The 43,308-nt window shown below is 73.4% G+C and carries 31 protein-coding genes; 25 read left to right on the plus strand and 6 right to left on the minus strand.

All coding sequences use genetic code 11. The features are described from left to right. Positions 1-151 precede the first annotated feature (151 nt). Positions 152-1,108, minus strand: a complete 957-nt coding sequence (locus ACFV8H_RS32165; RefSeq protein WP_380407035.1) for a ferritin-like domain-containing protein — start codon at positions 1,106-1,108, stop codon at positions 152-154. A 304-nt stretch (positions 1,109-1,412) separates the two neighbouring features. Here ACFV8H_RS32165 and rimP point away from each other — a divergent pair, with 304 nt between their 5' ends. The 10 genes from rimP (at position 1,413) to ACFV8H_RS32215 (ending at position 14,763) form a co-directional block, all read left to right on the plus strand. Next, positions 1,413-1,952: a ribosome maturation factor RimP gene (gene rimP, locus ACFV8H_RS32170; RefSeq protein ID WP_380407037.1), complete on the plus strand. Its 540-nt coding sequence runs from the start codon at positions 1,413-1,415 to the stop codon at positions 1,950-1,952. Between the two features lie 53 nt (positions 1,953-2,005). Further along, positions 2,006-3,007: a transcription termination factor NusA gene (gene nusA, locus ACFV8H_RS32175; RefSeq protein ID WP_375896999.1), complete on the plus strand. Its 1,002-nt coding sequence runs from the start codon at positions 2,006-2,008 to the stop codon at positions 3,005-3,007. A gap of 76 nt (positions 3,008-3,083) precedes the next feature. Further along, the gene (locus ACFV8H_RS32180) at positions 3,084-3,377 is read left to right on the plus strand and encodes a YlxR family protein (RefSeq protein ID WP_380407039.1); all 294 of its coding nucleotides are present in this window, start codon (positions 3,084-3,086) and stop codon (positions 3,375-3,377) included. A 231-nt stretch (positions 3,378-3,608) separates the two neighbouring features. After that, on the plus strand, positions 3,609-6,770 hold the full coding sequence (gene infB, locus ACFV8H_RS32185) for a translation initiation factor IF-2 (RefSeq protein ID WP_380407041.1): 3,162 nt from the start codon (positions 3,609-3,611) through the stop codon (positions 6,768-6,770). A gap of 135 nt (positions 6,771-6,905) precedes the next feature. After that, positions 6,906-7,202, plus strand: coding sequence for a DUF503 domain-containing protein (locus ACFV8H_RS32190; RefSeq protein WP_030311386.1), 297 nt, complete (start codon positions 6,906-6,908; stop codon positions 7,200-7,202). Positions 7,203-7,355: 153 nt separating this feature from the next. Then, the gene (rbfA, locus tag ACFV8H_RS32195; protein WP_380407043.1) at positions 7,356-7,796 is read left to right on the plus strand and encodes a 30S ribosome-binding factor RbfA; all 441 of its coding nucleotides are present in this window, start codon (positions 7,356-7,358) and stop codon (positions 7,794-7,796) included. A 2-nt stretch (positions 7,797-7,798) separates the two neighbouring features. Continuing rightward, the gene (locus ACFV8H_RS32200; protein WP_375896990.1) at positions 7,799-8,902 is read left to right on the plus strand and encodes a bifunctional oligoribonuclease/PAP phosphatase NrnA; all 1,104 of its coding nucleotides are present in this window, start codon (positions 7,799-7,801) and stop codon (positions 8,900-8,902) included. Between the two features lie 44 nt (positions 8,903-8,946). Beyond that, a complete protein-coding gene (gene truB / locus ACFV8H_RS32205) occupies positions 8,947-9,876 on the plus strand; it encodes a tRNA pseudouridine(55) synthase TruB (RefSeq protein ID WP_380407045.1) in 930 nt (309 codons plus the stop codon). A gap of 245 nt (positions 9,877-10,121) precedes the next feature. Then, positions 10,122-13,757: a serine protease gene (locus ACFV8H_RS32210; protein ID WP_380407047.1), complete on the plus strand. Its 3,636-nt coding sequence runs from the start codon at positions 10,122-10,124 to the stop codon at positions 13,755-13,757. 64 nt (positions 13,758-13,821) lie between these two features. Further along, entirely contained in the window at positions 13,822-14,763 is a 942-nt protein-coding gene (locus ACFV8H_RS32215; RefSeq protein WP_375896047.1) for a bifunctional riboflavin kinase/FAD synthetase, read from the plus strand. A gap of 76 nt (positions 14,764-14,839) precedes the next feature. Here ACFV8H_RS32215 and ACFV8H_RS32220 read toward each other — a convergent pair whose 3' ends face one another. The 3 genes from ACFV8H_RS32220 to eccE all read right to left on the minus strand — a co-directional run bounded on the left by ACFV8H_RS32220 (position 14,840) and on the right by eccE (position 19,444). Further along, positions 14,840-17,143 (minus strand): MinD/ParA family protein, encoded by a 2,304-nt coding sequence (locus tag ACFV8H_RS32220; RefSeq protein ID WP_380407049.1) that lies wholly within the window; start codon positions 17,141-17,143, stop codon positions 14,840-14,842. Positions 17,144-17,273: 130 nt separating this feature from the next. Continuing rightward, a complete protein-coding gene (locus tag ACFV8H_RS32225; protein WP_375896051.1) occupies positions 17,274-18,041 on the minus strand; it encodes a hypothetical protein in 768 nt (255 codons plus the stop codon). Then, positions 18,041-19,444, minus strand: a complete 1,404-nt coding sequence (gene eccE, locus ACFV8H_RS32230) for a type VII secretion protein EccE (protein ID WP_380407051.1) — start codon at positions 19,442-19,444, stop codon at positions 18,041-18,043. The genes ACFV8H_RS32225 and eccE overlap by 1 nt, the downstream gene beginning before the upstream one ends. Positions 19,445-19,655: 211 nt before the next feature. On the opposite strand from eccE, the gene ACFV8H_RS32235 reads away from it, so the two are divergent. The 6 genes from ACFV8H_RS32235 (at position 19,656) to ACFV8H_RS32260 (ending at position 25,678) form a co-directional block, all read left to right on the plus strand. Continuing rightward, positions 19,656-21,386: a type VII secretion protein EccB gene (locus ACFV8H_RS32235; protein WP_380407053.1), complete on the plus strand. Its 1,731-nt coding sequence runs from the start codon at positions 19,656-19,658 to the stop codon at positions 21,384-21,386. Between the two features lie 182 nt (positions 21,387-21,568). Next, complete coding sequence (locus tag ACFV8H_RS32240; RefSeq protein ID WP_375896056.1) at positions 21,569-21,871, plus strand: WXG100 family type VII secretion target; 303 nt, start codon at positions 21,569-21,571, stop codon at positions 21,869-21,871. A gap of 99 nt (positions 21,872-21,970) precedes the next feature. Then, on the plus strand, positions 21,971-22,264 hold the full coding sequence (locus ACFV8H_RS32245) for a WXG100 family type VII secretion target (protein ID WP_375896059.1): 294 nt from the start codon (positions 21,971-21,973) through the stop codon (positions 22,262-22,264). A 106-nt stretch (positions 22,265-22,370) separates the two neighbouring features. After that, a complete protein-coding gene (gene mycP / locus ACFV8H_RS32250) occupies positions 22,371-23,603 on the plus strand; it encodes a type VII secretion-associated serine protease mycosin (RefSeq protein ID WP_380407055.1) in 1,233 nt (410 codons plus the stop codon). 126 nt (positions 23,604-23,729) lie between these two features. Further along, the gene (locus ACFV8H_RS32255; protein WP_380407057.1) at positions 23,730-24,272 is read left to right on the plus strand and encodes a SigE family RNA polymerase sigma factor; all 543 of its coding nucleotides are present in this window, start codon (positions 23,730-23,732) and stop codon (positions 24,270-24,272) included. A gap of 110 nt (positions 24,273-24,382) precedes the next feature. After that, on the plus strand, positions 24,383-25,678 hold the full coding sequence (locus ACFV8H_RS32260) for a hypothetical protein (protein ID WP_380407059.1): 1,296 nt from the start codon (positions 24,383-24,385) through the stop codon (positions 25,676-25,678). 85 nt (positions 25,679-25,763) lie between these two features. Here the strand turns inward: ACFV8H_RS32260 and ACFV8H_RS32265 are convergent, their stop codons facing one another. Both ACFV8H_RS32265 and eccCa read right to left on the minus strand, forming a co-directional pair. Next, complete coding sequence (locus ACFV8H_RS32265) at positions 25,764-27,167, minus strand: APC family permease (RefSeq protein WP_380407061.1); 1,404 nt, start codon at positions 27,165-27,167, stop codon at positions 25,764-25,766. A 479-nt stretch (positions 27,168-27,646) separates the two neighbouring features. Continuing rightward, entirely contained in the window at positions 27,647-31,591 is a 3,945-nt protein-coding gene (eccCa, locus tag ACFV8H_RS32270) for a type VII secretion protein EccCa (RefSeq protein ID WP_380407063.1), read from the minus strand. A 346-nt stretch (positions 31,592-31,937) separates the two neighbouring features. Between eccCa and eccD the strand changes: the two genes are divergently transcribed. From eccD to ACFV8H_RS32315, 9 genes are all read left to right on the plus strand, one after another. Further along, on the plus strand, positions 31,938-33,398 hold the full coding sequence (gene eccD / locus ACFV8H_RS32275) for a type VII secretion integral membrane protein EccD (protein ID WP_380407065.1): 1,461 nt from the start codon (positions 31,938-31,940) through the stop codon (positions 33,396-33,398). 210 nt (positions 33,399-33,608) lie between these two features. Next, complete coding sequence (rpsO, locus tag ACFV8H_RS32280; RefSeq protein WP_188302791.1) at positions 33,609-33,899, plus strand: 30S ribosomal protein S15; 291 nt, start codon at positions 33,609-33,611, stop codon at positions 33,897-33,899. A gap of 455 nt (positions 33,900-34,354) precedes the next feature. Beyond that, the gene (locus ACFV8H_RS32285) at positions 34,355-36,562 is read left to right on the plus strand and encodes a polyribonucleotide nucleotidyltransferase (protein WP_375896078.1); all 2,208 of its coding nucleotides are present in this window, start codon (positions 34,355-34,357) and stop codon (positions 36,560-36,562) included. Between the two features lie 118 nt (positions 36,563-36,680). Further along, positions 36,681-38,033 carry a M16 family metallopeptidase gene (locus tag ACFV8H_RS32290; RefSeq protein ID WP_375896080.1) on the plus strand — a complete coding sequence of 451 codons (1,353 nt, stop codon included), beginning with the start codon at positions 36,681-36,683 and terminating at the stop codon, positions 38,031-38,033. A 29-nt stretch (positions 38,034-38,062) separates the two neighbouring features. Further along, positions 38,063-38,830 carry a 4-hydroxy-tetrahydrodipicolinate reductase gene (gene dapB, locus ACFV8H_RS32295; RefSeq protein WP_380407067.1) on the plus strand — a complete coding sequence of 256 codons (768 nt, stop codon included), beginning with the start codon at positions 38,063-38,065 and terminating at the stop codon, positions 38,828-38,830. Between the two features lie 25 nt (positions 38,831-38,855). Then, complete coding sequence (locus tag ACFV8H_RS32300) at positions 38,856-39,314, plus strand: hypothetical protein (protein WP_380407069.1); 459 nt, start codon at positions 38,856-38,858, stop codon at positions 39,312-39,314. Further along, on the plus strand, positions 39,311-40,042 hold the full coding sequence (gene thyX / locus ACFV8H_RS32305; RefSeq protein WP_380407071.1) for an FAD-dependent thymidylate synthase: 732 nt from the start codon (positions 39,311-39,313) through the stop codon (positions 40,040-40,042). Before ACFV8H_RS32300 ends, thyX begins: the two co-directional genes overlap by 4 nt. Positions 40,043-40,256: 214 nt before the next feature. Continuing rightward, positions 40,257-41,156, plus strand: a complete 900-nt coding sequence (gene dapA / locus ACFV8H_RS32310; RefSeq protein ID WP_380407073.1) for a 4-hydroxy-tetrahydrodipicolinate synthase — start codon at positions 40,257-40,259, stop codon at positions 41,154-41,156. 171 nt (positions 41,157-41,327) lie between these two features. Then, positions 41,328-43,013 (plus strand): ribonuclease J, encoded by a 1,686-nt coding sequence (locus tag ACFV8H_RS32315; RefSeq protein WP_375896092.1) that lies wholly within the window; start codon positions 41,328-41,330, stop codon positions 43,011-43,013. Positions 43,014-43,308 lie beyond the last annotated feature (295 nt).

Raw genomic sequence — 43,308 nt, forward strand, 5'->3', positions numbered from 1 at the left:
TCTGAAAATCACCCGTTACGCCGCTCTCCGCACCCACCCCCTCCACCGCCCCCTCCCGCAGCGCGTCCCTCTCGCCTTGGTCGGGTGGTGGGGGGGAGGTGGGTGGGGGTGGGGTGGTGGTGGGGGGTGCTGTGGGTGGGGTGGGTGCGGGTCAGGTCTGGGTGGGGGTGGGGAGGGGGGTGGGGATGCCGGGGAACGGTGTGTCGGGGGCGCCCCAGCGGTGGGCGCGGAGGGTGCAGTCGCGGAGGGCGGTGGCTGCGGTGGGGCGGTGGGGGGCGGGGAGGTCGGCGACCAGGTCGGCGTAGACGGTGGTGAGGCTGGTTTCCAGGTGGGCGGCGAGGTTGGTGGCGGTGGTGGGGTCGGTGACGGGGAAGGGGAGGCGGTAGCCGCCGGCGGCGGGGGCGGGGGTGGCGCCGAGGGTGGTGATGAGGCGTTGCCAGGCGTCGCGCTGGGACTGGTGGGCGGCGTAGGCGGTGCGGGCGTCGGTGCGTTGCTGGTCGTCGGGGAGGTGGGCGCCGACGACTCCGTAGCCGTAGACGGCGGCGTGTTCGGCGCTCAGGGCCTTCTGGAGGGCGGGGAGGGGTGTTCCGGGGGTGGTTGTTCCGGGGGTGGGGCTCGGGGTGGGTTGTTCGATGGGGGCGCCCAGGGCCGTGGCGTGCAGGGTGTTGGCGGCGGACACCGAGGCGAGCAGGCGGGCGAGGGGTGGGCGGGCGGCGGCGAGGTCGGCGAGGTGGGACTGGGCGGTTTGGTGTTCCAGGGCGGCCAGGGTTGCCGGGGTGGCCGGGGTGGTGGTGATGCTGGGGGTGGGGGTGGTCGGGGGTGTGGAGGTGGTCGGCAGGCCTTGGGCGAGGGCGGTGCGGTGTTGGACGGTCTCGGCGCGGAGGGTCTGCAGCAGGGGGGCGCGGTCGCCGGGGGTGGTGAGGAGGGTGTCGTAGGCGGCCAGCAGGGTGTCGGTGGCGGCGACGGCGCGGAGGCGGACGGGGTGGTCGGTGTCCGGGCCGGAGGCCTTGGGGTCGGGAGGTGTGGCTCCGTCGGTGCCGGTGGTGCAGGCGGCGGTCAGGGTGATCAGTCCGAGGGCCAGGAAGGTCCGTCGGCTGGGCGGCTGCATCGGGGTCACTCCGGAGCGGGTACGGGAGGGCGGCCTCCCCTGCCTGCCCTCGTTGGGCTGAATCTTCGCAGAACCCCCACGATTGCGGGTGGTGTCGGGGGGTTCGGTGCGGTGGGCGGGGTGGTGTGAGCTTGCTCGCAGTGGGTGGCGTGCGACCGGTCGGGGGAGGTCCGGAATCGGTGGTTCGCGGCTTCACCGGCTAGGCTTTGGGCCGAGCTGCCGTGACCCGGTGTGCGTCCCGCGGGGCGCGGAGGGCACGGGGCGACCTCTGACAACAGCAGACGCGGCCGAGGAGTCCACCCGGATGAGCACCACCCACACCGACCGGCTGCGCGCGTTGCTGGAGCCGCTGGCCGTCCAGGCCGGACTGGACCTGGAGGACGTCAAGGTCACCAAGGCGGGCAGCCGTCGGCAGGTGCAGATCGACGTCGACACCGACGGCGGCGTGGACATGGACGCCATCGCGGAGTTCAGCCGGGTGGTCGGCGAGGCCCTGGACGCCTCGGACGTCATGGGGGACGAGCCCTACCTGCTGGAGGTCGGTTCGCCGGGCGCGGAGCGCCCGCTCGAACTGCCCCGGCACTGGCAGCGTGCGGAGGGGCGGCTCGCCAAGATCCACCTGGTCGACGGCGGGGAGCTGGTCGCCAGGGTGCTGGAGGCGGACGAGGACGGCGCGCTGGTGGAGGTGCAGCCGGTGAAGGGGCGCGGCCGTCCGAAGGAGCGCCGGCTGGAGTACGTCGAGGTGGCGCGGGCCCGGGTCCAGGTCGAGTTCAACCGCAAGGACGACGAGCAGCTCCTGGACGAGGCCGCCGACTTCGACGAGGGGGACGACGGCGCCGAGTGATCCGGCCGCCGTACGACCATCATGAACGTGACGAAAGACGAGGAGGCGTAGCCGTGGACATCGACATGAGTGCCCTGCGCACGCTGGTCAACGAGAAGAACATCCCCTTCGACCTGCTGGTCGAGTCCATCGAGTCAGCCCTCCTCACCGCGTACCACCGCACCGAGGGCTCGCGCCGTCGCGCCCGGGTGAACCTGGACCGCAAGAGCGGCCACGTCACCGTGTGGGCCATGGAGGACCCGGCTGAGCTGGACGAGGGCGTCGAGCCGAAGGAGTTCGACGACACCCCGAACGGCTTCGGCCGGATCGCGTCCAGCATCGGCATCCAGGTGATGATGCAGCGCCTGCGCGACGCCGCCGACGACCAGACCTTCGGCGAGTACGCGGGCAAGGAGGGCGACATCGTCACCGGTGTCGTCCAGCAGGGCAACGACCCGAAGAGCGTGCTGGTCGACATCGGCAAGCTGGAGGCCATCCTGCCGCCGCAGGAGCAGGTCCCGGGCGAGGACTACCGGCACGGCACCCGGCTCAAGTGCTACGTCGTCGCGGTGCGCCGCGGTGTCCGCGGGCCGTCGGTGACGCTGTCGCGCACCCACCCCAGCCTGGTGAAGAAGCTGTTCGCGCTGGAGGTCCCGGAGATCGCGGACGGCAGCGTGGAGATCGCGGCGATCGCCCGTGAGGCCGGCCACCGCACCAAGATCGCGGTCTGGTCGCGCCGGGCCGGGCTGAACGCCAAGGGCGCCTGCATCGGTCCGATGGGCTCCCGGGTGCGCGCCGTGATGGGCGAGCTGCACGGCGAGAAGATCGACATCGTCGACTGGTCCGAGGACCCGCGCGAGATGGTCGCCTCCGCGCTGTCCCCCGCGCGGGTGACCAGTGTGGAGATCGTGGACCTCGCCCAGCGTTCCGCCCGGGTGGTCGTGCCGGACTACCAGCTGTCCCTGGCGATCGGCAAGGAGGGGCAGAACGCCCGTCTGGCCGCCCGTCTCACGGGCTGGCGGATCGACATCCGGCCGGACACCGAGGGCCAGGCCGAGGAATCGGCGGACCGGTAGTCAGCGTTGTCCCCGGCGTCCCCGCCGGTCCTCCGGGATCTATGGGGCGGCGCCATGTCGCTTCGGAGGGGTAGACTTGCCTTCGTCTGGCCGGACGCACGTCCGAGCACGCCCGGAACGCACCTGCGTGGGCTGCCGCAAGCGAGCGGCCAAGCACCAGCTGTTGCGTGTCACGGCGGTCGAGGGCGTCTGCGTCCCTGATCCCCGTGGCGCACTGCCGGGCCGGGGCGCTCACCTGCACCTCGATCCGGCCTGCCTCGACCTCGCGGTCCGCCGTCGGGCGTTCCCCCGGGCCTTCCGCCTCCAGGGATCGCTCGACACGGAGCGGCTCCGCGGGTTCATCGAGGAGCGGGCGGGCGGAGCCTCCTGAGGCGGGCCGCCCCCCGTGACGGCCGCCGCTCATCGCGGCGGAGAACCACCGCAACAAGCACAGCGCTCGGGCAGCCGCGCGCTGTGCCACCAGTCAGGTACCTCGCGATGTGGAAGTAGGTCGAGATTGCGATGAGCACTCGATGAGTACGCGATGAGTACGCGATGGGTACGCCCATGAAGTAGCGACAGTCCGGCGGACGAGACCCCCGGACTCATAGACAGGAGTGAAGTGGCTAAGGTCCGGGTTTATGAACTCGCCAAGGAGCTTGGCTTGGAGAGCAAGGCCGTCATGGCCAAGCTCACCGAGCTCGGTGAGTTCGTCCGTTCGGCGTCCTCGACCATCGAGGCGCCGGTCGTGCGCAAGCTGACTGACGCGCTTGGTGTGGCCCCCACTGGTGGTGGCGCTGCCAAGCCTGGCCCGCGGAAGCCCGCGGCGCCCCAGCCCGCGGCAGGTGCCGCGGGTGCACCCAAGCCGGGTGCCCCGACCCCGGGTCCGCGGCCTGCCGCGACCCCTGGTCCCCGTCCGACCCCGGCCGCTGCGGCTCCCGCCGCGCCGGCCGCCCCCGCGGCTCCGGCCGCCCCGGCCGCCTCGCGTCCGGGTGCGCCGACTCCGGGCCCGCGCCCGGCCGCGCGTCCCGCCGCTCCGGCGGCCCCGGCCGCGCCCGCGGCCGAGTTCTCCTCGCCGGCTCCGGCCGGTGCCGACGCCCCGCGTCCGGCCACCCAGGCCCCGCGGCCGAGCGGCCAGGGCCAGGCCTCCGGCGGTGCCCGTCCGGGCCCGCGTCCGGCCGGCCCGCGTCCGGGCAACAACCCGTTCACCTCGGGCAGCGCGACCGGCATGGCGCGCCCCGGCGACCGCCGTCCGGGCGCGCCGGGTGCCCGTCCGGGTGCTCCGGGTGCGCAGGGCGGCGACCGTCCGCGTCCCGGTGGCGACCGTCCGCGTCCGGCCGGTGCTCCCGGTGCCGACCGTGGCGCCCCGCGTCCCGGTGGTGACCGTCCGCGTCCGGCCGGTGCTCCCGGTGCCGACCGTGGCGCCCCGCGTCCCGGTGGTGACCGTCCGCGTCCCGCCGGTGCCCCGGGTGCCGGTGCGCCGCGTCCCGGTGGCGCTCCGCGCCCCGACGGCATGCCGCGTCCGGCCGGTCCGCGCCCCGGCGCCCCGTCCCCGTCCGGCATGCCGCGTCCGAACCCGGGCATGATGCCGCAGCGTCCGGCTCCGGGCCCGCGTCCGGGCCCCGGCGGCCGTGGCCCCGGTGGCCCCGGTGGCCGTCCGGGTGGTCCGGGTGGCGCCGGTGGCGCCCGTCCGGGCTTCCAGGGTCGTCCGGCCGGTCCGGGCTCGCGTCCGGCCGGTGGCGGCGGCTTCGGCGGTCCGCGTCCGGGTGGCGGCGCCCCCGGTGGTGGCGGCGGCTTCGGCCCCCGTCCCGGCGGCTTCGGCGGTCGTCCCGGTGGCCCGGGTGCCCGTGGTGGCACGCAGGGTGCCTTCGGTCGTGGCCCGGGCGGTCGCCCGGCTCGCGGTCGCAAGTCGAAGCGGGCGAAGCGCCAGGAGTACGAGGCCATGCAGGCCCCGTCCGTCGGCGGTGTGATGCTGCCTCGCGGCAACGGCCAGACCGTTCGCCTGTCGAGCGGCGCCTCGCTGATGGACTTCGCGGAGAAGATCAACGCCAACCCGGCCGCGCTCGTCTCCGTCATGTTCAACCTCGGTGAGATGGTCACCGCGACCCAGTCGGTCTCCGACGCGACCCTCGAGCTGCTGGCCGGCGAGATGGGCTTCCAGCTGGAGATCGTCAGCCGGGACGACGAGGACCGCGAGCTGCTGGAGTCGTTCGACATCGACTTCGGTGCCAACGAGGGCGACGAGGACCAGCTGGCCCCGCGCCCGCCGGTCGTCACCGTCATGGGTCACGTCGACCACGGTAAGACCCGACTGCTGGACGCGATCCGCAAGTCCAACGTGGTGGCCGGCGAGGCCGGTGGCATCACCCAGCACATCGGTGCCTACCAGGTGGCGACGATCGTGAACGGCGAAGAGCGCCCGATCACCTTCCTCGACACCCCGGGTCACGAGGCGTTCTCCGCCATGCGTGCCCGTGGTGCCAAGTCCACCGACATCGCGATCCTGGTGGTCGCGGCCAACGACGGTGTCATGCCGCAGACGGTCGAGGCGCTCAACCACGCCAAGGCCGCCGGTGTGCCGATCGTGGTCGCGGTCAACAAGATCGACGTCGACGGCGCCGACCCGACCAAGGTCCGCGGCCAGCTGACCGAGTTCGGCCTGGTGGCGGAGGAGTACGGCGGCGACACCATGTTCGTCGACATCTCCGCGCGCCAGGGTCTGAACATCGACCAGCTGCTGGAGGCCGTGGTCCTGACCGCGGACGCCTCGCTCGACCTGCGGGCCAACCCGGAGCAGGACGCGCAGGGTATTGCGATCGAAGCCCACCTGGACAAGGGCCGCGGCGCCATGGCGACCGTCCTGGTCCAGCGCGGTACCCTCCGCGTCGGTGACTCGATCGTCGTGGGCGACGCCTACGGCCGCGTCCGCGCCATGCTGGACGAGAACGGCAACAACCTCGCCGAGGCCGGCCCGTCCCGCCCGGTGCTGCTGCTCGGTCTGACCTCGGTGCCCCGCGCCGGCGACAGCTTCATCGTCGTCGACGAGGACCGCACCGCCCGCCAGATCGCCGAGAAGCGCTCGGCCCGCGACCGCAACGCCGCCTTCGCGCAGCGTCGGGTCCGGGTGTCCCTGGAGGACCTGGACAAGGCCATCGCCGCCGGCTCCATCGAGCAGCTCAACCTCATCATCAAGGGTGACGTCTCCGGTTCGGTCGAGGCCCTCGAGGACGCCCTCGTCAAGCTGGACGTGGGCGAGGAGGTCGAGCTCCGGGTGCTGCACCGCGGCGTCGGTGCGATCACCGAGTCCGACGTCGACCTGGCGATGGGCTCGGACGCCATCATCATCGGCTTCAACGTGCGCGCCGAAGGCCGTGCGCGCACCGCGGCCGACAAGGAAGGCGTGGACGTCCGGTACTACTCGGTCATCTACCAGGCGATCGAGGAGATCGAGAACGCCCTCAAGGGCAAGCTCAAGCCGGAGTACGAGGAGGTGCGCCTCGGCGCCGCGGAGATCCGCGAGGTCTTCCGCTCCTCCAAGTTCGGCAACATCGCCGGTGTCCTGGTCCGCGACGGCATCATCCGCCGCAACACCAAGGCCCGCCTGCTGCGCGACGGCAAGGTCGTGGCGGAGAGCCTCACCATCGAGGGTCTGCGCCGCTTCAAGGACGACGCGACCGAGGTCCGCGAGGGCTTCGAGGCCGGTGTCACCCTGGGGTCGTTCAACGACATCAAGGTCGACGACATCATCGAGACCTACGAGATGCGCGAGAAGCCGCGCGGCTAGTCGGTGTCAACCGGGGCCGGTCGACGGGTGGTATTTCCGTCGACCGGCCCCGGTCTCGCTGTGTAGGGTCCTGGGGTGTCGGCCGGTTCCGCGCCGACATCCCGAGGCCTTCCAGGTCGGCGAGACCTGTCATACATGTTCGTGGGAACACTCACCTTCGACCTGCTGCTGGGCGACGTCCACTCGCTCAAGGAGAAGCGTTCGATCGTGCGGCCGATCGTGGCCGAACTGCAGCGCAAGTACAGCGTGTGCGCTGCCGAGACCGGGAACCAGGACCTGCACCGCCGGGCCGAGATCGGCCTCGCGGTGGTCGCCGGCGAAGCCGGGTACGTCACCGAGGTCCTGGACAGCTGTGAGCGGTTGGTCGCCGGCCGCCCCGAGGTGCAGCTCCTCTCCGCGAGGAGGCGCTACCACAACGACGACGACGAATGAGGACCGTGGAGCCGGCCGGCGGAAGTCGCCGTTCTCACACGGATCAGGACCGAGAGCGCCCGCAAGGCCGGGCGCGGGCCGGTACTTTGGGGCGTGGGCCCCGACGGGTGCGCAGTTCTCCCGGGTACCGGGCCCATTGCACGAGGAGGCAACGTGACCGACACCGCTAGGGCGCGCAAGCTCGCCGACCGCATCCAGGTGGTCGTCGCCCAGACCCTGGAACGGCGGATCAAGGACCCGCGTCTGGGGTTCGTGACCATCACCGACACCCGGGTGACCGGCGACCTGCGCGAGGCCACGGTCTTCTACACGGTCTTCGGTGACGACGCCGACCGCGAGGCCACCGCGGCCGCGCTGGAGAGCGCCAAGGGCGTGATCCGCTCCGAGGTCGGCAAGATCGGGGTGCGCTTCACCCCGACGCTGACCTTCGTCGCGGACGCGCTGCCGGAGAACGCCCGGAACATCGACGACCTGCTCGACCGGGCCAAGGCCATCGACGCGGCGGTGCGCACCACCGCCGCGGGCGCGACCTACGCCGGCGACGCGGACCCGTACAAGGTCCCGGCGGCCGAGCGTGACGACGAGGACGAGTAGACATGGCGGGTGAGCCGGCGCAGGCCGCCTCGCGAGCCGGATCGACCACGGGGGCGTCCTCCACCAGCACGGTGGAGGGTGCCCTCGCGGCGCTCCCCGGCCCGCGCGCCGAGGAGAGCGGCTTCGAGCTGGTCTGGCAGCAGGTGGTGGCGGAGATCGGGCGGGCCCGCTCGATCGACCTGATCTGCCACATCTGCCCGGACGGCGACGCGCTGGGCTCCTCGCTGGCGGCGGCCCTGGCGCTGCGCGCGCTCGGCAAGCGGGTGCGGGTCTCCTTCGGCGACGACCCGCAGGTCGTGCCCGAGTCACTGGCCTTCCTGCCCGGCCAGGAGCTGATCGTGCCGGCCTCCGAGGTGCCGGACGTGCCCGAGCTGGTGCTCTGCTTCGACGTCGCCGCGCAGAGCCGGCTGGGGCTGCTGCACGACAAGGCCTTCGCCGCACCCGTCCTGGTGGTGTTCGACCACCACGCCTCCAACCCGGGCTTCGGCACCCACCAGCTGATCGACCCGACCGCGCCGGCCACCGCCGTCCTGGTGGACGAACTGCTGCGCCGGCTCGGCGTCGAGCTCGACCAGGAGCTGGCCACCTGCCTGTACACCGGGGTCGCCACCGACACCGGCTCCTTCAAGTACCGGGCGACCACGCCCGCGACCCACGAACTCGCCGGGCGGCTGCTGGCCACCGGCATCCGGCACGACCTGATCTCCCGGCAGCTGTGGGACACCTCCTCCTTCGGCTACCTCAAGGTGCTCGCGGCCGCCCTGGACCGGGCCGTCTACGAGCCGGAGGCGGCCGACGGGCTGGGCCTGGTGTGGACCTGGGTGCCCTACCAGGACCTGGCGCTGTTCAGCGTCACCGTCGAGGAGATCGAGGGGCTGATCGACATCCTGCGGCGGCCGGCCGAGGCCGAGGTGGCCCTGGTGCTCAAGCAGGACCCGGACGGTACGCTGCGTGGCTCCTCCCGCTCCAAGGGCGCGGTGGACGTCGCCGCGGCCTGTGGTGAACTGGGCGGTGGCGGGCACGTCTTCGCGGCCGGGTTCGCCGCCCGGGAGGACGTCGCCGCGGTGGTCGAGCGGTTCCGGGGCGCGCTGCGGCCGCTCCACTGACCTTCCCGTAGGGCAACTCCCGCACGTTCCAGAGAAAGAACCCGATGAAGCGCAAAGGCACCGGCCCGGACGGCCTGGTGATCGTCGACAAGCCCGAGGGCATCACCTCCCACGGGGTCGTCGCCAAGCTGCGGTGGCTGGCCGGGACCAGGAAGGTCGGGCACGCCGGCACGCTGGACCCGATGGCCACCGGCGTGCTGGTGATCGGCGTCGAGCGGGCCACCCGGCTGCTCGGCCACCTGATGCTGACCGCCAAGACCTACGAGGCGACCGTCCGGCTCGGCCAGACCACCGTGACCGACGACCGGGAGGGCGAGGTCACCGCCTCGGCCCCGGCGGACGGCGTCACCCGGGAGGCGATCGACGCCGGGATCGCGGCGCTCACCGGCGAGATCATGCAGGTGCCGTCCAAGGTCAGCGCGATCAAGATCGACGGCAAGCGGTCGTACGCGCGGGTGCGCGAGGGCGAGGACTTCGAGCTCGCCGCCCGGCCCACCACCATCCACTCCTTCACCGTGCACGCGCAGCGCGCGGCGGTCGCCGAGGACGGCACGCCGGTGATCGACCTGGACGTGACCGTGGAGTGCTCCTCCGGCACCTACATCCGGGCGCTGGCCCGCGACCTGGGCGCCGGGCTCGGCGTCGGCGGGCACCTGACGGCGCTGCGCCGCACCAAGGTCGGGCCGTACGGGGTGGAGTCGGCGCGCACCCTGGAGCAGCTGGAGGAGTCGGTCACCGGCGACTCCGCCACCGGGCTGGAGGTGCTGCCGATCGGGGCGGCCGCGGCGGCCGCGTTCCCGCGCTGGGACCTGGACGAGGCCTCCGCGGAGAAGCTGTCGCACGGCTCCCGGCTCAAGGCGCCCGGGCTGGGCGTGGACGGGCCGATCGCGGTGTTCGGGCCGGACGGGCGCTTCCTCGCGCTGGTCGAGGAGCAGGGCGGCCAGGCGAAGCCGGTCGCGGTGTTCGTCGGCTGAGGCGGCCCGTCCGTCGTACCGCGGACCCCCCCGTCGGGAGCCCTCCCGGCGGGGGGTCCGCATTTTTGTCCCGGGGGTTCCCCCGGTGGGGTCCTTCACTCGAACGGTGGGCTTCACCCGCACGGGGGAGCGCGCGAGGTGAACCGCCGTGGTGAACGGCGCGGGCGCGGTCGGGGCGCCCCTGCGGGGGGCAGGCTCCCGGCGGCGAGCGGGCGACGGGCCCGCTCGACGGGTGAGGGGGCTCCATGCCGGGGTTTGCGGAGGGCGATCCGGGGCGGTACCTGCTGCGGATCCGCGACCTCAACGGGCGGCTGCACGGCTTAGGGTTCGCCGCCGACCCGCAGGGCTGGGTGCTCACCGCGCACGAGGCCGTGGCGGGCCTGGACCGGCTGGTGCTGCACACCCCCGGCGGACAGACCAGGGTGCTCGGCGCCGACGCGGTGCTGCCGCTGCCCGAGCACGGGCTCGCGCTGCTGCGCACCGACGCGGTCGGCGGGCTCCCCGTCCCGCCGCTGCCGGTGGCCGCGGTCGGCGCCGGGCACGAGGTGCTGCTGCCCGCCCTGACCGGCGAGGACGGCCGGGCGGTGGTGCTGCGCTGCGGACTGCTGGGCGTCGGCGGTGCCGCGTACGGCGGCCACCTGCTGGCCGGGGTGCCGGTGCTGGACGTGCCCGCGGTGGCCGGGGTCGTGGTGCCGGCCGGCTCACCGGTGCTGGACGCCCGCAGCGGCGCGGTGGTGGCACTGGCCGCGCCCGCCTTGCGCGGACCGCAGTACGGGGGAGCGCCGTACGGGGGAGCGCCGTACGGCGGGGCGGCCGGCACCGGGCCGTACGGCGGTGCGCTGTGGGCGGTGCCCGCGGGGGGCGGCGCGGTGGTCGCGCCGGCGCTGGCCGAACTGCTGGCGCGCAACGCGGCGACGGTGCCCGGGTACGGCCCGGCGCTGAACCTGGCCGGGGTGCTGCGGCTGACCGCCGCCCAGCTGGCCGCCGCCGGGGCCGGGCCCGGCCGGGTGGCCGGGCTGGCCGCCGACCGGGTGGACCGGCCGGACGGCCTGGCCGGGGACGAGCCGGAGGCGACCGTCACCGCCCTGGTCGGCGCCCCCGGCAGCGGCCGCTCCACCGAACTGGCCGCCCTGGCCGCCCGCCGCGGCGACGGCGCCCGGCCGCTGCCCACCCTCTGGCTGCGCGGCGCGGACCTGCGCGCCGAGGACCGCTCGCTCGCCGAGGCGGTGGAACGGGCGCTGGCCGCCGCCGCGGCCGAGCTCGGCACCCCGGCGCCCGCGCCGGAGCCGGTGGCGGCGCTGTGCGCGGCGGCCGGACGCCCGCTGCTGGTCGTCCTGGACGGCCCCGAGGAGGCCCCGGCCGAACCGGACCCGCGCTGGCTGCGCGGCGCCGGGCAGTGGCTCACCGGCTGCGGGGCCCGACTGCTCACCGCCTGCGGCGAGGAGCTCTGGGAACGGTTGGCGGCCGAGCCCTGGGGCAGCGGCGCCGCCGGCGTCCCCCGCCCGGCGGAACCGGGCCCGGACGGCGACCTGGCCAGCGCCCCCACCGTCCGGATGGACGGCGGCGGGCCCGGCACCCCGACCCTGGCCGGGCACCGGCTGGGCCCGCTGCCCGCCGAGGCGGCCGAGCGGGTGCGCCGCCGCTACGGGCTGCCGCCCGGCCGCCCGGCCGCCGCCGAGGACGCCCGGCACCCGCTGGCCGTGCGGCTGGCCGGCGAGCTGTGGGCGCAGGGCCTGCACGACGGGCCCGCGCTGCGCAGCGACCTGTTCGGCGCCCACCTGGACCTGCACTGCCTGCGGGTGGCCCAGCGGCTGGCCGAGGACGGCCGCCCGCGCCGCCCGGGCGCCCACCGCCGGGGCGCCGCCCGGCCCGCCGGGCCGCGCCGGGGCCGGGTGCGCCGGCTCGCGGCGGCGGTGGCAGGGCGGGTGCACGAGGCGGCCCGGCGGATGCTCGGCGAGGAGCCGGGCGCGCTCGGCCGGGAGGCCTTCCAGGAGCTGTTCCCGGTCGACGGCGGCTGGGCCACGGCGGTGCTCGCCGAGGGGCTGTTCGTCCCCGCCGGGCCCGGCTACCGCTTCGCCCACGGGGAGTTCGCCGACTGGCTGCAGGGCCGGCACCTGGACCTGGACGCGGCGCTGCGGATGCTGCTCGGCGAGGCCGAGGACACCCCGCCCGGGCCGGAGGGGCCCGGGCCGGCCGTCCCCCGGCACCGGATCGGCCCGGTCACCGCCGCGCTGCGCCGGGTCGCCGAGACCTGGGGCGCGACCGCCCTGGACCCGTGGCTGCACCGGATCTGGCGCGCGCTGGACCTGCGCCCGCCCGGCAGCGAACCCGCCTGGTGGGCGGCCCGGTTGCTCACCGCCGGACTCGCCGCCAGCCCCGACCCGACCGAACACCTGGCGCTGCTCGACCAGTTGGCCCGCCGGACGGCCGAACGGGCGGCCACCGCGGGCGGTTGGCAGGCGGTCGACGGACTGAACCGCTTCGACCCCGCGTTCTGGACCGGTCTCGGCCTGCCCGTCGAGGCCGAACTCGCCCTGCTGCGCCGTCTGGTGGCCGCCGACGGCCCCGGGCAGCAGTTCCTCGCGGCGGCGGCCGACCGGCTGCGCGCCGACCCGGTCGCGGTGTTCCCGCTGCTCTGCGCCTGGTTCGACGACCCGGCCGGCCTGCCGGGCCGCCCGGGCCGCACCGTGGCGGACCTCGCCCACGACCTGCTGCACGCCCACCGCCGGTCCGCCCTGGACGAGTTGGCCGACGCGCTGGCCGACGCCGCGCACCCGCGGGCGGACGCGCTGCTCACCGTGCTCGCCGCCGAGGAGCCGTCCGCGCTCTGCCGCGCGGTGGACCGCTGGAGCCACGACCGCCGGCCCGAACGGCACGTCGCGGCCGCCGTCCACGCGCTGCGGACCGCCCCCTACGCGAGCGGGGCCGGCACCGAACTGCTGCGCTTCGCCGCCCTGACCCTGCTCGCCCGCGAGGACGAACCGGCCCTGCACAGCGCCGCGCTGGCCCTGCTGGTCGCCGACCCGGTGACCAGGGCCGGGCACCTGGACGCCGCACTCGCCCTGCACCGCGCGGGCGGCGACGCCTTCCTGACCCCGCGCGCCCTCGCCCCGGCCCTGGAGAGCGACCCGGAGCCCGTGCTGGCCGCACTCGCCGACGCCCTGGCGGCGCCCGGCGCGGCCCCCGCCGAGACCCTGCGGGTGCTCGCCGACGCCCGTGCCCCGGTGGCCGCCCGGCGCAGCGCCGACCTGGCCGCCCGGCTGCTGCGCCGCCACCCGGCGCTGGCCGGGCCGGTCGCCGTCGACTACCTCGGCCGTCGGCTGGGGCGGGCCGCGATCGACGGGCCGGCCGCCCGGCTGGAGCTGCGGGTGCTGCTCGGCGGCGTCCTGGCCGCCCCCGCGGCGGCGGTCCGCACGCCCTTCGCCGAGGCGCTGTCCGTCCCGGTGACGGACCCGGCGGCGGACGCGCTGCGCTGCGAGCTGCTGGACACCCTGCTCGCCACCGAGGCCGACCGGGCGGTGCTCACCGTGGCCGTGGAGCGCCTCGCCGAGCACTGCGCGGCCGAGAACCCGGCCCGGGCGCGCGCCGTGCTGGCCCGGGCGGTGCCGGGGCTGGCGGGCGCGGACGAGCTGCTGGTGCGGTGCGCGGGGCGGTCGGCGGCGTTCGCCCGGCTGCTCGCCCGGTGGCCGTCCGACGCCGCCCCGACCGCCCCGGACGGGCCCCGGCTGGCCCGGATGCGGGCCCTGGTGGCGGCCGGCCGGGACGCCCAGTACGCCGCCGCCGAGGCGGAGCGGACCGCGGCCGTGCGGGCCGTCCGTGCGCCGGTGCGCCCAACCCCCCTTCCGGTGCCTGAGCCGGGGCAGGCGCATGGCACGCTATAGGGGTTCGGTTGTGAGCGTTTGAGCGTGCCGAGGGCACGCACCGTACGGAACAAGGAGCAGTCGGGTGCAGCGCTGGCGTGGCCTGGAGGAGATCCCCGGTGACTGGGGACGCAGCGTCGTCACCATCGGCTCGTTCGACGGGGTGCACCGCGGGCATCAGCTGATCATCGGGCGGGCCGTCGAGCGGGCCCGTGAACTGGGCCTGCCCTCGGTCGTGGTGACCTTCGACCCGCACCCGCGCGAGGTGATCCGCCCGGGCAGCCACCCGCCGCTGCTCGCGCCGCACCCGCGCCGGGCCGAGCTGATCGCCGAACTCGGCGTGGACGCGGTGCTGGTGCTGCCGTTCACCACCGAGTTCTCCCAGGAGTCCCCGGAGACCTTCGTCCGGCAGGTGCTGGTGGACGCGCTGCACGCCCGGGTGGTGATCGAGGGCCCCAACTTCCGCTTCGGGCACCGGGCCGCGGGGAACGTCGCGCTGCTCGCCGAGCTGGGCGGGGCGGACGACTTCCAGGTCGAGGTGGTGGACCTCCAGGTGTGCGGCACCGCCGGGGACGGCGAGCCGTTCTCCTCCAGCCTGACCCGCCGCCTGGTCGAGACCGGGGACATGGCCGGCGCGGGCGAGGTGCTCGGCCGCCCGCACCGGGTCGAGGGCGTGGTGGTGCGCGGCGCGCAGCGCGGCCGCGAGCTCGGCTACCCGACCGCCAACGTGGAGACCGTGCCGCACAGCGCCGTCCCGGCCGACGGCGTGTACGCGGGCTGGCTGACCGCCGACGGCGAGCGGATGCCGGCGGCGATCTCGGTCGGCACCAACCCGACCTTCGACGGCACCGCCCGTACCGTCGAGGCGTACGCCATCGACCGGGTCGGGCTGGACCTGTACGGGCTGCACGTGGCCGTGGACTTCCTGGCCTACCTGCGCGGGATGGAGAAGTTCGACTCCATCGAGGCGCTGCTGGACCGGATGGCCGACGACGTCAAGCGCGCCCGGGAGCTGACCGAGGCCTGAGCCCGGTCCGGCCGCCGCTGCCGGGGAACGCCGAAGGGCCCGCCGACTCCTCCGAGTCGGCGGGCCCTTCCGTACGTCACTGCGGGGGCGCCTGCGGCGGGTAGCCGTACCCCGGGCCCGGCTGCGGGGCGCCGGGCTGCTGCGGCCACGGGGCTCCGGGGGCGGGCTGCTGCGGGTAGCCGTACCCGGGCGGGGGCGGCGGGGCCTGGCCGGGCTGCGGCGCCCACGGCGCCCCCGGGGCGGGCTGACCCGGGTAGCCCTGCTGCTGGGGATCGGCGTACGGCTGCGGCTGGCCCGGCTGCGGGTAGCCCGTCTGCGCCTGCTGCTGCCAGCCGGCCTGCTGGGCGGCCGCCTGCTGGGCCCGGGCGATGTCCTCGCCGACCAGGGTGGCCAGCTCGAAGTACGCCTCGCGGACCTTGGGCCGCATCATGTCGAGGTTGACCTCGGCACCGGCCGCCAGGCTCTCGTCGAAGGGCACCACGATGACGCCGCGGCAGCGGGTCTGGAAGTGCGCGACGATGTCCTCGACCTTGATCATCTTGCTGGTCTCGCGCACCCCGGAGACCACCGTGATGCTGCGCTGCACGAGGTCCGCGTAGCCGTGCGCGGAGAGCCAGTCCAGCGTGGTGGAGGCGCTGGAGGCGCCGTCCACGCTCGGGGTGGAGACGATGATCAGCTGGTCGGCGAGGTCCAGCACCCCGCGCATCGCGCTGTACAGCAGGCCGGTGCCGGAGTCGGTCAGGATGATCGGGTACTGGCGGCCCAGCACCTCGATGACCTGGCGGTAGTCCGAGTCGTTGAAGGTCGTCGACACGGCCGGGTCGACGTCGTTCGCCAGGATCTCCAGGCCCGAGTTGAGGTCCTGCGAGGTGAACTGACGGATGTCCATGTAGCTGCGCAGGTGCGGGATGGCCGTCACCAGGTCGCGGATGGTCGCGCCGGTCTGGCGCTTGACCCGGCGGCCCAGGGTGCCGGCGTCCGGGTTGGCGTCGATCGCGATCACCTTGTCCTGGCGCTCGCTGGCCAGGGTGGCGCCGAGCGCGGTGGTGGTCGTGGTCTTGCCGACGCCGCCCTTGAGGCTGATCACGGCGATCCGGTAGCAGCTCAGCACCGGGGTGCGGATGATCTCCAGCTTGCGGGCCTTCTCGGCCGCCGCGGCCTTGCCGCCGAACTGGAACCGCGGCTGCTGGCGCTGCTGCTTGGGCTGGCTGCGCAGCAGCCGGTCCGAGGACAGCTCGACGGCGGCGGTGTAGCCCAGCGGCGCCCCGTGGGCGGTCTGCTGCGGGGCGGCGGCCTGCTGGAACGCGGCGGGCGGCGGCGTGGCCGCGCCGCCCTGCGGCGGCCAGGGCTGGGCGGGGGCGGGCGGCTGCGGCTGGCCGGGCTGCCCGGGGTAGGGGTGGCCGGGCTGGGGCTGGGGCTGGGGCTGGGCGGCGGGCGGCTGCTGGTAGGCGCCGGGCTGCGGCCAGCCGCCCTGGCGCGGATCCACCGGGGCGGGCGGCGCGGGCTGCGGCTGGACCGGCTGCGGCTGCGGCTGTGCGTGCTGCGGCGGTGCGAGCTGCTCGGGGTAGGGCTGGCCGAGGTGGGGCTGGCCGGGCTGGGGCTGCGGCTGGGCGGCGGCCGACTGCTGGGCGGCCCAGGCGGCCTGCGGGTCCCAGCCGACCTGCGGGTCCCAGCTCATCTGCGGGTCCAGCGGAGCCGTCGGGCCCTGGGGCGGTCCGGGCTGGACCGGCGGCTGCTGCGCGAACTGCTGAGGGGGCACCGGCGGCACCGGCGGACCGGGCTGGGCGGGCGGGGCAGGCGGTCCGGGCTGCGGCACCGGCGCGGCCGCCGGGTACGGCTGCGGCGCGCTCGGCTGGGCCGGTGCCTCCGCCGCCGCCGGCGGCCACGGCTGGGCGGTGAGCGGCGCCTGCGGCTGCTCCGGCGTCACCGCCGGGCCCGCCGCCGGGAAGGGGACGTGCTGTGCCTCGGCCTGCACGGGCGCGACCGGCGGCACCGGGGCGGGGAGGGGCGCCGGCTCGGCCGCCGGGGCGGGCGCGGGAGCCGGGGGCGCGAGCGTGTCCGGTGCGGGAGCAGCGACCGGCACGGGCGCGGGCAGGGGTGCGGGCGCGGGCTGGGGTGCCGCGGGCGCCTGGCCGGCCGTGGGCACTGCGGCCGGTGCGGGAGCGGCGGACTCCGGCGTCGGAGCCCCGGCCATCGGAGCCCCGGCCGCCGGAGCCCCGGCCGCCGCGGCGTCAGCCCCCGGGGCCGGCGCGGCGGGCGCCGCCGCCGGGCCCGACTGCACGTACCAGGACGGGGGAGTGTAATCGGGCGCGTCGGACCAGTCGTCGTCGTCCTCCGCCGCGTTGTCGCCGACGTAGACGCCGTCCCGATCGCTGCTCACTAGGGCTCCCTCGTGTTCGCCGCCGCTTGTTCAGCGGTGCCGTTGCCGCAACAAAGACTAGGCCGTTCGGCTGCTCCTGTTGAAGGCGGCTTCGGTTCCGGACCGGGAACGACCGGCCCGGACGCGCCCCTCAGTCCATCCGGCGCGGGCCGCCGAGCACCTGCTGTTCGGCCTGGCCGGCCACCGTCCGGACGTACTGGCGCCGCATCCGGGTGGCCCACAGGGTGAGGTCGTCGCCGAGGCCGGGCAGCGCGGCCACGTCCTCCGGCGGCAGTGACAGCACCCGGCCGACCACCTCCGCCTCCTGGGGCATGATCCGCTGCACCCCGACCAGGTCGGCCGCGTTGAGCACCCGGGAGGCGTTCGGGCCGAGGTAGGGCAGCAGGGTCAGCGTGGTCTGCCAGGGCGCGGCGGAGAGCCGGGTGCGCGGCGGGCGGGCGCCGAGGTCGCGCACCACCAGGACGGGCGAGGCCACCGAGGCGCCCTGCGGGCCGAGCCGTCCGACCTGGTGCACCGTCACGCACGGCTGGCCGCCGCCGGCGGCCTGCGCCATCGGGCCCCAGAGCTGGGCGCGGGCGGTCTCCACCGCGACCCGGGCGCCGATCGCGGCCGCGCGCAGCGCGATCACCTGCGCCGTCCACACGCCGCCGACCAGCACCAGGTCGTACGCGCTGGGGCGGAACAGGCCGAGCACCGCGGGCAGGCCCTGCGGGTCGACGCCGATCACCACCCCGTCGTCGCCGACCGGGAAGGCCAGCGCCGCCAGGTCGGCGGCCTCCAGCACGTGCTTCTCCCGGCGTGGTCCGCGCAGCCCGAAGCCGGGCAGGATCCGCGGTCGCGGCCGGCGCTGCTCGGTGCCGGGGGTCGGACCGGGGGCGGGGTAGGTCTGGTACGCCATCAGGATGTTCCTCCCAGCGGCAGGGTGGCGAGCATGCCGGGGGCCTGTTCGAGGTCGAGCCGGACCAGGCCGAGGCCGGCGCTCTGCGCCCGCGCCTCCAGCTGGCGGCCGATGTCGCCGACCTCGTCCTCGTTGCGCCCGGTCACCCGCAGGTGGCCGCTGACGGTGACCGAGCCGCCGGTGCCGTGCCCGGCGGTGAGGCTGAACGTGCTGGCCAGCGCGGGGGAGCCGGTGATCAGATTGACCAGGTCCGGGGCGCCGATCCGGCCGGCCGCGCCGCCGGGGCGGGTCAGCTGCGGCCAGCGGGAGATCCAGTAGGTGCTGTGCCAGCGGTCGTCGATCCGCCAGAAGCGGTTGCCCTCCTGGGTGCGGCGGGTGGTGCCGCCGCCGCTGCCGGTGCCCTGGCGTCCGGCCACCGCGATCGGGTTGGCGCAGGTGGCGATGGCGAGGGCGGAGATCAGTTCGCGCTCGTCCAGCACGGTGGCGTTGAACCCGGCGCTGTTGAGCCGTCCGGCCAACTGGTCGGTGACCCGCTGGAGGGCCTTGCGGGCGCCCTCCTCGCCGCCGCCGCGGGCCCGGACGGCGGTGGCCGCGCGCTCCGGGTCGAGCTTGAGGGCGACCCAGGTCAGTCGCAGGCCGGGGGTGGCGGTGCCGTCGGGCAGTTCGCGGTAGCCGCGGGCGGCCAGCGACTGCTCCGGCACGTGCTGGGCCGGGGCGGGCTGGGTGTGCTGGACCAGCTGCACCGACTCCAGGGCGATGTCGTCCACGGTGAGCGCCGAGCAGATCACGTCCAGCGGCAGCGGCAGCGCGGTGCGCACCGGGCGCAGCGGCTGGTCCTTGGCCTGGACGAGCAGCACCGAGCTGAGGAAGGTGCCGTCGCCGACCATGCCGGTCTCCCGGCGCACGGGGCGGCCGCCGAAGTCGGCCTCGGTGGCGTGGGTGCAGGTGCGCAGCGCCGGCTCCAGCTCCAGCGCGGGCGCCAGCGCCGGGTCGGTGCCGGGCGGCGGCAGCAGCGACTTCGCCTGCCTGCGGCGGGACTTGAGGGCCGAGCGGACCTGCAGCAGCTCCGGGACGGTGCGGCCGCGCAGCGGGACGAGCGCCAGCACCAGCAGGACCAGCGAGACCGCGCCGAAGCCGGCCGCGACCGGGCGGCTGATCGTCCAGCCGACCGCGACCAGGGCGACCGCGACCTCGACCAGGACCAGCTGCTGGAGCTTCAACCGGCCGCCGAGCAGCCCGGGTCGGGGGTTGACGCGCACCTGGACGGGGCCGCCCCCGCCGCCCGTCGGCAGCCGTTCGGCCGCGGCCCCGGTAGGGGTGGCGCCGCGACGGGCCCGCCCGGACCGGTGCGACCTTCCGCCGCCCGCGTCGGCGCCGCGTTCTGGAGCGGTCTGGCTTGGCATCCCCCGATGGCCCTCTCTGATCCGTTGTCGCGGCCCGGCTGGCTGGTTCGCGGACCGTACCCGTACCGTACTCACCGTCTGCTGCCGCATCGTAGAGGGTTCGGGCCGGATCCCGCCCGGCGGGTGCGGGCCACGGGCAGGTCGGGCCGACGGGAGGCCGGGCACCGCCGGCACGGCGCCGGCACACGTCTGACAGAGGGGGACGACGAGGATGGCATCGCGCCGGGACGAGCTCAACGCGTACACCTTCGCCCGCAAACGCACGGTGGGGGCGTTCCTGCTGCCCTCCGGCGGCGGCAGTGACGAGGACGCGCCGCGCCCGGTGAAGGCGGTGCTGCCGAGCGTGCTGGTGGGGGCCGTGGTGGTGGCCGGGTTCGGGCTCTGGGGGGTGTTCAAGCCCGCCGCCCCGGTGCAGTGGGACAGCGGCAAGAACATCATCCAGGGCAAGCAGTCGACCACCCGCTACGTGGTGCTGACCGACCCGGACGGCAGGACCAAGCGGTTGCACCAGGTGCTCAACATGTCCTCGGCGCGGCTGGTGCTGCCGGTCGACGCCAAGGTCGTGGTGGTGGACGACGGGGTGCTGGACCGCTACCCCAACCACGGCCCGACGATCGGGATCCCGTACGCCCCGGACAAGTTGCCGGGCAAGGACAACGCCAACCAGCCGATGAAGTGGGCGGTCTGCGACCGTCCGGGGTCGGACGACAAGCGGGAGACCGTCAACCAGGCGGTGTTCGTGGCGGCCGGGGCGGACGCGGCGGCGCTGTCCGCGAAGGACCGGATGCTCGGCCCGGACCAGCTGATGCTGGTGCAGCAGGCCGACGACCAGCAGGTGTCGACCACCTCGGCGACGGGCCAGGCGGTGGCGAGCCTGTTCCTGGTCGACGCGCAGGGCCGCAAGCACGCGATCGGACCGAAGTCCGACGACAAGGAGCGCAAGGCGCTGGTCACCGCGGTCTTCGGGCCCAACGCGGTGCCGCAGCGGGTGAAGCGGGAGTGGCTGGACACCCTGGTGCCCGCGAGTCCGATCGTCTTCCCCGACGTCAAGGAGACGGCGGACAGCCAGGGCCCCAACTCGAACGTGGCCCTGGGCAACGCGGCGGACCGCCGGATCGGCCGGCTGGTGCACTACCAGGACCGCCACTACGTGGTCGGCAAGGACGGCCTGTTCCTGATCACCCCGTTCCAGGCGGAGCTGATCCGGCAGAACCCGGCCTACCAGATGCTCTACAAGTACGACCAGGACAAGCGGCCGCGCAGCGACGAGATGACCCCGGACGACCAGTCCAGGTTCAACACGGACGTCCGGCTGCCGAACACCCCGGACGACTGGCCGTTGAAGTCCGGTGCGCCGGTGAACAACTGGACGGACCGGCAGGACCCCCGCCAGGTGGTGTGCAGCACCTACGACGGCATGGCCGAGGACGGCCACACGCCCAGGCGCAGCGTCTGGGCGGGGACGGCCTACCCGGCGGCGTACAACAACGGCGCGGGCGCGGCGTTCGTGACGCCCGGCCACGGTCTGTTCTACCGGGCGGTGGACAACGCGGCCGGCGGTGGCGCCGCGGGTGCCGGGGCCACCCCGACGGCGGCGGCCAACGCCAACGCCGGTGCGCCCGACGGCTCCGGCACCGACTTCCTGATCACCGAGACCGGTCTGCGTTACTCCGTCCCGGCCAACGGCGACGGCGGCCACGGCCCCGGCCCGTCGGCGTCGGCGAGCGGTGCGCCGAAGGCGGCGACCCCGGCGCCGGGCGCCCAGAACCCCGGGGCGGGGGGCCAGCCCACCCAGAACCCGGACGACCAACCCGGCGGCAACCAGGCGCGGTTGGGCTACCAGAACGTCCAGCCGCTGCCGGTGCCCAAGGAGTGGTCGAACCTGGTCCCGGCCGGCCCGCCGCTGACCGCGAAGAGCGCCGCGCAGCCGCAGAACGCCTGATCGGCCAAGCCCGGCAACGGAATTGGCCCCAGTGTCATGGTCTGGTAACTAGTGGACGCTCGATGTTGGGCGAGTTGCGTGTGCCGACTACAGTGCTGCTGGACATCACACGGGTGATGCGACGACGGGGCCCCGGGGGCCCTCCGTACACACAATGTTTGTCTCATGGGGGATGGTGGAGCATGAGTGACGGCCAGTTCACGGTGACCGCTCAGGAGATGATGGACTTCGCCGGGAAGATCGAGACGGCCATCGGCCAGATCGAGACGGAGCGCAAGGCGCTCCAGACCACGGTCGAGAACATCACCAGTGGCTGGAAGGGCCAGGCGGCGGACGCCTACAAGGTCCTCCAGGGCAAGGTCAACACGGACGTCGACGACCTGCGCAAGTCGCTGACCGCGATCAAGCACGCCATCGAGCTCACCACCAAGCACTACGCGAGCGCGGAAGAGGAGCAGAAGGCGCTGTTCGGCCCGCAGGGCTGAACGCCGCAGAGCTGACCAGCACTCTGTTCCGACCGTCCGTTCGACGGGGCGCCCGCGGCTGAGCGCCGGGTGCTCCGCATCCTCGTCAAGGGAGACATTGTGACCGACCACATCCTCGTCAACTTCCAGACCCTCCACCAGGCGTCGCAGGACGTGCAGAACTCGGCGAACAAGATCGAGGGCATGCTGTCCGACCTGCGCAAGGAGGTCACCAAGATCTCCCAGGGCTGGCAGGGCCAGGCCCAGCAGGGCTACAACGCCCAGCAGGCCAAGTGGGACTCCGCCGCCCAGGACCTCAAGGAGACCTGCGCCAAGATCTCCGGTTCGCTGGAGAGCGCCGCGCAGAGCTACAACGCGACCGAGAAGAAGAACGCCGGTCTCTGGCAGCAGTAGTCGACCGACCGTTCCCGGACGGGAACGACAGGGGCGGGCGCCCGGGTCCGGGCGCCCGCCCTTCGGCGCGCGGCGCGGCACGGGGGCGAACATGAGGGGTGGCAGGGTGTCCGGACGCGGGTTCCGCAGGACGGCCGCGGCGCTGGCCGCGTTCACGGTGCTGGGCGCTCCGGCGGCCGCCCCCGCGCACGCGGACGGCGGGCCCGGGCTGGCCGCCGCCGGTGACTGTCCCCGGCCCGCGCCCGACGTGCCGACCGTGCCGTGGTCGCTGCAGCGGATACTGCTCGACCAGCTCTGGCAGGGCGGGGCGACCACCGGCAACGGCGTGACGGTCGCCGTCATCGACACCGGGGTCGACGACACCAACCAGCAACTGCACGGCAGGGTGGACGTGGGCCCCACCCTGCTGATCGACAAGCAGAGCAACAAGGCCGTCGACGGCAACTCCCTGACGGACACGGTCGGCCACGGCACCAAGGTGGCCGGCATCATCGCCGCGGGCCGCAGCGACCGGACCGGCTTCGTCGGGCTGGCCCCCGACGCCAGGATCTACGCGATCCGGCAGAACGACAGTGCGGGCAACGGCGACGTCTCCACCCTGACCGCGGCCATCAACGACGCGGTCGACAAGCACGTCGGGGTCATCAACATCTCCCAGGACGTGCGCGGCGCGGGCGACGCCCGGTTCGGCGGCTACCAGGAGTTGAAGGCCGCGATCGAGCGGGCCGAGCAGAACAAGGTCGTGGTGGTCGCCTCCAGCGGCAACGACGGCAACGAGGGCGACACCTACCCGGGCGCCTTCCCGACCGTGCTGTCCGTGGGCGCCTCCGACCGCAACAACGAGCGCGCCCCGTTCTCCCAGTACGGCTCCTTCGTGAAGGTCGCCGCGCCCGGTGTCGAGATGCTCTCCACGGTGCCCGGCGGCGGCCAGTGCGTGGACAACGGCACCAGCTTCGCCGCCCCGTACGTCTCCGGGCTCGCCGCGCTGCTGGTCGGCGCGCACCCGAAGTGGACGCCGGCCCAGGTGCGGGCCTGGATCGAGCAGACCGCCCAGCGCACCGAGCGCGGGCCGAACCGGTTCATCGGCTGGGGCGTGGTGGACCCGGTGAAGGCCGTCACCACGGCGCCCGAGAACCCGCCGTCCGAGCCCGCCCAGGACGCCCCCGTGCAGCTGGCCGCGGCCCCGATCGTGCCGGCCCCGGTCGGCCTCGGCGAGACCCAGGCCGACCGCGACGGCCGTACCGCCACCTACGTGGTCGGCGTCGGCGCGCTGCTGGTCGCCCTGCTGATCGGCGGCGGCGTCGTGCTGCGCGACCGGCGCCGCGGCTCCGCCGACTGACCCGCCCGCCCGCGCGCCCCCCGCGGGGTCCGGGAGAAACCCGGGGAACGCCTGTAACACCGGGGCCGGTCCACCGCATCCATCAAGTGTCGGCGGGGCACACGGACACGGGGGAGCGACGGGCACATGGGGTGGATCGGGGGCGGCCGGGAGGCCAAGGACGCCGAGTTCCTGGAGCTCGTCTCCAGCCGGACCGGGCACCTGTACCGCTCGGCCTGTCTGCTCACCAGCGGCGACACCCACTACGCCGAGGACCTCGTACAGGAGGCCCTCAGCCGGATGTACGTGCTCTGGCGGCGCAGCGCCTTCACGGGCGGCCGCCACCGGATCGACAACCCGGCGGCCTACACCCACACCGTGATGGTGCGGACCTTCCTCGCCCAGCAGCGCCGCCGCTCCAGCGGCGAGCGCCCGACCGAGGCCCTGCCGGAGGCGGCGGGGCAGGACACGGACAGCAGTCTGCGGCTGACCCTGCTGGACGCGCTGGGGCGGATGTCCGCCGGGGACCGGGCCGTGCTGGTGCTGCGCTACTGGGAGGACCGCAGCGTCGAGCAGACCGCCGAGGTGCTGCGGCTCTCCTCCGGCGCGGTCCGCACCAGGACCACCCGGGCGCTGGCCCGGCTGCGCACCCTGCTCGGCGACTCGCTGGCCGAGCTCTCGGCCCGCTGAAACGTTCCGCCCACCGGCACACCCGCCCGTCGGCACACCCGCCCACCAGCACACCGGCACACCCCGCATTTCCCCGGTACTTCCGCGACGCAAGGAGACGGTGATCCGCCATGCCCGAGCAGGACAAGTTCGAAGACGACCTCCTCTACGCCCTCACCCGCACCGGTGAGGGTTTCCGCCCCGAGCAGGCCGACCAGGCCGGGATGGTCGCGGGCGGCTACCAGCGGGGCCGCCGCCGCTGGCGCAGCCGTTCGACCGCCGCGGTGGTGGGCGGCGCCGCCGCGCTGGCCCTGGTGGGCACCGGGGCGGTGTACCTGACCGGGTCCAGCTCGCCGTCCGGTACGACCACGGTGGCGGCCGCCTCCACCGGGGCGGCGTCGGGGAGTACGGGCACGAGCGCCGCGCTGACCCCGGCTTCGACCGGTACGCCCACCCCGAAGGAGGTCAGCGGCGACGAGGTGCTGGCCGCCTTCCAGGCCCTGCTGCCCAAGGGCCAGGTCACCGACGGCAAGGGCACCGGCACCGAGCCGCCGTCCGGCAAGCCGGGCGGCTCAGTCAACGCGGGCGCCACCCTGCTCTTCGACGACGGCCAGGGCAAGGCCGCGATGGGCATCTCGCTGACCCGTCTGGCGCCGAACGACCCCAACCGGGCGCAGAACGTCTGCCCGGACAAGAAGCTGGTCCCGTACGACGCCTGCTCCAGCACGAGTGTGCCGGGCGGCGGTTCGCTGACCGTCCTCCAGGGCTACGAGTACCCGGACAAGCGGGCCACCACCAAGTCGTGGAACGCCAGGCTGATCGGCCAGGACGGCCGGCAGGTCGAGCTGTCGGAGTGGAACTCCCCGGCCGAGAAGGGCGCGCCGGACAGCCGGCCGACCCCGCCGCTGTCGCCCGAGCAGCTCAGGGCGATCGTCACCGACAAGTCCTGGGACCCGGTGATCGCCGCGATCCCGGAGCCGGAGCCGGTGCCGGTGCGCGACACCGGCCGGGAGTACAGCGCGCAGGAGATCCTGCAGACCGTCGCCGGACTGCTGCCGAGCGGACTGACCGAGACGGAGCCCGGCGGCGACGGCTTCGGCTACGCCAACTTCGTGCTGAACGACGGCAAGGGCAAGTCCATGGTGCAGCTCAACGTGCAGGACTGGAGCGGTGACCGGGGCAACTCGTTGTTCGGCGACGCCAGGACGCTGCCGGACGGCACCAAGGTGGTCGTCAGCAAGGGGAGCGACAAGCCGGGCGTGGACATGTGGACCGTCGACACCCTGCACCCGGACGGCCTGCGGGTGGTGATCAGCTCGTTCAACAGCGGCACCCAGACGTCCCCGGCGACCCGTAGGACCCCGGTGCTGACCGACGACCAGATGCAGACGATCGCCGCCGCCCCGGTCTGGAAGCTCAGGAAGTAGCGCGGCGGTGCGGACGCGGAGGTGCCCCGGGCCTGGGGGAGGCCCGGGGCACCGCCGCGTGGGGGAGGGGTGGGGGATCGGGGGGTCAGTCCTGCTGGTCCTCGGGGAGGCTGATCACCCAGCGGGTGTCCTGCCGGGGGCGCAGGTAGAACAGCCAGTAGAGGGTGGCGACGGCGGTGATGCCGCCGGTCCACAGCAGGGGTTCGGCGTCCAGCTGGGTCATCACGTACACCAGGACGACGATCAGCAGCGCCGGGACGGCGGGCCACAGCGGCATCCGCCAGGCGGCGGCGTGCTTGTGGTGGCCGCGGCGGGAGAGCAGCGAGGCGATGGCGACCAGCAGGTACATCGCGGTGACGGCGACGCCGGTGATGTTGCTGAGGAGTTCGCCCTTGACGAAGCAGAGCGCGGCGCCGGGCAGGCCGACCGCGAGGGTGGCGATCCAGGGGGAGCCGAAGCGGCCGAGGGTGCCGAAGGCCTTGTTGACGGGCTCGGGCCAGGCCTTGTCGCGGGCGGAGGCGAACAGCACCCGGGAGTTCTGGATGACCATGACGATGCCGGCGTTGATGATCGCCAGCGCGATGCAGAGGCTGATGAAGGTGCCGACGGCGGAGTTGCTCCAGGCGGTGACCATGCCGGAGATGTCGCCGGAGGTCAGGGTCTGCAGGTCGGGGGCGCCCAGGGTGATGGCGGCGACCGGGATCAGGATGATGGCGCTGGAGAGGCCGAGGGTCCACAGCACGGTGCGGGAGACGGTGCGGCGGGGGTTCTCCAGTTCCTCGGAGAGGTAGACGGCGGTGGAGAAGCCCTGGGTGGCGAACAGCGCGATGCCGAGGGCGCCGATGATGGCGCCGATGCCGACGGGGCTGGCGGCGCCGCCGTCAGTGGAGACCAGGCCGTGCAGCAGGCTGGGGTGGGCCGCGTTGGCGTGGGCGAAGCCGAGCACCGAGACCACGCCGGCCGCGATGACCTCCAGGACCAGGAAGATGCCGGTGATCCAGGCGTTGGCGCGCAGGTCGAGCAGGCCGGCCAGGGTGGCGGCGAGCATCACGGCGGCGCCGGCGATCGGCTTGTCGACGTGCAGGACGGGCGCCAGGTAGTCGGCGGTGCCGAGGGCGATGACCGAGGGGACGATCATCACCACGATGAGCGACTGGATGAAGACCAGCCAGCCCGCGAGCCGTCCGGCCAGGGTGCCGACCATCGCGTACTCGCCGCCGGCGCTGGGGATCAGGGTGCCGAGCTCGGAGTAGCAGAACGCGACCGCGACGCAGAGGACGGAGCCGATGGCGATCGCCAGGGCGGTGGCGCTGCCGATGCTGGAGAACAGTTCCGGCACGATCACGAAGAGCGTCGACGCGGGGGTGACGCAGGACAGCGTGAGCAGTGTGCCGCCCACGACGCCGATCGAGCGCTTGAGCTGCTGGGGTGCGGCCGCGCCGTCCGCCGTGGCGGCTACGTTCTGTGGCGGGCGAAGCGTGTCGGTCATGTGGATTCCGATCGGCTCTGTTCGGTCCTGGGACGGGAGCGGTATCGCCTCCGCTGGCTCGTTGCTCGGGTCTGGTCCGGTCGCTCCCGGGCCGCCATGGAACCTTGGGCGTATTGATTGCGTCAACGCCGGAACTGCTTCGGAATCCGTTGCGGTGAAAGGCATAAGCATGCGATCCGATGATCACTGAGGGTCATGGCGCTGTTTGTCCGACTTGTTACTTTGGCAACATCGGGCATGAATCCAAGGTGAACGGCGTGTTGCGGGCCACCATTCAAAGGCCGTGACTCGGTCGTACGGCGACACGCCAGGTGTGACCCCGCCGTTCGGCAACTGCCCAGGTGGGTACGGGAACCGCAGCCCCGGCCCGGAAAGATCTAGGTAACGTTTCAGCACCTGGGACGCGGAAGGGGCCGGACTCCGCAGAGTCCGACCCCTTCACTCACTGTCCGTAGCGGGCGGCCCGTGGCCGCGCCCGGTCACTGCACCGGCAGCCAGCCCGTCTGGACCATCTGCCCGTTGGTCGCACGGCGTGACACGAACACCCCGCGGCCCGGCGGCAGCGCCTGCGGCTTGACCGTCCCCAGCAGCGCGCCCTCGTCCCGGTTGCCCGACAGGATGACGCCCTGCCCGCCCAGCTCGCGCATCCGCTGCATCACCGGCTCGTACAGCGAGCGCCCGGCGCCGCCCGCGCTGCGGGCCACGATCACCCGCAGGCCGATGTCCCGGGCGAACGGCAGGAACTCGGCCAGCGGCGCCAGCGGGTTGCCCGAGCCGGTGGCGACCAGCTCGTAGTCGTCGACGATCACGAACATGTCCTTGCCGGTGTACCAGCTGCGGTTGCGCAGCTGTTCGGCGGTCACGTCCGGGCCGGGCAGGCGGCGGGCGCAGGCCCCGCGCAGCATGTCCACGATGGCGGTCATGGCCGGCTGCGCGGCCGCGTACTCCACCAGGAACTCCGGCGGGACGGTGCCCAGCAGGGCGCGCCGGTAGTCGCCGACCACGATGCCCGCCTGGTCCGGGGTGTAGCGCTCGGTGATCTGCTTGATCAGCATCCGCAGCAGCGCGGACTTCCCGGACTCGGTGTCGCCGAACACGATGAACAGCGGGTCGGTCTCGAAGTTGACGAACACCGGCGCCAGCTCGGCCTCGTCCACGCCGAAGCACACGCCGCGCTCCGGGTGCTCGAAGCCCTTCGGCAGCGAGGTCCCGTCCAGGACGGCCGGCAGCATCCGCACCTGCGGGGCGCGCGGGCCGGTCCAGGCCCCGTCGACCGCGGCGACCAGCCCGGCCACGCCGTCCTGGAGGTCGTCCACCGAGGGGGAGCCGTCCAGTCGCGGCAGGCCGCTCAGGAAGTGCAGCCGCTCCGCGGTGATCCCGCGCCCGGCCAGCGGCGGGACGTTCTGCGCCACCCGGCGGTCGACCTCGGACTCCATCGCGTCGCCGAGCCTGAGCTCGATGCGGTTCTGCAGCAGGTCCTTGAGCGCGGGGCGGACCTCCGCGTACCGGGCGGCGCTGATCACCAGGTGGACGCCGTAGCCGAGGCCGCGCTGGGCGATGTCGCCGATCACCGGCTCCAGCCCCTCGAACTCCTGCTTGAAGGTGTTCCAGCCGTCGATCACCAGGAAGACGTCGCCGAAGGCCTCGTCGGGCAGCTGCCCGGCGGCCCGGCGGGCCCGGTAGGTCGCGATGGTGTCGATCCCGGTCGCCCGGAACAGCTCCTCGCGCCGGTTCAGCACCGCGTGCACCTCGGAGACCATCCGGCGGACCTTGTCCACGTCCAGCCGGCCCGCCACCCCGCCGACGTGCGGCAGCCCGAGCAGCGACTGGAAGCTGCCCGCGCCGAAGTCCAGCAGGTAGAACTGCACCTCGCGCGGGGTGTGGGTGAGGCCGAAGGCCGCCGTCATGCCGCGCAGCACGGTCGACTTGCCCGAGCGCGGGCCGCCGACGACCAGGCCGTGGCCGGCCGCCCCGGAGAAGTCGACCTCCAGGATGTCGGTCTTCTGCTCGCGCGGCTTGTCCACGATGCCGATCGGCGCGCGCAGCCGGCCGCCCGGGTAGCCGGGCGCGGTGAGTCCGCGGTCGGGGACGACCTGCAGCGGCGGCAGCAGGTGGTCCAGGCTCGGCGCCTCGTCCAGCGGCGGCAGCCACACCTGGTGGGCGGCCGGGCCCTGGCCGGACATCCGCTGGACGAAGACGTCCAGCACGGTGTCCACCAGCGCGTCGTCCTGCTCCTGGACCTGCGGCGCCTCCTCCTCCACGGGGGCCGGCGGCAGGTCCACGAAGGCCGAGGTGAACTCCACCGGCCGGGTGTTCACCCGCCGGCCGCCGGTCGACCGCTGCTGCCCCGGCGCCCGGTAGGGCCCCGAGACGTACGCGGCCTTGAAGCGGTCCATCACGTCCTCGCCGAACTTGAGGTAGCCGACGCCCGGCACCGGCGGCAGGTGGTACGCGTCCGGTACGCCGATCGCCGCCCGCGACTCGGCCGCCGAGAAGGTGCGCAGACCGATCCGGTAGGAGAGGTAGGTGTCCAGGCCGCGCAGCTTGCCCTCCTCCAGGCGCTGCGAGGCCAGCAGCAGGTGCACGCCCAGGGAGCGGCCGATCCGGCCGATCTGGATGAACATCTCGATGAAGTCGGGCTTGGCGGTGAGGAGTTCGGAGAACTCGTCGATGATCAGCACCAGCGAGGGCAGCGGGTCCAGCGCCGCGCCGGCCGCCCGGGCCCGCTCGTACTCGTGGATGTTGGCGTAGTTGCCGGAGCGGTGCAGCAGCTCCTGGCGGCGGTGCAGCTCGCCCTCGATCGCGTCGCGCATGCGGTCGACCAGGGTGAGCTCGCCCTCCAGGTTGGTGATCACCGCGGAGGTGTGCGGCATGTCCGCCATGCCCAGGAAGGTCGCGCCGCCCTTGAAGTCGGCGAGCACGAAGTTGAGCGTCTCCGAGGAGTGGGTCATCGCCAGCGCCAGCACCAGGGTGCGCAGCAGCTCCGACTTGCCGGAACCGGTCGCGCCCACGCACAGGCCGTGCGGGCCCATGCCCTCCAGCGCGGCCTCCTTGATGTCCAGGTAGACGTGCTCGCCGCCCGCGCCGACGCCGATCGGCACCCGCATCCGCTCGTGCTGGGCGCGCGGGCGCCAGCTGCGGGCCACGTCGAAGGAGCCCGGGTCGCCCGAGCTCATCATGTCGGTGAAGTCCAGGTTGGACAGCAGCGGCTCGTCGTCCCCGCCGGCCGAGGCCCGGTACGGCGCCAACTGCCGCGCCAGCGCCTCGGACTGCCACAGCGAGAGCAGGTCCGGCTTGCCGCTGTACGTCGCCCCGGAGGCCGAACGCAGCACCAGCTCCTGCGGGTTGACCGTCACCATCAGGTGCCCGCTCGGCTCGTCCACCTCACCCGGGACGACCTCGATGACGGTCACCCCCTGCACGCCCTCGGGGCCGGCCAGCACCGAGTCGTGCGGCACCCCGGCGCCGTCCATGATCACCACCAGGTGCGGCTGGTCCGCGGCGGGCGCCGCGTCCCGGACGAAGCGCTGGCGGCCGGCCAGCTCGTCCTGCAGCAGGTACTCCAGCTCGCCCAGGTCGGCGGCGCTCAGCCGGCGCGAGCCCGCGCCGTCGCTCTCCTTGCGGTGCTGGTTGTGCGGGAGCCACTTGGTCCAGTCCCACTCCTCGGCCGCGCCGGGGGCCGCGGCGACCGCGATCAGCAGGTCGTCCGGCGAGTGCAGGGTGGTCAGTTGGGCGATCATCGCGCGCACGTTCCCGTACACCGAGTCCGGGTCCCCGCACACCGTGATGTGGTAGAAGGCCCGCAGCGAGACCGCCAGCGGCAGGTCCTGGAGGGTGCCGTGCGCCTTGAGGAACGAGTGCATCGCGGCCGCCGACAGCGGTTCCAGCTCGTCCATCGGCGCGGTCTGCGGCGCCACCAGCGGGGTGGACAGCTGCACCGGCCCGAGGCCGACCCGGATCTGCGCGAAGTCGCCGTCCGCCGTCCGCCGCTCCCACAGCCGGCGGCCGTCCTCGACGATCGACCAGAGCTGCTCCGGCGCCGGGTTCAGGAACAGCAGCGCGCCGCGCTGGCTCTCCGCCGTGCGGCGCACCTGGCGGCGGGTCTGCTGGAGGTACTTGAGGTAGTCGCGCCGCTCGTCCGCCATCACGGTCGAGCCGCCCCGGCGGGCCCGCACGATCTGGGCCAGCACCATGCCGACCGTCGAGACGATCATCAGACCGCCCATGATCTTCATCGGCGCGGCCGCACCCGGCGAGAAGAAGAACACCGCCGAACCGCCCATGCCGAGCATCGGCAGGATGCTCATCAGCCAGTCCTCGCCGCCCTGCCGGGGCAGCTCCGGTGGACTGACCAGCTCCACCGGCTCGTCCGGCACCGTCGGCGGGTAGGCCCTGGCCGGTCGCTTGACCATGATCACACCCATGCGTCACCCACCCCGCGGCGTCGATCGATCACTTCGGCATCAGCCCTCACGCGACTGCGCTCGGCCCGGTACGGGATTCCCGTGGCTGAGGACGCCCCACACAGCGCAGCCCCCGTACCACCTCGCGCAGGCGCCGATCCTACATAGCGGCGCACGCAGGGGCGTGCCCGCACCGACGGGGGCCGCACCCCGCACCGGCACCGGGCACGAACCGAGCGGGTAGGGTAACGCCGCGCCAACTCGCGGCCCGGCCGGGCCGGTTCCACAGCCACCCCGCGCGCCACCGTGCCGCGGCACCGTCCACACAGGGGGAGCGTCCAGTGCGTCGAAGGATCGAGGTGCCGTCGTGAGCGCGACAGCCGCCACGGGCTACTGCCGGGTGACCGTCGTCGCCCCGGACCGCCGGATCGACGTCGCCCTGCCCGAGGACGTCGCCCTCGCCGACGTCTACCCCGAGGTGCTGCGGCTGGCCAACCAGAGCCAGCCCGACGGCACCCCCACCGGCTTCCACCTGGTCCGCCGCGACGGCACCGTCCTCGACAGCAGCCTGTCCCTGGCCGCCCAACACGTCCGCGACGGCGACCTGCTGGCGCTGCGCCCCTTCGCCGAGTCGCTGCCGCCCGCCGTCTACGACGACGTCGCCGACGCCATCGCCAGCGCCGTCGAGGCCGACCGCCGGTTCTGGACCGTCGACCTCATGCGCGGCTTCGGCCTGATCGGCGCCGGGGTGCTGCTCACCCTGCTCGGCTTCGCGCTCTGGTTCTCCGACCTGCGCCACGACATGCACAGCCTGCCCGGCGTGCTGGCCGGCGTCGCCGCCGTGGTGCTCACCGCGCTCGCCGGGGTCCGCGCCCGGGTCTACCAGGACGCCCACGCCGCCGTCGCCCTCGGCCTCGGCGCCCTGCCGCACGCCATGATCGCCGGCAGCGGCGTCATCGCCGTCGCCCACCCGTGGGACGGCCCCGGCCGGCTCCAGTTCCTCACCGGCTGCGTCACCGTCCTGGTGATCGCCGTGCTGCTCGCCGGACTGCTCCCGGACAAGGACGCGGTGTTCGTCGCCGCCGCCTTCGTCGCCACCGCCGGCGCGCTCGCCACCTTCGCCGCCGTACTGATGCCCGACACCCCGGCCGGGAACATCGCCGCCGTCACCGGCGTCGCCGCCGTCGCCGCGATCGGCTTCCTGCCCAGCCTCTCCGCCCGCTTCGCCCGGCTGCCGGTCGGATTCAGCGCCCCCGGCCAGACCCGCACCCGCAGCCGCGACTACGACGAGGAGGCCGAGCGCGCCGAGGCCGTCCAGTACGAGCGGATCGCCCACCAGGCCCGCCGCGGCCACGAGGTGCTGGTCGGCCTGGTCGGCGGCTGCGCCGCGGTCGTGGTCGGCGCCTGCGCCGTCCTCTCCTTCACCGACCGGACCTTCCCCGAACTGCTCGCGCTCGCCCTCGGCATCGCCGCCATGCTGCGCGCCCGGCTGTTCCGCTACACCGCGCAGGTCCTCAGCCTCACCGTCGCCGGCCTGCTCGGCCTGTGCCTGCTGATCGTCGGGCTGTCCCTGCACACCCCGCAGTTCGTCCTGCGCGCGGCCGGCTCCAGCACCGAGCTCGACCTGCGCACCATCTGGCTGGCCGCTTCCGTCGCCTTCGGGGCCGCGCTGCTCACCGCGATCGCCCTGGTGGTGCCCCGGCTGGGCGTCTCCCCGTTCTGGGGCCGCATCCTGGACCTGGTGGACAGCCTCACCCTGATCTCGCTGGTCCCGCTGGCGCTCGCCGTGCTGAACGTCTACCGACTGGTCCGCGGCGCCACCGGCTGACCCCGCACGGCCCCGCCGCCGGGCGCCCGCCACCCGCCGCCCACCCGCCGACCGGCCGGGTGGGCGGCACTGGTACCCTTGGCCTTCGAGCGCAGCCGTGTGTCCACCCCTTCGTGGGCCGTCGACCGCGGACAGCGCTCGCGACACCGAGTTCTCGCAGAGTCCTGTGCTGTCGACCAGGACCGCTCGGTAGACCTTGAAGGAGTTGCAGTGGCACTCGCCTCTGACGTCAAGAAGCAGATCTTCGCCGAGTTCGGCCAGAAGGAGGGCGACACCGGTTCCCCCGAGGTCCAGGTGGCCATGCTCTCCCGCCGCATCTCGGACCTGACCGAGCACCTCAAGTTCCACAAGCACGACCACCACTCGCGTCGTGGCCTGCTGATCCTGGTCGGCCAGCGTCGCCGCCTCCTGCAGTACCTGGCCAAGAAGGACATCGAGCGTTTCCGTACGCTCGTCGACCGCCTGGGCATCCGTCGCGGTGCCGCCGGCGGCGCCCGCTAAGACCGCCGCAGGGGGCGGCTCCCCACACCGGGGAGCCGCCCCTCGCGCGTATGCCGCGGCGGGTTCGAACGCGGCACCCTGACATAACAACTCGCGCGCACCTCCCCAGGTGGCCGAGGATTGCACCGTAGGGTTGTGGGCATGCCGGGTGATGGCGCAGGAGCGCCACCCGGGCAGCAGACCCAAACCCCCCGCGGGACGAAGGCTTCAAACGGAAGCCGCCCGCATCCGAGAGAGCGTCCAGACGCGGACCGCCCGTCCCGGCCCGGCAGCCGTGAGGCGCCGGTCCTCGGTAGTGGCCCCCGGAACCCCCGCCGACGAGCGGGGCACCCCGGAGGCTTCGATCGAAGACCGGCCCGACTGCCGCCCTCCCTGGCAGGAGGGCCCCAGGGCCAGCCCGAGGCAGTGCGCGGGGACGCTCTCCCGGAGAACGTACGAAAGAGGAGATCTTCCAGGTGGAAGAGAACGTGTTCTACGCCGAGGCCGTGATCGACAACGGTTCCTTCGGCACCCGTACCATCCGCTTCGAGACCGGCCGTCTGGCCCGTCAGGCCGCCGGCTCCGCCGTGGCCTACCTCGACGACGACACCATGGTGCTGTCGGCCACCAGCGCGTCCAAGCAGCCGAAGGAGCACTTCGACTTCTTCCCGCTGACCGTGGACGTCGAGGAGCGGATGTACGCCGCCGGCCGCATCCCCGGCTCGTTCTTCCGTCGCGAGGGCCGGCCGTCCGAGGACGCGATCCTCACCTGCCGCCTGATCGACCGCCCGCTGCGCCCGTCCTTCGTCAAGGGCCTGCGCAACGAGGTCCAGGTCGTCTGCACGATCATGGCGCTCAACCCCGACCACCTGTACGACGTGGTCGCCATCAACGCCGCCTCCGCCTCCACCCAGCTGGCGGGCCTGCCGTTCTCCGGCCCGATCGGTGGCGTCCGCGTCGCGCTGATCAAGGGCCAGTGGGTCGCCTTCCCGACCCACAGCGAGCTGGAGTCGGCCGTCTTCGACATGGTCGTCGCCGGTCGCGTCCTGCCGGACGGCGACGTCGCGATCATGATGGTCGAGGCCGAGGCCACCGACAAGACCATCAAGCTGGTCGAGGGCGGCGCCGAGGCGCCGACCGAGGACGTCGTCGCCGCCGGTCTGGACGCCGCGAAGCCGTTCATCAAGGTGCTGTGCGCCGCCCAGTCGCAGCTCGCCGCCCAGGCCGCCAAGCCGACCGCCGACTTCCCGGTCTTCCTGGACTACCAGGACGACGTCCTGGCCGCGCTGACCGCCGCCGTCAAGGACGAGCTGGCCAAGGCCCTCACCATCCCGGGCAAGCAGGAGCGCAACGCCGAGCTGGACCGCGTCAAGGCGGTCGCCGCCGAGAAGCTGCTCCCCGAGTTCGAGGGCCGCGAGAAGGAGATCAGCGCCGCCTACAACGCGCTGACCAAGAAGGTCGTCCGCGAGCGCGTCATCAAGGACAAGGTCCGCATCGACGGCCGCGGTGTCACCGACATCCGCACCCTGGCCGCCGAGGTCGAGGCCATCCCGCGCGTCCACGGCTCGGCCCTGTTCGAGCGCGGCGAGACCCAGATCCTGGGCGTCACCACGCTGAACATGCTCCGGATGGAGCAGCAGCTCGACACGCTCTCCCCGGAGACGCGTCGCCGCTACATGCACAACTACAACTTCCCGCCGTACTCGGTCGGCGAGACCGGCCGCGTGGGCTCGCCCAAGCGTCGCGAGATCGGCCACGGCGCCCTCGCCGAGCGCGCCATCCTCCCGGTCCTGCCGACCCGCGAGGAGTTCCCCTACGCGATCCGCCAGGTCTCCGAGGCGCTGAGCTCCAACGGCTCCACCTCGATGGGCTCGGTCTGCGCCTCGACCATGTCGCTGCTGAACGCCGGTGTGCCGCTCAAGGCCGCCGTCGCCGGTATCGCCATGGGCCTGATCTCCCAGGAGATCGACGGCGAGACCCACTACGTCGCGCTGACCGACATCCTCGGTGCCGAGGACGCGTACGGCGACATGGACTTCAAGGTCGCCGGTACCCGCAACTTCATCACCGCGCTGCAGCTCGACACCAAGCTGAACGGCATCCCGGCCTCCGTGCTGGCCGCCGCGCTCAAGCAGGCCAAGGACGCCCGCCTGCACATCCTCGACGTGATGAACGAGGCCATCGACTCGCCCGACGAGATGTCCCCGAACGCGCCGCGCATCATCACCATCAAGATCCCGGTGGACAAGATCGGTGAGGTCATCGGCCCCAAGGGCAAGATGATCAACCAGATCCAGGAGGACACCGGCGCCGAGATCACGATCGAGGACGACGGCACCATCTACATCGGTGCCGCCGACGGCCCGGCCGCCGAGGCCGCCCGCACCACGATCAACCAGATCGCCAACCCGACCATGCCGGAGGTCGGCGAGCGCTACCTGGGCACCGTGGTCAAGACCACGACGTTCGGCGCGTTCGTGTCGCTCATGCCGGGCAAGGACGGCCTGCTGCACATCTCGCAGATCCGCAAGCTGGCCGGCGGCAAGCGCGTCGAGAACGTCGAGGACGTCCTCGGCGTCGGCGCCAAGGTGCAGGTCGAGATCGCCGAGATCGACCCGCGCGGCAAGCTCTCCCTGATCCCGGTCGTCGAGGGCGAGGAAGGCGGCGAGGCCGCTTCCGAGTGAAGCGCCGCTAGCTGACCCTTGCGGCCCGTACGCCTCCCGGCGTGCGGGCCGCACCCTGTTGTCCACGCGTTCGTCCGTACGTGCCATTCCACGTGCGTTTCCTCTGGAGGTACCCCCCGTGGCCCAGGCCCCGGCGGTAAAGCAGCGTCCCGGCTCCACCCGGACCCTGCTCAAGGGCGTCGACGGCGCCGGCACGGTGCGCCGCACCGTCCTCCCCGGCGGCCTGCGGGTCGTCACCGAGACCCTGCCGACGGTGCGCTCCGCGACCTTCGGCATCTGGGTCGGCGTCGGTTCGCGGGACGAGACCCCGCAGCTCAACGGCGCCACCCACTACCTGGAGCACCTGCTCTTCAAGGGCACCGAGCGGCGCAGCGCGCTGGACATCTCGGCGGCCCTGGACGCGGTCGGCGGCGAGATGAACGCCTTCACCGCGAAGGAGAACACCTGCTACTACGCCCGGGTCCTGGACACCGACCTGCCGCTGGCCATCGACGTGGTCTGCGACATGCTCACCGGCTCGCTGATCCGCGCCGAGGACGTCGACGCCGAACGCGGCGTCATCCTCGAGGAGATGGCGATGGCCGAGGACGACCCGGGTGACGTCGTCCACGACCTGTTCGCCAAGGTGATCTTCGGCAGCGGTCCGCTCGGCCGCCCGATCCTCGGCACCCAGGAGACCATCAAGGCCCTCACCCGGGACCAGGTCGCCGGCTTCTACCACCGCCGCTACCGCCCGGAGAACCTGGTCGTCGCGGCGGCCGGCAACCTCGACCACCGCAAGGTCGTCAAGCAGGTCCAGGAGGCCTTCGCGCCGGTGCTGGCCCGCTCCACCGCGGCGCCCGCCGAGGCCCGCCGCGGCGTCAAGGCGCTGCGTACGGCCGGCCGGGTCGAGGTGCTCAACCGCTCCACCGAGCAGGCCCACCTGGTGCTGGGCGTGCCCGGCGTGCCCCGGCACGACGAGCGCCGCTGGGCGATGGGCGTGCTCAACGCGGCCCTGGGCGGCGGGATGAGCTCCCGGCTGTTCCAGGAGGTCCGGGAGAAGCGCGGCCTGGCCTACTCCGTCTACTCGTACTCCTCCTCCTACGCGGACAGCGGCCTGTTCGGCATCTACGCCGGCTGCCAGCCCAAGCGCGTCGAGGAGGTGCTGCGGATCTGCCGCGAGGAGCTCGCCAAGGTGGTCGCCGACGGCATCACCGAGGAGGAGCTGCAGCGCGCGATCGGCCAGATCTCCGGCTCCACCGTGCTCGGCATGGAGGACACCGGCTCGCTGATGAACCGGATCGGCAAGGCCGAACTCAGCTACGGGCACCACCTGTCGGTGGACGACATGCTGGCGCGGATCGCCGCGGTGACCCTGGAGGACGTCCACGCGGTGGCCCGTGATGTGCTGGGCGCGTACCGGCCGTCGCTGGCGCTGATCGGGCCGGTCAACGACAAGCGGGCCGCCCGGCTCGCCGATCTGCTGGTCTGAGGATTGTCCCCCCGGAGAGGAACGTCGCTATGACGCTGCGTGTCGCCGTGATCGGTGCCAACGGACGGATCGGCTCGGAGGCGGTCAAGGCCGTCGAGGCCGCGCCGGACCTGGAGCTGGTGGCCACCCTCGGCCGCGGCTCGAAGCTGGAGGAGCTGACCGAGGCCGGTGCCCAGGTCGCCGTCGAACTCACCCACCCGGACTCGGTGATGGGCAACCTCGACTACTGCGTCCACCACGGCATCCACGTGGTCACCGGCACGACCGGCTGGGACGACCTGCGGCTGGCCGAGCTGGAGGGCTGGCTCGTCCCGGCCGAGGCCACCGGCCGTCCGCCGCTGCCCGTCGGCGTCCTGATCGCGCCCAACTTCTCCATCGGCGCCATCCTCGGCATGAAGTTCTCCCAGCTGGCGGCGAAGTACTTCGAGTCGGTCGAGGTGGTCGAACTCCACCACGACCGCAAGGCCGACGCCCCCAGCGGCACCGCCACCCGCACCGCCCAGCTGATCGCCGCGGCCCGCGCCGAGGCCGGCCGCCCGAAGCAGCAGGACCCGACCACCCACAGCCTGCCCGGCGCGCGCGGCGCCGACGTGGACGGGGTGCCGGTGCACGCCGTACGGCTGCGCGGCCTGCTCGCCCACCAGCAGGTGATGTTCGGCGACACCGGCGAGACGCTCACCATCCGGCACGACTCGCTGCACCACAGCAGCTTCATGCCGGGCATCCTGCTGGGCGTGCGCAAGGTCGTCGAGACCCCGGGGCTGACCTTCGGCCTCGAACACTTCCTGGACCTGTGACCGTGGTGAACCCCAGGAGCGCGACATGACCTCCCGTACCGGCTTCTTCGTCCTGTCCGGCGTGCTGCTGCTGGTCGCCCTCCTCTGCGTGGGGGAGGGCGTCCAGCTGGTCGCCACCGGAAAGCCGCTCGGCATCGGCATCGGCTTCTGCGCCTTCGTGATCCCGGTGATCGGCATCTGGTTCCTGCGCCAGACCGTCCGCTTCGGCCGGGCCAGCGAGCAGCTCGCCCGCGAGCTGGAGGCCGAGGGCGGCCTGCCGGTGGACGAGCTCCGGCGCACCGGCGGCGGACGGATCGACCGGGCCTCGGCCGACGCGGTGTTCACCCGCCGCCAGGCCGAGGCGGAGGCCGCGCCGGGCGACTGGCGGGTCTGGTTCCGCCTCGCCGTGGCCTACGCCGACGCCGGCGACACCCCGCGCGCCCGCAAGACCATGCAGCACGCCATCAAGCTGCACAGCACCGAACCCGCAAGGAGTAACGCGTGAGCGACGAACCGACGGCCCCCAGCTTCCGGAGCGACGTGACGGTGGAGCTGGTCCGCAGCGCCGCCGCCGATTCGGACGTCATCTGGTCGGCCCGGGTGTCGACCGCGGGGGAGCAGTCCCTGGACGCGCTCCAGCAGGACCCGGAGAAGTCCAAGGGCCTGATCAACTTCCTGATGCGCGACCGGCACGGCACGCCGTTCGAGCACAACTCGATGACCTTCTTCATCAGCGCGCCGATCTTCGTGTTCCGCGAGTTCCACCGGCACCGCAGCGGCTGGTCGTACAACGAGGAGTCCGGCCGCTACCGCGAGCTGGAGCCGGTCTTCTACGTCCCGGGCACCGACCGCAAGCTGGTCCAGCAGGGCCGTCCGGGCAAGTACGAGTTCCACGAGGGCACCCCGGAGCAGCACGAGACCACCACCGGGGCGATGGAGGCCGCGTACCGCGAGTCCTACGCCCGCTACCAGGAGATGCTGGCGGCCGGCGTGGCCCGCGAGGTGGCCCGGGCGGTGCTGCCGGTCGGCCTGTTCTCCTCGATGTACGCGACCTGCAACGCGCGCTCGCTGATGCACTTCCTCTCGCTGCGCACCCGGCGGGAGAACTCGGCGGTGCCGTCCTTCCCGCAGCGCGAGATCGAGATGGTCGCGGAGCGGATGGAGGAGCAGTGGGCGCAGCTCATGCCGCTCACCCATGCGGCCTTCGAGAAGCACGGCCGGGTCGCCCCCTGACCTGGGACGACAGGCATATGGGCAGAGTGTCGGGCATGTCTGGATTGCGGCTTTTCTAGCCGCTCCCTACATTCGTGACCACGGATCCCGGTGCTGCCCGAACCCCCGAGCGGGCAGCACCGGGATCCCATTCCCCCGCCCCTGGCCTGCTCACCTGTCCGAACCCTGGACCGGCATGGATACCGCCCCACCGCCTACGAGTAGCTTTGGACGCATGGCTCCGACCTCCACCCCCCAGACGCCGTTCGGCCGGGTACTGACCGCGATGGTCACCCCGTTCACCGCCGACGGCGCGCTCGACCTCGACGGCGCCCAGCGCCTCGCCACGCACCTCGTCGACTCCGGGAACGACGGCCTCGTCGTCAACGGCACCACCGGTGAGTCCCCGACCACCAGCGACGCCGAGAAGGCCCAGCTCGTCCGCGCCGTGGTGGAGGCGGTCGGGGACCGTGCCCACGTGGTGGCCGGGGTCGGCACCAACGACACCCACCACAGCGTCGAACTGGCCCGCCAGGCGGAGGCGGCCGGGGCGCACGGCCTGCTGGTCGTCACGCCGTACTACAACAAGCCCCCGCAGGAGGGCCTGTACCGGCACTTCACGCAGGTCGCCGACGCCACCGGCCTGCCGGTCATGACGTACGACATCCCGGGCCGCAGCGGGGTCGCGCTGAGCCACGAGACCCTGGTCCGGCTCGGCGAGCACCCGCGGATCGTCGCCAACAAGGACGCCAAGGGCGACCTCGGCGCGGCGGCCTGGGCGATCGCCCGCTCCGACCTCGCCTGGTACTCCGGCGACGACATCCTCAACCTGCCGCTGCTGTCCGTCGGGGCCGTCGGCGTGGTCAGCGTCGTCGGGCACGTGGTCGCCGGCGAGTTGAAGGCCATGATCGAGGCCTACCTGGCCGGCGATGTGGCCAAGGCCACCGCCGTCCACCAGGGCCTGCTGCCGGTGTTCACCGGTATGTTCCGCACCCAGGGCGTGATCCTCACCAAGGCCGCGCTGGACCTCCAGGGCCTGCCCGCCGGGCCGCTGCGCCTGCCCCTGGTCGGCGCGACGTCCGAGGAGATCGACCGATTGAAGCAGGATCTCGCCTCCGGCGGGGTACACCTGTAGCAGACACAGACGTGCGCGCCCCGGCTCGCCGGACCCGACCGGGTCCGCCGCTGGACCGGACCGAAGGCGCGAGAGCACAGACCCAGTAGGAAGAACGACACTGAGTACGCACGCCATATGTCTCCAGGGGGAGGACCCCGGGCATATGGCGTGCGTCGTGAGGAGAGTCTTTTGAGCCACCCGCACCCCGAACTCGGCGCGCCCCCGGCCCTCAAGGAGGGCGCCCTCCGCATCACTCCGCTCGGCGGCCTCGGCGAGATCGGCCGCAACATGACGGTCCTCGAGTACGGCGACCGCATCCTGATCATCGACTGCGGCGTCCTCTTCCCCGAGGACGAGCAGCCCGGCGTGGACCTGATCCTCCCGGACTTCAGCTACATCCGGGACCGCCTCGACAAGGTCGACGGCATCGTCCTCACCCACGGCCACGAGGACCACATCGGCGCCGTCCCGTTCCTCCTGCGGGAGAACCCGGACATCCCGCTGATCGGCTCCAAGCTGACCCTCGCCCTGATCGAGGCCAAGCTCGCCGAGCACCGCATCCGGCCGTACGTGCTGGAGGTCAAGGAGGGCGAGCGCGAGCGCATCGGTCCCTTCGACTGCGAGTTCATCGCGGTCAACCACTCCATCCCGGACGCCCTCGCCGTGGCGGTCCGCACCCCCGCCGGCATGGTCGTGGCCACCGGTGACTTCAAGATGGACCAGCTGCCGCTGGACGGCCGCCTCACCGACCTGCCGACCTTCGCCAAGCTGGCGGAGGAGGGCATGGACCTGCTGCTGGTGGACTCCACCAACGCCGAGGTCCCCGGCTTCATCCCGCACGAGCGCGACATCTCGGCCGCGCTGCGAAACGTTTTCGCGAACGCCGACAAGCGCATCATCGTCGCGTCCTTCGCCAGCCACGTGCACCGCATCCAGCAGGTGCTGGACGCCGCGCACGAGTACAAGCGCAAGGTCGCCTTCGTCGGCCGCTCGATGGTCCGCAACATGGGCATCGCCCGTGACCTCGGGTACCTCAAGGTCCCCGGCAACATGGTCGTCGACGTCAAGCAGCTCGACGACCTGCCGGACAAGGAGGTCGTGCTGATCTGCACCGGCTCCCAGGGCGAGCCGATGGCGGCGCTGTCCCGGATGGCCAACCGCGACCACCAGATCCGCATCGTGGAGGGCGACACCGTCGTCCTGGCGTCCTCGCTCATCCCGGGCAACGAGAACGCCGTCTACCGCGTGATCAACGGCCTGACCCGCTGGGGCGCCAAGGTCGTGCACAAGGGCAACGCCAAGGTGCACGTCTCCGGCCACGCCTCGGCCGGCGAGCTGCTGTACTTCTTCAACATCTGCAAGCCGCGCAACCTGATGCCGGTCCACGGCGAGTGGCGCCACCTGCGGGCGGCCGCCGAGCTCGGCATCGCCACCGGCGTGCCGCGCAACCGCGTGGTCATCGCCGAGGACGGCGTCTGCGTCGACCTGGAGAAGGGCGTCGCCCGGATCGTCGGCAAGGTCCGGGCCGGCTACGTCTACGTCGACGGCGCCTCGGTCGGCGACATCACCGAGGCCTCGCTCAAGGACCGCAGGATCCTCGGCGAGGAGGGCTTCATCTCGGTCTTCGTCGCGGTCGACACCACCAACGGCAAGCTGGTCGGCAGCCCGACCATCCAGGCCCGCGGCTCCGGCATCGACGACAACGCCTTCGTGCCGGTCGTCGCCAAGCTCCAGGAGGCCCTGGACCGCTCGGCGAGCGACGGCGTGCTGGAGCCCCGCCAGGTGCAGCAGCTGGTCCGTCGGACCATCGGCAAGTGGGTCGCGGACAACTACCGCCGCCGGCCGATGATCCTGCCGGTCGTCGTCGAGGTCTGAGCCCCGCTCCAGACCCTCGTCCGGCCCCGCTGAGGCTGGTTTGACGTGGGGCGACCCGGTGCGTAATGTTCTCCGGGTTGCCCCACGGGACGAGCCCCAAGGAAGTCCTCGAATACGAATGCGAATTCGAGAACTACCGGGAAAACGGACCGAGAAACTCTGGTAGAGTTCGGGAGCGCCGAAAGGCAAAAGCCAAATCGGATGAATGAAACTCCGGAAAACGGAGCGGAAAACATCTGATAAGCTTGAAACACGAAAGAACGAAGCGCCCGGAGGGCCCGCTGGAAGGCGGTCC

The sequence above is a fragment of the Kitasatospora sp. NPDC059827 genome, from assembly GCF_042731675.1.
GTDB lineage: Bacteria > Actinomycetota > Actinomycetes > Streptomycetales > Streptomycetaceae > Kitasatospora.

Coding starts and splice junctions, on each gene's coding strand:
- ACFV8H_RS32265 (WP_380407061.1), bottom strand. CDS start 27,167: ATGACCGACACGCTTCGCCCGCCACAGAACGTAGCCGCCACGGCGGAC.
- dapA (WP_380407073.1), top strand. CDS start 40,257: ATGGCTCCGACCTCCACCCCCCAGACGCCGTTCGGCCGGGTACTGACC.
- rimP (WP_380407037.1), top strand. CDS start 1,413: ATGAGCACCACCCACACCGACCGGCTGCGCGCGTTGCTGGAGCCGCTG.
- ACFV8H_RS32240 (WP_375896056.1), top strand. CDS start 21,569: ATGAGTGACGGCCAGTTCACGGTGACCGCTCAGGAGATGATGGACTTC.
- ACFV8H_RS32235 (WP_380407053.1), top strand. CDS start 19,656: ATGGCATCGCGCCGGGACGAGCTCAACGCGTACACCTTCGCCCGCAAA.
- ACFV8H_RS32190 (WP_030311386.1), top strand. CDS start 6,906: ATGTTCGTGGGAACACTCACCTTCGACCTGCTGCTGGGCGACGTCCAC.
- ACFV8H_RS32165 (WP_380407035.1), bottom strand. CDS start 1,108: ATGCAGCCGCCCAGCCGACGGACCTTCCTGGCCCTCGGACTGATCACC.
- ACFV8H_RS32225 (WP_375896051.1), bottom strand. CDS start 18,041: ATGGCGTACCAGACCTACCCCGCCCCCGGTCCGACCCCCGGCACCGAG.
- ACFV8H_RS32260 (WP_380407059.1), top strand. CDS start 24,383: ATGCCCGAGCAGGACAAGTTCGAAGACGACCTCCTCTACGCCCTCACC.
- dapB (WP_380407067.1), top strand. CDS start 38,063: ATGACGCTGCGTGTCGCCGTGATCGGTGCCAACGGACGGATCGGCTCG.
- ACFV8H_RS32210 (WP_380407047.1), top strand. CDS start 10,122: ATGCCGGGGTTTGCGGAGGGCGATCCGGGGCGGTACCTGCTGCGGATC.
- eccCa (WP_380407063.1), bottom strand. CDS start 31,591: ATGGGTGTGATCATGGTCAAGCGACCGGCCAGGGCCTACCCGCCGACG.
- ACFV8H_RS32300 (WP_380407069.1), top strand. CDS start 38,856: ATGACCTCCCGTACCGGCTTCTTCGTCCTGTCCGGCGTGCTGCTGCTG.
- ACFV8H_RS32200 (WP_375896990.1), top strand. CDS start 7,799: ATGGCGGGTGAGCCGGCGCAGGCCGCCTCGCGAGCCGGATCGACCACG.
- ACFV8H_RS32255 (WP_380407057.1), top strand. CDS start 23,730: ATGGGGTGGATCGGGGGCGGCCGGGAGGCCAAGGACGCCGAGTTCCTG.
- eccE (WP_380407051.1), bottom strand. CDS start 19,444: ATGCCAAGCCAGACCGCTCCAGAACGCGGCGCCGACGCGGGCGGCGGA.
- truB (WP_380407045.1), top strand. CDS start 8,947: ATGAAGCGCAAAGGCACCGGCCCGGACGGCCTGGTGATCGTCGACAAG.